Here is a 57,671-nt window from a genome sequence, read left to right as displayed (position 1 = left end):
CGCTTCCACCCGGTCGTGTCCGACCGGGTCATCACCTTCGGCCGCCGCGCCGTTCCGGTCCCACGGGGCCGGCTGTCCGCCGCGCCCGGATCATGACGCCCCCTTCCCCGCCGTCGCCCGTCCATCGTCGGTCCTTCCAAGGGGCAGTTGTCCATGCCGTTCGCCGTATACGTCCTGGGGCTCGCCGTCTTCGCCCAGGGCACCTCCGAATTCATGCTGTCCGGGCTCCTCTCGGGCATCGCCGCCGATCTCGGCGTCACCCTCCCGGCCGCCGGTCATCTGACCTCGGTCTTCGCGGTCGGGATGGTGATCGGGGCACCCGCCATGGCCCTGTTCAGCCGCGCCTGGCCGCCCCGTCGCTCACTGCTGCTCTTCCTCGGCGCGTTCGTCGCGGCGCACGTGCTGGGGGCGCTCACGCCGGACCACCCGGTCCTGCTGGCCTCCCGGTTCGTCGCCGCGCTCGCCTACGCGGGCTTCTGGGCCGTGGCGCTGTCCACCGCCGTCTCCCTCGCCCCCGCCCACTTGCGGGCGCGGGCCACGGCCGTCGTGGTGGGCGGAGTCACGGTCGCCTGTGTCGTGGGCGTCCCGGCCGGCGCGATGCTGGGGGAGCGGTGGGGGTGGCGGTCCGCGTTCTGGGCGGTCGCCCTGCTCTGCCTGCCCGCCGTCCCCGCGATCCTGCGGAGCGTCGCACCGGGAACCGGAACTGCCGGCAGCACACCGTCCGGGACAGGCGTGGAAAGCGCGGGCGTCGAGAGGGCGGGACGGGTGTCCGCGCGCGCCGAACTCCGCGCGCTGGCCCGTCCGCCGGTCCCGCTCACCCTGCTGACCATGGTCCTGCTGCAGGGCGCCACCTTCTGCACGTTCTCCTACCTCGAACCGCTGCTCACCCGGACCACCGGGCTCGGCACGGTCTGGGTCCCGGTGGCGCTCGCGCTCTTCGGGGCCGGCTCCTTCCTGGGCGTCACCGTCTCCGGCCGGTACGCCGACCGCAGGCCCGTCCCGCTCGTCGCCACGGGCCTGGCCGCCCTCACGCTCGGCTGGAGCGCGCTGGCGTTCCTGGCGGAACGCCCCTCCTGGACGCTCTGCCTGATCCTGGCCCAGGGAACGCTGGCCTTCGGCACGGGAACCGCGCTCATCGCGCGGGTTCTCTCCCTGGCCCCCGGCGCGCCCACGCTGGCGGGCTCGGCCTGCACCGTGGCCTTCAACCTGGGGGCCACGCTCGGCCCTTGGGCGGGCGGGCTCTCCCTCGGCGCCGGGGCGGGATTCGTGGCCCCGGTGTGGGTGAGCGCCGGGCTGATGGGGCTCGCCCTGGTGACGGCGGGGGCGGCGCTGCGGCGGCCGGGTCCGGCGCCGGAGCACAGTCCGGAGGCGGCGGTGCGCTGAGCGGGGCCCCCGGGGGCGCGGGCGGTCCGGGAGCCGCGGCGGTTCGCCGGGGGGCCGCCCTCGGGGGCCGGTTCAGGTCCGGCCGGGCGCGGCGGCAGGCGCTTCCGGTGCCGCCGCGCGTGCCGCCGTGTCCGTCACCCGCCGTCCCGCCCACCGGACGGCGGGTCCCATGGCGAGCCCCGCCGCCAGGAACAGGCCACCGAGCAGCAGCCAACCCGGCACGCCCCAGGTGACGATCAGCGAGGTCAGCACCAGCGGGCCGAGCATCCGGGCCACCGGCACGCCCGCGCCGAAGAACCCCTGGTACTGGCCGTACCGGCCGGGCGGGGCCAGATCGAAGCCGATCTGCCAGGCCCCCGCCGACTGCCGCATCTCGCCCCACACCTGGAGCGCGGCGGCCACCCCGAGCAACCCGAGCAACACCCCCGTCGGCGCGTCGGACGCGGTGCACGCGAACACCCCGCAGGACGCGAGCATCAGCACGCCCCCGCCGCGTACCGCGCGGACCGCGCTCTCCAGGTCCCGCACCACGGCGGCCGTACGGACCTGGAACAGCATCACCGCGCCCGTGTTGAGCACGAGGAGCGCCGACACCGCCCAGGCGGGCGCGGCGGTACGGTCCGCGATCCACAGCGGGAGCGCCAGACTGATCAGCGGCATCCGCAGCAGCAGCACCATGTTGAGGAACGTCACCAGCGCGTACGGGCGGTCCCGCAGCACCACGAGGGTGCGCGCGCCGTCGGCGGACCCGCCGCCCCCGCGGCCCGGCGCGGGGAGGACGGCCAGCAGGAGCGCGCACAGGACGAACGCCACGGCGTCCATCGCCAGCGCCGACCGGTAGGCCGCCGGCGTACCCGCGTGGAGGGCGAGACCGCCGACGGCCGCGCCCAGCGCCAGTCCCGCGTTGACCGCCGACTGCAGGTGCGCGAGGACGCCGGTACGTTCCTCCGGCGGTACCAGTCCGGCGAGGAGCGCCTGCCGGGCCGCCGCCAGTCCGGACTGCGCGGTGGCGTAGGCGCACGCCGTCAGGGTGAAGGCGGCGAAGGAGTCCACCAGGAGGAACGCCCCGACCGCCGCCGCGGTGGCCAGGGCCAGCAGGACGGCGGTCCCCTTCGGGCCCCGGCGGTCCGCGAGTTGCCCGAGCGGCACCCCGGCGACCGCGCCCACCGCCCATGCCAGGGTGAGGCCCAGTCCGATCCGGCCGGGCGACAACCCGACCACCTGGGAGAAGTAGAGCGCCGAGCAGACGTAGTAGGCGCCGTCGCCGAGCGAGTTGACCAGTTGGGAGACGGCGAGTCCGCGCGCCGGGCCGGGGGCGGGGATCGGACGGTACGACACGGGTCTCCTCGGGTGCGGGGCGGCGGGGGGCGTGCCGACGCGGCCCTGGCACGGGGGCGGCCGGCGCAGGGCGTGGGTCCCCGGGGTCCGACGACGGCCCGGCCCGTCCACCGTAAGCCGTCAACGGCCTTGTCTTCTGGGCCAGTCGGGGCTCCGTCGGATGGGCCAATCGGCTGCGGGCCGCCGGGCGGCGCGGGCGGTGCGGGGGAGCCGGGAGCTGCGGGCCGGGCGCCCGCCGTCGTGTGGGCCGCGGCCACGACGACGGCCGGGTACGGCCTTGCGCGCGGTTCCGGCGGCGCGGACCATCGCTCCATGAGAGCGGACGTGCGGTTCGAGGACGACGGCCTCGTGGTGACGGAGGATCCCTCCGAGCCCGGGGTGTACCACCTTCCGCGTCGGGGCGGCCGGCCGCCGGCGGACAGCCGGGCGCTGCCGTGGGCGGAGGCGGTGCACGCGCGGATCCGCCCGGTCGGCACGGCGGAGGAGGTCCTGCGCCGGTGGGCGGCCGGGGGCGCGGCGAACCGGACCGCCCGGTGGGTCGATCCGGCCACCGACCGTCCCGAGCGGGTCCGGGCGGGCGCGCTGGTGATCAGGGACGGGCATCTGCTCCTCATCGCGCTCGACGACGCGCACGCGCCCGGCGAGCTCTACTACGAGATCCCCGGCGGCGGCGTGGAGGCGGGGGAGACCCTGCACGAGGCGGTGCTCCGCGAACTCGGCGAGGAGACGGGCCTGATGGGCAGGGTCCACGGGGAGGTGGCCCGCGTGTGGAAGAGCCGGACCCGGCAGCACTACTTCCTGGTGGAGGCCGACGGCGCCGTCGGTGAGGGGGACGCGCTGGACATCAACGGGGGCAGCCTCGTGTGGGTGCCGGTCGAGGAACTGCCCGTCACCCCGGTGTGGCCGCGCCGCCTCTCCTGGCGGATCGCCCACTGGCACCGGACGGGCTGGCCCGCCCGCCCGGTGGAACTGGCGGACACCGTGCGCGACCTGCGGGCGGACTGCACCTGGTGAGGGCGGTGGAGCCGGCTTCCGGGAGGCCGGGGGCGGAGGCCGGGGCCCGGCCCGGAGAACGTGCCGGAGCGGGCGATCGCGGCAGTGGGAATGACGCCCGGTGCCCGGATCGTGCGGAGCCGGTGGCGAGGGCCAAGGCACGGGTACGCGCAAGGGCAAGGGCAAGGGTGTCCAGGCCGTTGGTCGGCCCTCGGCGCGGGGCACCCTCGGCCCATGCCCGCATTCGATCTCTCGGAATGCCCGGTGCGGTGACTATGCGGCACGCCCATGTCGCAGAGCCTGAATGAGCCAGGAGTACACCGGGATCAGCTGCGGTACCACCTGCCAGCCGTTGACGATCCACACCAGCCGCCAGTACCGGTCCACCCGCGGATCGTGCGCCTCTTCGAACTGCTGCGCCATCCAGTCCCGGAACTCGGTGTCCGGGGTGCGCCCGAACACCTCGGCGAAGCGGTGCACGAGGTCGTCGATGACGGGTGCGGCGCTGTCGCTGCGCGGGTCCATGCCCGCCCCGGTTGCTTCGGCCGCCTTCCGACGGGTGAATTCCATCAGTTCCTCGCCGGCATCGCGTTCGATGGCGAGCGGGAGCCGGGCGACCCGACCCGCGACCGCCCGGCGCATCCGGGCACGGAAATCCTCGTCGCCGACCAGCTCGACGATCTCCGCCCACGCGGCGACCTGCTCGCTGGTCGGATCGCCGGGGAGGTCGGGCGTGGCAGCGCGAACCATGGCCACCGCGGTCGGGTCGGCGTCCACCGTGCCGAAGGCGCCCTCCATGAAATCGTCGAGCACACGTCGGCGTTCCTGGCCGGACAACTGCGTGAGCCTGTGCATGAGCGTCGTCTCCTCGGGACTGGACCCCCGTCCGGCCACGACCCGCAGAACGCTCCGGCGCATGTGCAGCATCCGGATCTGCACGTCCAGGACGTCGGCGTGCGCGGCGGCGACTTCCGCCACCGGGAGCTCGCGGTTCAGTACCCGTTGGATCGTGGCCAGGTCCATGCCCAACTCGCGCAGTGTGCGGAGCAGTTCCAGACGACGCAGGGCGTCGAGGTCGTAGAGCCGGTAGCCGGCGGGAGTACGGGTGGTCGGTGCTACCACCCCCGAATCGGAGTAGAACCGGATGGTCCTCACGGACAAGCCGGTCCGCCGGGAGAGCTCCCCGATCGAGTAGAGGGTCGTAGCGTCCATGTCCCCCACTCTGCTGTCTCCAGTCACTGGAGGCTCAAGGCCTTGTCCCGGCCGGACCCGTCCCGGGCGTCCGCCGGGCGGGATTCCGCGCAGCGCCGCCCGTCGGCCGGGTGCCCGGCTTCCGTCCTCAGAAGTGCGTCGCGATCCCGAACGCGTCCCGGAGCGCCGCCATGTCGTGGTGGTCGCGGTCGGTCGGTTCGTAGCCCTGGTGGAAGTACGCCTGCTGTTCGGGCGAGAGGCACGGGACGGCCTCGCCGCCGATGGTTCCGGCCACGAAGCAGGCGGCCGGGTAGGCGAACGGCCGTTCCGGGTCGAAGGACGCCTGGAGGGCGGAGCCGTCCGGGGCGAAGACCAGGGGGTGGAGGTCCACTTCCCGGCCCGCGGGGCCGGTGACCACGAAGCGTACGGGCCGCTGGTCGAGGCTCTCCCGGTACCCGGCGGCCGCGAGCGCCGCCAGGGCCTCGGCCTCGTGCTCCGCGGCGAACATCAGGTCCAGGTCCCGGTGGGCGCGGGTCTGCCTGCCGAGCAGGGCGTCCACGCCCCAGCCGCCGCCGACGTGCACGGCAACCCCCGCCCGCCGCAGCGTCGCCAGTACCGCCAGTACCTCGTCGGCCGCCATCATCCGGGCACAGTAGTCGGTTCGGGTGGGCGCCGTCGCGCGAAAGGCCCGAGGGCCGTCGCTCCCGAGCGGGGGAGCGACGGCCCTCGGGCCCTGACCCGGCGGGGCCCCGGGGAGGGTCCGCGCCGAGCTTGTGAATCAGAGAACGCGGACCGCGCCGGTCGGCTGGTCGTAGCTCATGTCGCGGAGCACGGTGCCGGTGCTGGAGTTCTGCGCGCCGACGAACTGGCCGTCACCCACGTAGATCGCCACGTGGTACGCGCTGCCGGCGCTGCCCCAGTACAGGATGTCGCCGGCCTGGAGGCTGCCCAGGGAGACCTGGGTGCCCGCGACCGACTGGTCCTGGGAGACGCGCGGCAGGCTGACGCCCGCCTGGGCGTACGCGGCCTGCACGAGGCCCGAGCAGTCCCACGAGTTGGGGCCGGTGCCACCGGCGACGTACGCGTCGCCGACCTGCGCCTTGGCGAACGCCACGATGGCGGCGGCGGAGCCCGAGACGGCAGAGGAAGACGAGGAGGACGAGGCGGCCGTGGCGGTCGCCGTCGTGCCCGAGGAAGAGGAGGAACCGGAGGAAGAGGCGCTGAGCGTGGTGCGCGCGGCGCTGCGGGAGGCGCGCTCGGCGGCTTCCGCCTTCGCCTCGGCCTTGGCCTTCGCCTCGGCGGCGGCCTTCTTCTTCGCGGCGGCCTCGCGGTCGGCGTCCGCCTTGGCGGCCTTGGCGGCCTTCGCCGCGGTCGTCGCGGCGGCCTCCTCCTGGGCGTGCGTCTGGAGGTCGAGGGCGACCTGCTGGGTCGCCTGCGCCGACGCGGCGACGGAGGTGGAGAGGTCGGCCGTGATGGTCGGCATCTCGATGGTCTGGGTCACCGGCTCGGCCTGGGCCGGTCCGGCGGCGCCTGCGATCGCGAGGGTGCTGAGCACGCCGCCGGCAACTCCCGCACGCAGCGCCGTCTTCGATGCGCGCTGGCGGGGCTTCCGGTGGCTGGGTATCTGAGCGGTGTGGGACATGGCTCTACGGCTACCAGGGGTTCCGGGGTCCCTTCAAGAAACGTGTGTTGCGACACAGTTACGTCCGGAATCCTGTAATCCGCTTGCTGCGCGGCCTTATTGACGCCGTAACGGGCAAAACGGACAGGGGCGATCGGGGCCGTGATCATTGCTTTTCGGCAATACGCCCGAATTGCCCACCACTTACCATCCGTTCACACCGTTGGCCAACCTCGCCACTTCAGCCACCCCTGTGCGCGTGACGCAGCTCACTGTGTGCATCCCCTGTGAAGGAGGGACCCCGCCGCGCTCGTTCTTCCCTTCACGAGGTCGGCTTCCGGGGCGGCGGTCGGGTCGCGAGGAGATCGCGGAGAGGTCGCGGCGGGGTCACGGAACGGTCGCCCGGACGTGCCGGCGGCGACGGCCCGAACGCGCGGGGTCCGGTGGCCCGGCGACGGCCCGCCGGGCTGCCGGCTGTCCGGATCGCGCGGGGCGGCGTGGGCCCCTCCGCGCCTCTCTGTGCCTCTCCCGGAGGAGAGACGGGGGCCCGAAAAGCCTTTGTGCGCGGAGTTGTCCATGTACGTCCCCCGGCCACCCTCGTTCGGGTGGTCCCAATTCCGGCCGCTTCCTATATCACTTGGCCGAGTCCATCTCCAATTTTGCGTTGCGGGTCGGTACTTGATAGGCCACCACCCGGTTGACCAGGGGTAACCCGTCCGATTGTCACCTCTGGTGATCACTCGGGCGCTTCGCGTACGAAGATCGCCACTCATCCGACTTCATGATCGTTCGTCAGGTGGTGGAGGTCACAAAGACGGGGCTGTACCCCGTGTCGCAGATCACAGGATCGCAGGCATAGGATGCGGGGCAGTCGGGCTTGTGAACTGCCTCACATATGCACGATCTTGCTGAGGCGGCGAGCCGGTCGCCCGATGCGGTCCAACGGTCAAGGACGACTGGAAGGAGCGAGGAGCGTGAATGCCTACGCGCCCATCCTCGTGCTCGGCGCCCTCGGGGCAGGGTTTGCGATCTTTTCCGTGGTCATGGCCACGCTTATCGGCCCCAAGCGGTACAACCGGGCAAAGCTCGAAGCGTACGAGTGCGGTATCGAACCCACCCCCACTCCGGCCGGCGGCGGCCGCTTCCCGATCAAGTACTACCTGACGGCGATGCTGTTCATCGTCTTCGACATCGAGATCGTCTTCCTCTACCCCTGGGCGGTCTCCTTCGACGCCCTGGGGATCTTCGGGCTCGTGGAGATGCTGCTCTTCGTGCTCACCGTCTTCGTCGCCTACGCCTACGTGTGGCGTCGCGGCGGCCTGGAATGGGACTGAGGGGCTGAGGGGCACACCATGGGAATCGAAGAGAAGCTGCCGAGCGGCTTCGTACTGACCACTGTCGAGCAGGCCGCCGGCTGGGTGCGGAAGTCCTCCGTCTTCCCCGCCACCTTCGGACTCGCCTGCTGCGCCATCGAGATGATGACGACCGGCGCCGGACGGTACGACCTCGCGCGATTCGGCATGGAGGTCTTCCGGGGCTCGCCCCGGCAGGCCGACCTGATGATCGTCGCGGGACGGGTCAGCCAGAAGATGGCACCGGTGCTGCGGCAGGTCTACGACCAGATGCCGAACCCCAAGTGGGTCATCTCGATGGGCGTGTGCGCGTCCTCGGGCGGGATGTTCAACAACTACGCGATCGTTCAGGGCGTCGACCACATCGTGCCGGTGGACATCTACCTGCCGGGGTGTCCGCCCCGCCCCGAGATGCTGATCGACGCGATCCTCAAGCTCCACGAGAAGATCCAGGGCTCCAAGCTCGGGGTCAACGCCGAGGAGGCCGCCCGTGAGGCTGAGGAAGCGGCGCTCAACGCGCTGCCCCTGATCGAGATGAAGGGGCTGCTGCGATGAGCGGGAACGACGACGGCCGCGAGGGCGCCCTGCCCGCCCCGCGCGAGGACTCCGGCGAGGTCATCCGGGTGCGCAGGGGGATGTTCGGCGCGAACAACGGCGGCGACACCTCCGGTTACGGCGGTCTCGTCCGTACGGTGACGCTGCCCGGCGCGACCCCCCGCCCGTACGGCGGGTGGTTCGACGAGGTGGCCGACGAACTCGAAGGCGCCCTGGAGGAACAGGGACTGGTCCCGGAGGAGGCCGTCGAACGGACGGTCGTCGACCGGGGCGAGCTGACCTTCCACGTCGCCCGCGAGCACCTGCTCACCGTCGCCCGCACCCTGCGCGACGACCCGGCGCTCCGCTTCGAGCTCTGCACCGGCGTCAGCGGCGTCCACTTCCTCGGCGACGAGGGCCGCGAGCTGCACGCCGTCTACCACCTGCGGTCGCTCACCCACGGACGGCTCATCCGGCTGGAGGTGTCCGCCCCGGACAGCGACCCGCACGTCCCGTCCCTGGTCGAGGTCTATCCGACCAACGACTGGCACGAGCGCGAGACCTACGACTTCTTCGGGCTCGTCTTCGACGGGCACCCCGCCCTCACCCGGATCATGATGCCGGACGACTGGCAGGGCCACCCGCAGCGCAAGGACTACCCGCTCGGCGGCATCGCCATCGAGTACAAGGGCGCCCAGATCCCGGCTCCGGACCAGCGGAGGTCGTACTCCTGATGAGCACTCCCCACACCCACCCCGCGGCGGGCGCCGCGTACTCCGACGCCCGCGAGACGACGGAGGGGACCGTGTACACGGTCTCCGGCGGCGACTGGGACGAGATCGCCGAAGCGGCGGTCAAGTCCGACGACGAACGCATCATCGTCAACATGGGTCCGCAGCACCCGTCCACGCACGGCGTGCTGCGGCTGATCCTGGAGATCGACGGCGAGACCGTCACCGAGGCCCGCTGCGGCATCGGCTACCTGCACACCGGCATCGAGAAGAACCTCGAATTCCGGAACTGGACCCAGGGCACCACGTTCGTCACGCGCATGGACTACCTGACGCCGTTCTTCAACGAGACGGCGTACTGCCTCGGCGTCGAGAAGCTGCTCGGCATCGAGGACCAGATCCCGGACCGCGCGAGCGTGCTGCGCGTGCTGCTGATGGAGCTCAACCGCATCTCCTCGCACCTGGTGTGCATCGCCACCGGCGGCATGGAGCTGGGCTCCACCACGATCATGATCTACGGCTTCCGCGACCGGGAGCTGGTGCTCGACCTGTTCGAGCTGATCACCGGTCTCCGGATGAACCACGCGTTCGTCCGGCCGGGCGGCCTCGCCCAGGACCTGCCGCCGGGCGCGGTCGACCAGATCCGCTCCTTCGTGAAGACCATGAAGAAGAACCTGCCGGAGTACGACAAGCTCGCCACCGGCAACCCCATCTTCAAGGCACGCATGAAGGACGTCGGCTATCTCGACCTGGCCGGCTGCATGGCGCTCGGCGTGACCGGGCCGGTGCTCCGCTCGGCCGGACTGCCGCAGGACCTGCGCAGGTCCGACCCGTACTGCGGGTACGAGACCTACGACTTCGACGTGCCCACCGCCGACACCTGCGACTCCTACGGCCGCTTCCTCATCCGGCTGGAGGAGATGCGGCAGTCGCTGCGGATCGTCGAGCAGTGCCTCGACCGGCTCGCGCCGGGCCCGGTGATGGTCGCCGACAAGAAGATCGCCTGGCCCGCGCAGCTCGCGCTCGGACCGGACGGCCTCGGCAACTCGCTGGAGCACATCAAGAAGATCATGGGCACCTCCATGGAGGCGCTGATCCACCACTTCAAGCTGGTGACCGAGGGCTTCCGGGTCCCGGCCGGGCAGGCGTACACCGCCGTCGAGTCGCCCAAGGGCGAACTGGGCGTGCACACCGTCTCCGACGGCGGGACCCGCCCCTACCGGGTCCACTTCCGCGACCCGTCCTTCACCAATCTCCAGGCCATGGCGGCGATGTGCGAGGGCGGCCAGGTCGCCGACGTCATCGTCGCCGTCGCGTCCATCGACCCCGTGATGGGAGGCGTCGACCGGTGACCGCACCTCAAGAAGTCAGCCTGGGGATGCCGCAGCTCCCCGCCCCCGCGTACCCCGCAGAGGTACGCGCCCGGCTCGAAGCGGACGCGCGGGAGGTGATCGCCCGCTACCCCGGCAGCCGCTCCGCGCTGCTGCCGCTGCTGCACCTGGTGCAGTCCGAGGAGGGGTACGTCTCCCGCACCGGCATGGCGTTCTGCGCCGAGATGCTCGACCTCACCACCGCGGAGGTCACCGCGGTGGCGACCTTCTACACGATGTACCGCCGCCGGCCGAGCGGTGACTACCAGGTCGGCGTCTGCACCAACACGCTGTGCGCGGTGATGGGCGGCGACGAGATCTTCGACCGGCTCAAGGGCCACCTCGGCGTCGGGGACGACGGGTCCGACATGACCACCGCGGACGGCAAGGTCACGCTCGAACACATCGAGTGCAACGCGGCCTGCGACTTCGCGCCCGTCGTGATGGTCAACTGGGAGTTCTTCGACAACCAGACACCCGAGAGCGCGACGCGGCTTGTGGACGACCTCATCGCCGGGCGGCCCGTCGAACCCACCCGCGGCGCCCCGCTCTGCACGTACAAGGAGACGGCCCGCATCCTGGCCGGCTTCCCCGACGAGCGGCCCGGAGCAGTGGCGGCGACCGGCGGCGCGGGACACGCTTCGCTGGCCGGACTCCGGCTCGCCAAGGGCGAGAGCGGCACCCACCGGGTGGTGGGCCCGCGCGGCGGCTCCCAGCAGGACGCCCCGCACGACGCGCCCCACGACCCGTCGCCCACCGAGCACCTCAGCTCGCACGACGCACCGCAGCAGACATCGGCCTCCGACCCGGACCACCCGGCCGGACCCGCAGCCGAGGAGGGGGAGTGATGACCTTGGCCGCCGAGATCGACAAGAACGGGACCGACCCCGAGAAGCTCCTCGCCCCCGTCCTCTCCGCGCACTGGGACCAGCCCGAGTCGTGGACGCTGGACACCTACCGCCGCCACGACGGGTACGAGGGACTGCGCAAAGCCCTCGCCATGACGCCGGACGACCTGATCGCGTACGTCAAGGACTCCGGTCTGCGCGGACGCGGCGGCGCCGGCTTCCCCACCGGGATGAAGTGGCAGTTCATCCCGCAGGGCGACGGCAAGCCGCACTACCTCGTCGTCAACGCCGACGAGTCGGAGCCCGGGACCTGCAAGGACATCCCGCTGCTCTTCGCCAACCCGCACAGCCTCATCGAGGGCATCGTGATCGCCTGTTACGCGATCCGCTCCTCGCACGCCTTCATCTATCTGCGCGGCGAGGTCGTCCCCGTGCTGCGGCGACTGCACGAGGCCGTCCGCGAGGCCTACGAGGCCGGCTTCCTCGGCAAGGACGTCCTCGGCTCCGGGCTCGACCTGGAACTCACCGTGCACGCGGGCGCCGGGGCGTACATCTGCGGGGAGGAGACCGCGCTGCTGGACTCCCTCGAAGGGCGGCGCGGCCAGCCCCGGCTGCGGCCCCCCTTCCCCGCGGTCGCCGGGCTCTACGCCTGCCCCACCGTGGTGAACAACGTGGAGTCCATCGCCTCGGTTCCCGCGATCCTGAACCGCGGCAAGGACTGGTTCAAGTCGATGGGCACCGAGAAGTCGCCCGGCTTCACCCTCTACTCCCTCAGCGGCCACGTCGCCGGACCCGGGCAGTACGAGGCGCCGCTCGGCATCACGCTGCGGCAACTCCTCGACATGAGCGGCGGGATGCGGCCCGGACACCGGCTGAAGTTCTGGACGCCGGGCGGTTCCTCCACCCCGATGTTCACCGAGGAGCACCTCGACGTGCCCCTCGACTACGAGGGCGTCGGCGCCGCCGGGTCCATGCTCGGCACCAAGGCGCTGCAGTGCTTCGACGAGACCACCTGCGTCGTCCGCGCCGTCACCCGGTGGACCGAGTTCTACGCCCACGAGTCCTGCGGCAAGTGCACCCCGTGCCGCGAGGGGACGTACTGGCTCGTCCAGTTGCTCCGCGACATCGAAGCGGGCAAGGGCCGGCCGGGCGACCTCGACAAGCTGAACGACATCGCCGACAACATCAACGGCAAGTCCTTCTGCGCGCTGGGCGACGGAGCCGCGTCGCCGATCTTCTCGTCCCTGAAGTACTTCCGCGACGAGTACGAGCAGCACATCACCGGCAAGGGCTGCCCCTTCGATCCCGCCAAGTCGACCCTGTGGGCCGACGACACGAACGCTCACCGGGGGGTGAACGCATGACAGTCACCACGAGTGCGCCCTCCGGGGGCGGCGACACGGCCGTACCGCCCGAGGACCTGGTCACGCTGACCATCGACGGCATCGAGATCAGCGTCCCGAAGGGGACCCTGGTCATCCGGGCCGCCGAACTCCTCGGCATCGAGATCCCGCGCTTCTGCGACCACCCGCTCCTCGACCCGGCCGGCGCCTGCCGGCAGTGCATCGTCGAGGTCGAGGGCCAGCGCAAGCCGATGGCGTCCTGCACCATCACGTGCACCGACGGCATGGTGGTGAAGTCGCAGATCACCTCGCCCGTGGCGGAGAAGGCCCAGAAGGGTGTGATGGAGCTGCTGCTCATCAACCACCCGCTGGACTGCCCGGTCTGCGACAAGGGCGGCGAGTGCCCGTTGCAGAACCAGGCCATGTCGCACGGGGGCTCGGACTCCCGGTTCGAGGGGCGCAAGCGGACCTTCGAGAAGCCCGTCCCGATCTCCACCCAGGTGCTGCTGGACCGCGAGCGGTGCGTGCTCTGCGCGCGCTGCACCCGGTTCTCCAACCAGGTGGCGGGCGACCCGATGATCGAGCTGACCGAGCGCGGCGCGCTCCAGCAGGTCGGCATCGGCGAGGGCGACCCCTTCCAGTCGTACTTCTCCGGCAACACCATCCAGATCTGCCCGGTCGGCGCGCTCACCTCCGCCGCCTACCGGTTCCGCTCCCGCCCGTTCGACCTGGTCTCCTCGCCGTCGGTGTGCGAGCACTGCGCGGGCGGCTGCGCGACCCGCACCGACCACCGGCGCGGCAAGGTCATGCGGCGGCTCGCCGCCAACGACCCCGAGGTCAACGAGGAGTGGGTCTGCGACAAGGGCCGGTTCGGCTTCCGCTACGCCCAGCAGCGGGACCGGCTCACCACCCCGCTGGTGCGCAACGCCGACGGGGTGCTGGAGCCGGCGAGCTGGCCCGAGGCGCTGGCCGCGGCGGCGGCCGGACTCGGCGCGGCCCGCGGCCGGGCCGGAGTGCTCACCGGAGGCCGGCTCACCGTCGAGGACGCCTACGCGTACAGCAAGTTCGCCCGGGTCGCGCTCGACACCAACGACATCGACTTCCGGGCCCGCGCGCACAGCGGCGAGGAGGCGGACTTCCTGGCGTCCCGGGTGGCCGGCCACGGCCGTGACCTGGACGGCGGGGGCGTCACCTACACCTCGCTGGAGAAGGCGCCCGCGGTGCTGCTGGCCGGCATCGAGGCCGAGGAGGAGGCGCCCGGCGTCTTCCTGCGGCTGCGCAAGGCCCACCGCAAGGGCGGACAGCGGACCTTCGGGCTCGCCAGTCACGCCAGCCGGGGCCTGGTGAAGGCGGGCGGCACGCTGCTGCCGGCCGCGCCCGGCACCGAGACCGAGTGGCTGGACGCGCTCGCGGGCGGCGTCGGCCTGGAGGGCGCGGGAGCCGAGGCGGCGACCGCGCTGCGCGAGCGGGGCGCGGTGATCGTGGTGGGCGAACGCCTGGCCGCGGTGCCCGGCGCGCTGACCGCGGTCCTGCGGACCGCCACCGCCACCGGGGCGGAGCTGGTGTGGATTCCGCGCAGGGCCGGCGAACGCGGGGCGATCGAGGCGGGGGCGCTGCCCTCGCTGCTGCCCGGCGGACGCCCGGCCACCGACCCGCGGGCCCGCGACGAGGTGGCGGCCGTCTGGGGCGTCGCCGAACTCCCCACCGGCTACGGCCGCGACACCGGCCAGATCGTCGAGGCCGCCGCGTCCGGCGAGATCGGCGCCCTGCTGGTCGCCGGCGTCGAGCCCCGCGACCTGCCGGACCCGGCCGGGGCGCTGGACGCCCTCGACCGGGTCGGGTTCCTGGTCTCCCTGGAGCTGCGGCCCAGCGAGGTCACCGAACGCGCCGACGTCGTCTTCCCGGTCGCCGCGGTCGCCGAGAAGTCCGGCACCTTCCTCAACTGGGAGGGCCGGGCCCGGATGTTCGAGGCCGCGCTCAAGCCCGAGCACATGACCCGCACCCTCCCGCCGACCGACGGCCGGGTGCTGCACATGCTGGCCGACGCGCTCGACGTGCCCTTCGCGCTGCCCGACCTCGCCGCGGCCCGCCGCGAGCTGGACCGGCTCGGCGGCCCGGAGGACGGCCACGCCGCGCCCCCGCGCGAGACCGCGGAGCCGCTGCCCCGCCCCGGCGACGGCGAGGCGGTCCTCGCGGGCCACCGGATGCTGCTCGACCTGGGCCTCCTCCAGGAGGGCGACGAGGCGCTGGCCGGCACCCGGCACCCCGCCGTGGCCCGGCTCTCCGCCGTCACCGCCGCCGAGACCGGGGTGAAGGACGGCGACCTGCTCGCCGTCTCCGGCCCGGCCGGCTCCGTCGAACTCCCGTTGCTGATCACCGAGATGCCGGACCGGGTGGTCTGGGTCCCGCTGAACTCCGTGGGCCGGGGCGTCGCGGGCGACACCGGGGCCCGCCCCGGCGGCCTGGTCCGCATCGGCCCGGCCGCAGTTCCCGCCCAGAACCCGGAGGTGCGCCCGTGACCGGCCTCGCTCCACTCGCCGCCGAGGACCTGTCGATGTTCGGCACCGACCCCTGGTGGCTGGTCGTCGTCAAGGCGGTCTTCTGCTTCGCGTTCCTGATGGTGACGGTGCTCTTCGCCATCGTCTGGGAGCGCAAGGTCGTCGCCTGGATGCAGTTGCGCATCGGCCCCAACCGGCACGGTCCCTGGGGGCTGCTGCAGTCCCTCGCCGACGGCGTCAAGCTGATGCTGAAGGAGGACCTGGTCGTCAAGCGTGCCGACAAGGTCGTCTACGTCCTCGCCCCGGTCGTCGCCGCCATCCCCGCGTTCATGGCGATCGCGGTGATCCCGTTCGGCCCGGCCGGCAACGAGGTGTCGATCTTCGGCCACCGCACCACGATGCAGCTCACCGACCTGCCGATCGCGATGCTCTACATCCTCGCGGTCGCCTCCGTCGGCATCTACGGCATCGTGCTGGCCGGCTGGTCGTCCGGCTCGACGTACCCGCTGCTCGGCGGGCTCCGCTCGTGCGCGCAGATGATCAGCTACGAGATCGCCATGGGCGCCGCGTTCGCCTCGGTCTTCCTCTACTCCGGGTCGATGTCGACCTCGGCGATCGTGGAGGCGCAGGCGGACCGCTGGTTCGTCATCCTGCTGCCGGTCTCCTTCATCATCTACATCGTCACCATGGTCGGGGAGACCAACCGCGCCCCGTTCGACATGCCCGAGTCCGAGGGCGACCTGGTCGGCGGCTTCAACACCGAGTACTCCTCGATCAAGTTCGCGATGTTCATGCTCGCCGAGTACGTCAACATGGTGACCGTCTCCGCGGTCTCCGCGACGCTGTTCCTCGGCGGCTGGCGCGCCCCGTACCCGATCAGCACCTTCTGGGAGGGCGCGAACCACGGCTGGTGGCCGATGCTCTGGTTCGTCGTCAAGGTCCAGCTGCTGCTGTTCTTCTTCATCTGGCTGCGCGGCTCGCTGCCCCGCGTCCGCTACGACCAGCTCATGAAGCTCGGCTGGAAGGTCCTGATCCCGGTCTCCGTGGTCTGGCTGATGATGGTCGCCACCGTCCGCGCGCTGCGCAACGAGGGCTACGACTTCACCAACATCGTGCTCTACGTGGCCGGGGCGGTGATCGCGGTCCTGCTGGTCTCCTTCGTCGCCGACATGTTCCGCGACCGGGCGGCCCGTGCCGAGGACGAACGGGCCGGGCCGGAGCCCGCGTTCGACCCGATGGCGGGCGGATATCCGGTGCCCCCGCTGCCCGGACAGACCCTGCCGCCGGTGCCCCGGCGCACCCCCAGGCGCGAGCGGCAGCTCGTTGTCAGTGGCGGCACGGATACCCGGAGTGACGAAACCGCGAGTGACGGAAAGGAGGCCGGCAGTGTCTGAATCCAGGAACGCGAAGGACGCCCGCAAGGCCCTCGGGTCCGGCGGCCCGGCCGAACCCGGTCCCGCCGGGTCGGGGGACGGCTTCCAGAACCCCGTGGCCGGCTTCGGCGTGACCTTCAAGGCCATGTTCAAGAAGCGGCTCACGGAGCAGTATCCGGAGACGCCCAAGGTCACCGCGCCGCGCTTCCACGGCCGGCACCAGCTCAACCGCCACCCGGACGGGCTGGAGAAGTGCGTCGGCTGCGAGCTGTGCGCCTGGGCCTGTCCGGCCGACGCGATCTACGTCGAGGGCGCGGACAACACCGACGAGGAGCGGTACTCCCCGGGCGAGCGGTACGGCCGCGTCTACCAGATCAACTACGCCCGGTGCATCCTCTGCGGGCTCTGCATCGAGGCGTGCCCCACCCGCGCGCTGACCATGACCAACGAGTTCGAGCTCGCCAACACCACCCGCGCCAGCCTCATCTACACCAAGGACGAGCTGCTGGCGGGGCTGGAGGAGGGCATGGTCGACAGCCCGCACGCGATCTTCCCCGGCATGGACGAACAGGACTACTACCGCGGGCTGGTCACCGAGGCCGCCCCCGGGACGGTGCCGCAGCAGGCCGTCTCCCAGGGGGAGCGGGAGAAGCCCGGGGACGTGCCCGCCGAGCGGCCGGGCAGCGCCCCGGCCGACCGGGTGCCGCCCGCCGGCCTGTCCCCGGACACCCCGGACGCGCCGTCGCGCGCGACGGCGCCCGGCACCGACCCGAGCGGAACGGCCCCGTCGGGCGCGGTCCCGCACGGTTCCGCCCCGCACGACCGCGAGAAGGGGGCGGGCGCATGACCGGCCTGGCCGCAGCGGCCTCCACCACCTCCACCGGTGAGGCCTTCCAGTTCTGGGTGCTCGGCACCGTCGCCGTCGTCGGAGCGCTGTCGACGGTCCTGATGAAGCGGGCGGTGCACAGCGCGCTCTCGCTCGCCGGGACCATGATCGTGCTGGCGGTGTTCTACCTCGCCAACGGCGCGTACTTCCTCGGCATCGTGCAGATCGTCGTCTACACCGGCGCGATCATGATGCTCTTCCTGTTCGTCGTCATGCTGGTCGGCGTCACCGCGGCGGACTCCCTGAAGGAGACGCTCAAGGGCCAGCGGTGGCTCGCGGTCGGCTGCGGGCTCGGCTTCGGGATCCTGCTGATCGCGGGCATCGGGAACGCCTCGCTCAGCAGCTTCAACGGCCTCGGCGCGGCCAACGCCGCCCACGGGGGCAACGTCGAGGGACTGGCCAACCTCATCTTCACCAAGTACGTCTTCGCCTTCGAGATCACCGGCGCGCTGCTGATCACCGCGACGGTCGGCGCGATGGTGCTGACGCACCGCGAGCGCACCGAACGGGCCGCGACCCAGCGCGAGCTGGCCGAGGTACGGGTCCGCTCGGGCCAGCTCCCGCCGCTGCCCGCCCCCGGCGTCTACGCCCGGCACAACGCGGTGGACATCGCCGGCCTGCTGCCGGACGGCACCCCGTCCGAGCTGACCGTGATGCGGACGCTGCGCGAGCGCGGCCAGATCCGTGACGTGTCCGACGAGGCGCTCGCCGACCTGAAGGCACTGGAACAGCGCTCGGGCGAACGCCTCGGCCGCGGCGCCGGGCCCGCCCGCGGCGCGGTCGGCCCCACCCCGGCCGACACGACGGAGGCCGTCAAGTGAACCCGGTCAACTACCTCTACCTCGCCGCCCTGTTGTTCACCATCGGTGCGGCCGGGGTGCTGATCAGGCGGAACGCGATCGTGGTGTTCATGTGCGTCGAGCTGATGCTCAACGCCTGCAACCTCGCCTTCGTGACCTTCTCCCGCATGCACGGCAACCTCGACGGGCAGATCGTCGCGTTCTTCACGATGGTCGTCGCCGCCGCGGAGGTCGTCGTCGGGCTGGCGATCATCGTGTCGCTGTTCCGCTCACGCCACTCGGCCTCGGTCGACGACGCCAGCCTGATGAAGCTGTAAGGGGCTGAATCGTGGAGAATCTGATTGCGCTGCTCGTCGCGGCGCCCCTGCTCGGTGCGGTGGTCCTGCTGTGCGGCGGCCGCCGGCTCGACCGGGCCGGACACTGGGTCGGCACGCTCTTCGCCGCGGCCTCGTTCGCCGTCGGCCTGGTGCTCTTCGCCGACCTGCTGGGCAGGGGCGCCGAGGAGCGCCTGCTGCACCAGAAGCTGTTCAGCTGGATCCCGGTGGAGGGCTTCCAGGCCGACATCGCCTTCCAGCTCGACCAGTTGTCGATGACGTTCGTCCTGCTGATCACCGGCGTGGGCACGCTCATCCACATCTACTCGATCGGCTACATGGAGCACGACGAACGCCGTCGCCGCTTCTTCGGCTATCTGAACCTCTTCCTCGCGGCGATGCTGCTGCTGGTCCTCGCCGACAACTACCTGCTGCTGTACATGGGCTGGGAGGGCGTCGGCCTCGCCTCGTACCTGCTGATCGGCTTCTGGCAGCACAAGCCGAGCGCGGCGACCGCGGCCAAGAAGGCGTTCCTGGTCAACCGGGTCGGTGACATCGGGCTGTCGATCGCGATCATGCTGATGTTCACCACCTTCGGCACCTTCGCCTTCGGCCCGGTCCTCGGAGCGACGGGTGACACGGGCGAGGGCAAGCTCACCGCCATCGGCCTGATGCTGCTGCTGGCGGCCTGCGGCAAGTCCGCCCAGGTGCCGCTCCAGTCCTGGCTCGGCGACGCGATGGAGGGCCCGACCCCGGTCTCGGCCCTCATCCACGCCGCCACCATGGTGACCGCCGGCGTCTACCTCGTCGTCCGGTCCGGCGCGATCTTCAACGCCGCCCCCGACGCCCAGCTCGTCGTCGCCATCGTCGGAGCGGTCACCCTGCTCTTCGGTGCGATCGTCGGTTGCGCCAAGGACGACATCAAGAAGGCGCTGGCCGGCTCGACGATGTCGCAGATCGGCTACATGATCCTGGCGGCCGGGCTCGGCCCCGTCGGATACGTCTTCGCGATCATGCACCTGGTGACGCACGGCTTCTTCAAGGCCGGGCTCTTCCTCGGCGCCGGCTCCGTCATGCACGGCATGAACGACGAGGTCGACATGCGGAAGTTCGGCGGCCTGCGCAGGTACATGCCGGTCACCTTCGTCACCTTCGGCCTCGGCTACCTCGCGATCATCGGCTTCCCCGGCCTCTCCGGCTTCTTCTCCAAGGACAAGATCATCGAGGCGGCCTTCGCCAAGGGCGGCACCGAGGGCTGGATCCTCGGCTCGGTCGCCCTGCTGGGCGCCGCGATCACCGCGTTCTACATGACCCGCGTGATGCTGATGACCTTCTTCGGCGAGAAGCGCTGGCAGCCGGACGCGGAGGGCCACGAGCCGCACCCGCACGAGTCGCCGAAGTCGATGACGATCCCCATGATCGTGCTGGCCTTCGGTTCGGTCTTCGCCGGCGGCTTCTTCTCGATCGGCGACCGCTTCCTGCACTGGCTGGAGCCGGTCACCGGGCACGACCACGGGCACGCCCCGGTCAGCGCCACCACCGTCACCGCCGCCACCATGGTGGTCCTGGTGATCGGAGTGGCCGTCGCCTGGCTGATGTACGGCCGCAGGCCCGTCCCGGTGGCCGCCCCGCGCGGCTCGCTGCTCACCCGGGCCGCCCGGCGCGACCTGCTCCAGGACGACTTCAACCACGTGGTGCTGGTCCGCGGCGGGGAGCACCTCACCCGCTCGCTGGTCTACGTCGACCACTCGCTGGTCGACGGCGTCGTCAACGGCACGGCCGCGTCGGTCGGCGGACTCTCGGGCCGGATGCGCCGGCTCCAGAACGGCTACGCCCGGTCCTACGCGGTCTCGATGTTCGGCGGTACGGCGGTCGTCATCGCCGCGACCCTGCTGATGAGGGCGGTCTGATCCCATGTCCTTTCCCCTCCTGACGGCGACGGCGGCCCTCCCGGCGATCGGTGCGATCGCCACCGCCGCCGTGCCCGCCGCCCGCCGCACCGCGGCGAAATGGCTCGCGCTGTTCTTCTCGCTCGCCACCCTGGTCCTCGCCGCGGTCGTCCTCGTCCGCTTCGAGCCCGGCGGCGACCGCTACCAGCTCACCGAGTCGCACGCCTGGATCGCCGACTTCGGCGTCCGGTACGAACTGGGCGTGGACGGCATCGGGGTGGCGCTCCTCGCGCTGACCGCGCTGCTGATCCCGTTCGTCATCCTGGCCGGCTGGCACGACGCCGACCCCCTGGAGACGAAGTCCTCGCGCTGGCGCCCGACCCAGGGCTTCTTCGCGCTGATCCTCATGGTCGAGGCGATGGTGATCCTCTCCTTCGAGGCCACCGACGTCTTCCTCTTCTACATCCTCTTCGAAGCCATGCTCATCCCGATGTACTTCCTCATCGGCGGCTTCGGCGACCGCGCCCACGCGGGCACCGACGAGAACGCGGCGGCCCAGCGCTCCTACGCCGCCGTGAAGTTCCTCCTCTACAACCTCGTCGGCGGCCTGATCATGCTGGCCGCCGTCATCGGGCTGTACGTCGTCGCGGGCAGCTTCTCGCTGTCGGAGATCGCCGAGGCCCGCGCCAACGGCTCGCTGGAGATGGCGGGTTCCACCGAGCGGTGGCTCTTCCTCGGGTTCTTCTTCGCCTTCGCGGTGAAGGCCCCGCTCTGGCCGCTGCACACCTGGCTGCCGAACGCGATGGGGGAGGCGACCGCCCCGGTCGCCGTGCTCATCACCGCGATCGTCGACAAGGTCGGCACCTTCGCGATGCTCCGCTTCTGCCTCCAGCTCTTCCCGGAGGCCAGCAAGTGGGCGACCCCGGTGATCCTGGTGCTGGCCCTGATCTCCATCGTCTACGGCGCCCTGCTCGCCGTCGGCCAGCGCGACATCAAGCGGCTCATCGCCTACGCCTCGATCTCGCACTTCGGCTTCATCATCCTGGGCATCTTCGCGATGACCAGCCAGGGCCAGTCCGGCGCCACGCTCTACATGGTCAACCACGGGATCTCCACGGCGGCGCTGATGCTGGTCGCCGGCTTCCTCATCACCCGGCGCGGCTCGCGGCTCATCGCGGACTACGGCGGGGTGCAGAAGGTGGCCCCGGTGCTGGCCGGCACCTTCCTGATCGGCGGTCTGGCGACGCTCTCGCTGCCCGGACTCGCCCCCTTCGTCAGCGAGTTCCTGGTCCTGGTGGGCGTCTTCAGCGCCTACCCGGTCGCCGGGATCATCGCCACCACCGGCATCGTGCTCGCCGCGCTCTACGTCCTCGTGCTCTACCAGCGCACGATGACCGGCCCGGTGAAGGCGAGCGTGTCGGGCATGCCCGACCTGCGGGTGCGCGAGCTGGCGGTGGTCGTCCCGCTGATCGCCGTCCTCATTTTCCTCGGCGTCTTCCCGAAGCCGCTGACCGAGATCATCGACCCGGCGGTGGGCCACACCATGTCCGACGTACAGAAGAAGGACCCCCAGCCCGAGGTGGAGGCCGCCAAGTGAGCGCAACAGCTGTCCACAGCCTGTGGACCGGGTCGGGCGGGGTGACCACGGCCGCCACCGACGCCGGCTTCACGGCTCCGACCATCGAGTACACCCAGCTGGCACCGGTGCTCATCGTGGTCGGCGCGGCCGTCCTCGGCGTCCTGATCGAGGCGTTCGTGCCGCGCCGGGCCCGGTACCACTCCCAGCTCTTCCTGACCGTGGTGGCGCTCGCCGCCGCGTTCGCCGCCGTCGTCGGCCTCGCCGCCGGCGGATACGGCACCACCGAGGCGCACGTCGCCGCGATGGGCGCCGTCGCCGTGGACGGACCGGCGCTGTTCCTCCAGGGCACCATCCTGCTGGTGTCCGTGGTCGCCGCCTTCACCTTCGCCGAGCGCAGGCTCGACCCGGCCGCGCACGGCAACCGGGTCGACTCCTTCGCCGCGCAGGCCGGGGCCGTACCGGGCAGCGACGCGGAGAAGAAGGCGGTCAAGGCCGGTTTCACCACCACCGAGGTCTTCCCGCTGCTGCTCTTCAGCGTCACCGGCATGCTGGTCTTCCCGGCCGCCAACGACCTGCTGACGCTCTTCGTGGCCCTGGAGGTCTTCTCCCTCCCGCTCTACCTCCTGTGCGCCGTCGCCCGCCGCAAGCGGCTGATGTCGCAGGAGGCCGCGGTGAAGTACTTCCTGCTCGGCGCGTTCTCCTCGGCGTTCCTGCTCTTCGGCATCGCCCTGCTCTACGGCTACGCGGGCTCGCTCTCGTACGCCGCCATCGCCAACGTCGTCGAGGGCTCGGTCACCGACATCGACCCCGCGCTCGCCGACACCATGGGCAACGACGCGCTGCTGCTGATCGGCGGCGCGATGATCCTCACCGGTCTGCTCTTCAAGGTCGGCGCGGTCCCGTTCCACATGTGGACCCCGGACGTCTACCAGGGCGCCCCCACCCCGGTCACCGGCTTCATGGCCGCCGCTACCAAGATCGCCGCGTTCGGCGCGCTGCTGCGCCTGCTGTACGTGGTGCTCCCCGGGCTCACCTGGGACTGGCGGCCGGTCATGTGGGGCGTGGCCATCGTCACGATGCTGGGCGGGGCGGTCGTCGCGATCACCCAGACCGACATCAAGCGCCTGCTGGCCTACTCCTCGATCGCGCACGCGGGCTTCATCCTCGCGGGCGTCATCGCCACCTCCGAGGAGGGCGTCTCCTCCGTCCTCTTCTACCTGGTCGCGTACTCCTTCGTGACCGTCGGCGCCTTCGCCGTGGTCACCCTGGTGCGGGACGCGGGCGGCGAGGCGACCCACCTGTCGAAGTGGGCGGGGCTCGGCCGCCGCTCCCCGCTGACCGCCGCGGTCTTCGCGGTGTTCCTGCTGGCCTTCGCCGGCATCCCGCTGACCTCGGGCTTCTCCGGGAAGTTCGCCGTCTTCAAGGCGGCGGCCGAGGGCGGCGCCGGCGCCCTTGTCGTCGTCGGCGTGCTCTCCTCGGCGATCGCCGCGTTCTTCTACATCCGGGTCATCGTCCTGATGTTCTTCAGCGAGCCGAAGGCGGACGGCCCGACCGTCGCCGTCCCGTCCCCGCTGACCATGACCGCCATCGCGGTGGGCGTCGCCGTCACCCTGGTGCTGGGCCTCGCCCCGCAGTACTTCCTGGACCTCGCGGGCCACGCGGGAGTCTTCGTGCGGTAGGGCGGAGGGGCCCCTCGGGGGCCGAGGTGAGCGGGGGAGCCGGACGGGCAGGAGTCAAGCCCGTCCGGCTCTGTCGTACCGGCGGCCTATCGTGGCAGGGGACGCGGAACGGCAGGAGCCGCGCGGCGGGGCACGAGCAGCGGGACCGACGGTCCCCCGGGGGTCAGAGCGATGAGCGGGGCCGGAGCGATGAGCGGGACGGACGGGACCATGGAAGTGACCGGGACGAACACGGCCGATGCACGGGCGGCGGAGGCGACGGCGCCCGGCAGCGAGGCGCAGCGGACCCTGCAGCGGGTGTTCGGGTACGAGTCCTTCCGCGGCGAGCAGGGCTCGGTCATCGAGCACGTGGTGGACGGCGGCGACGCCGTGGTCCTGATGCCGACCGGCGCGGGCAAGTCCCTCTGCTACCAGATCCCCGCCCTCGTCCGGCCGGGCACCGGCGTCGTGATCTCGCCGCTCATCGCCCTCATGCAGGACCAGGTCGACGCGCTGCGGGCGCTCGGCGTCCGGGCCGGGTTCATCAACTCCACCCAGGACTTCGACGAGCGCCGCTCGATGGAGGCGCAGTTCGCCGCCGGTGAGCTGGACCTGCTCTACCTCGCCCCGGAGCGCCTGCGGCTGGACGCCACCCTGGCGCTGCTGGCCCGCGGCGAGATCTCCGTCTTCGCGATCGACGAGGCGCACTGCGTCGCCCAGTGGGGCCACGACTTCCGCCCCGACTACCTGGCCCTGTCGGTCCTCGGCGAGCGCTGGCCGGACGTGCCCCGCATCGCGCTCACGGCGACCGCGACCCACGCCACGCACGAGGAAATCACCCGGCGCCTGGGCATGCCCGACGCCAAGCACTTCGTCGCCAGCTTCGACCGGCCCAACATCCAGTACCGGATCGTCGCGAAGACCGACCCGAAGAAGCAGTTGCTCACCTTCCTCAAGGAGGAGCACCAGGGCGACGCGGGCATCGTCTACTGCCTGTCGCGCGCCTCCACGGAGAAGACCGCGGACTACCTCAGCCGCAACGGCATCGCGGCCGTGCCGTACCACGCGGGGCTCGACGCCCGGGTGCGCGCCGACCACCAGGCCCGCTTCCTGCGCGAGGAGGGACTGGTCGTGGTGGCGACCATCGCCTTCGGCATGGGCATCGACAAGCCCGACGTCCGCTTCGTCGCCCACCTCGACCTCCCGAAGTCCGTCGAGGGCTACTACCAGGAGACCGGCCGGGCCGGCCGCGACGGCGCTCCTTCGACGGCGTGGATGGCCTACGGCCTCCAGGACGTCGTCCAGCAGCGGAAGATGATCCAGAGCGGCGAGGGCGATGAGGCGCACCGCCGCCGGGCCGCCGCCCACCTGGACGCGATGCTGGCGCTCTGCGAGACGGTCCAGTGCCGCCGGGCCCAGTTGCTGCGCTACTTCGGCCAGGAACCGGCCGCCGCGTCCTGCGGCAACTGCGACACCTGCCTCACCGCGCCGGAGACCTGGGACGGCACGGTCGCCGCGCAGAAGCTGCTCTCCACGGTGGTGCGGCTCAAGCGGGAGCGCGGCCAGAAGTTCGGCGCCGGGCAGATCGTCGACATCCTGCTGGGCCGCCGGACGGCGAAGGTCATCCAGTTCGACCACGACCAGCTCTCCGTCTTCGGCATCGGCGAGGAGCTGTCCGAAGCCGAGTGGCGCGGGGTGGCCCGCCAGTTGCTGGCCCAGGGGCTGCTGGCCGTGGAGGGGGAGTACGGCACGCTGGTGCTGACCGACGCGAGCGCCACGGTGCTCGGTCGGGAGCGCGAGGTGCTGCTCCGCAAGGAGCCCAAGCAGACGGCCGCCAAGGCCGCCGCCAAGGGCGAACGGCGGGCGAAGTCCGCGGCGGCCGTCGCGGAGCTGCCGGAGTCGGCCGTCCCGGTCTTCGAGGCGCTGCGCGCCTGGCGCGGGGCGACGGCGAAGGAACAGGGCGTCCCGGCCTACGTCATCTTCCACGACGCGACCCTGCGCGAGATCGCCGCGCTGCGGCCCTCCTCCACGGCGGAGCTGGGCGGCATCAGCGGCCTCGGCGAGAAGAAGCTGGTGACGTACGGCGAGGGTGTGCTGGAGGTGCTGGCCGAGTTCGGCCCGGCCCCGGAGGGCAGCGCTCCGGCACCGCAGCAGCAGCCGCCGACGCCCGCGCCGCGCCCCGCGACCCCGCAGCCCCGCCCGGCCGCCGCACCGGAGGCCACTGCGCCGAGGGCCGCCGCACCCCGGACACCGCAGGCGCCGGCGCACGACGACGCGGGCTTCGGCTGGGACGAGGAGCCGCCGGAGTACGAGTGACGCGGCCGGGCGGTGGTGGATGGCGGGTCGGCAGGCGCGGCGGTGCGGCGGCGGACGTCCCGCGACCGGGCCCGCCCGCCGTCGCCGGCGGTACGCCCCCCGCCGCCCGTTTACGCGGGCCCGGAGCCCCGGCGGCGTGGCCCGACGGTCGTCAGGTCGAGGTCGACCGGGAAGGGCACGGACACCTTCAGCCGGTCGTGGAAGATCCCGGTCGAGGTGAAGACACCGGTGGCCGGCTCCCGCTCGAAGACCGCGTGCTCCCCGCACTCCGAGGAGGCGGACCCGTAGCCCGGGTCGCCGCCCTCCGCGTCGTCACCATCCGTCGAGAGGTGTCCGCGCGGCGCCCCGGAGCCGAAGCGGTATCCCTCCTCGTAGGTACGGAAGCCGTCCGACCCGTGCGCGCAGCCGGCCGCGCACACGGCGCCCAGGACCAGCGCAACGACGAGCGGGGCACCGCCCCGTCTCCCGCGTACACCGCCACCGTCCACGGTCAGTCCCGGCGTTCCGGCCGCTCACCCGCCGCCGGAACGATCCGCCCCGTCACCTCGCCCAGCCCGATCCGGGTGCCGTGCGGCCCCGGCGCCCACGCGGTGAGCGTGACCACGTCGCCGTCCTCCAGGAACGTGCGCTTCCCGCCGTCCAGTTCGAGCGGGTCGCGGCCGTTCCAGGTCAGTTCGAGGAGCGAGCCCCGCTGGTGCGGCTCGGGCCCGCTGACCGTGCCGGAGGCGTACAGGTCGCCGGTCCGCAGCGAGGCGCCGTTCACCGTCATCTGCGCGAGCTGCTGCGCCGCCGTCCAGTACATCGAGGCGAACGGCGGCTCCGCGACGACCCGGCCGTTGATCGCGACGGAGATCCGCAGGTCGTAGCCGCCCGGCTCCTCGTCGTCGGCGTCCTCCAGGTACGGCAGCAGCGGAGTGTCCCGGGCGGGCGGCTCGATGCGCGCCTCGTCCAGGGCCTCCAGCGGCGTCACCCACGCGGAGACGGAGGTGGCGAAGGACTTGCCGAGGAAGGGGCCGAGCGGGACGTACTCCCACGCCTGGATGTCGCGCGCCGACCAGTCGTTGAGCAGCGAGAGGCCGAAGACGTGGTCGCGGAAGCCGGCGAGCGGCACCGGGGCGCCCTGGGCGGACGGTACGCCCACCACGAAGGCCACCTCCGCCTCGATGTCCAGCTTCACCGACGGGCCGAAGACGGGCGCCGCGTCGGAGGGCGCCCTGCGCTGGCCCGACGGGCGCACCACGTCGGTGCCGGAGACCACGACGGTGCCGGCCCGTCCGTGGTAACCGATCGGCAGATGCTTCCAGTTGGGCGTCAGTGCCACCCCGTCCGGGCGGAAGATCCGGCCGACGTTGGTCGCGTGGTGCTCGCTGGCGTAGAAGTCGACGTAGTCAGCGACCTCGTACGGCAGGTGCATCGTCACCGCGTCGGACGGGTGCAGCAGTGCCTCGATCTCGGCCCGGTGGGCGGGCACGGTCAGCCAGCCGGTGAGGGCACGGCGCACGTCGCGCCAGGCGGTGCGGCCGGCCGCGAGCAGCGGGGTGAGGCTGGGCCGGTCCAGCAGCCCTGCGTACGGCGACCCGAGCGTCCGCGCGGCGGCGCCGGCGTCGAGCACGTGGTCGCCGATACGGACGCCGACCCGCCGCCCGCCGGGGAGGCCGACGGAGGAGAACACGCCGTACGGAAGGTGGTGCGGACCGAAGGGATGACCCTCGGGCACGTCGAGCGGGCTGCTCTGCTCGGGCATCGGATGCTGCCTCGCTTTCCAGGTCGCGTGGGGGACACGTTACGTCGGTGTCGCCTCCGACGACGGTGTCCGTCGACCCCTGCGTCATGCCCGGAAAGATCCGCCCTACTCCCGCAGAACGGGAGCAGGGCGGACAAATCTGACGTACCGTCAGCCGGCGGTGCGCGGGATGCGCTTCTCCCAGGTCCGGTGGAAGACGATCTCGCCGCCGTCCTTGCAGACGACCTCGTTAAACGTGAGGAAGTCGTGCTCGTCCGCGGTGATCTCGGAGCGCGTCTCGACCTCGGCGTCCCAGCCGGTGTCCGGGCGGTGCAGCCGGATCCGCCAGTCGGAGCGGGTCCGCGCCGACAGCGGGTCGCGCTCCTGGATCGTGTACGTCTCCAGGGCGTCCTCGGTGAATTCGAGCCCGTCCGGGTAGAGACGGGTGCCGCCGTAGCGGGGGTCGACCTCCTGGCGCCACTCGCCCTTGGCGACGTCCCGCACCACCAGCCGTTCCGGGCGCTGTTCGTCCAGGGTGGCGGGAAAGACCACGCCGAGCGGTTCGGCCTGCTCGGGCTCGCCGAAGGTGATCGCCGGGTCCTCGGTGTGCCGGCGCACCGGAAGTTCGACGAGGCTGCCGTCGGCGTCCAGGACGAACCCCGCCGAGCCCGCCTGCGGCCAGATCCACGGCCAGTACGACGAGGAGACCGCGAGCCGGATGCGGTGGCCGGGCGGGAAGGTGTGCCCGATGGCGTTCAGCTCGAAGGCGACGTCCTCGGTGGCGCCCGGCGTCCAGTCCTCGGCCCGGTCCCGCCCGTGGCGGGTCGCCAGGTTGAGCACGCCGCGGGTGACGAGCGTGGAGGAGCCGTCGGGGGCGACGTCGCAGAGCCGGGCGACGGCCTGGCCGCGCGGCACGTCCATCCGCAGCCGCAGCTTCACCCGCGGGCGGCCCAGGATCTCGATCGGGGCGCCCTCGACCGGGAATTCGAACGAGACCGACTTGGCGTCCTCGTCGCGCTGGTCCGGGGGCAGGTCGGCTTCGTTGCCGAACGGGAAGAAGCGGCCCGCGTCGACCCCGGTCTGCTGCGGGGAGTCCACGATCCGCTCGCCGCCGGCCAGCGCGTAGGCAATGGGCGAGACGTTCTCCGAGGGCCAGCGCGCGTCGCCTACCCAGCGGCCGGGCAGGGTGTCGTAGACGGTGGCGGGCGGGTGCGAACCGCTGATCCAGGACCGCAGCAGCGGCTCGTTCATCACCCCGGTCTCCTTGCCCTTGAGGTGCTGGTCCCACCAGCGCAGCGTCTCCTGGAGGAAGCCGATCGCGGGGCCCGGCGGCAGACCGCGGTCCGGGTACTGGTGCGACCAGGGGCCGATCAGCCCGCGCACCCGGGACGGGTCGAGGTGCTCGACCAGCCGCAGCACGGTGTCGCGGTACGGGTCGTGCCAGCCGCCCACCGCGAGGACGTTCGCCCTGATGGAGCCGTAGTCCTCGCAGACGCTGCCGTGCTTCCAGTAGTCGTCGCGGGTCTGGTGGGCGAGCCAGGTGTGGATGAACGGGTCGACGGCCTCCAGCCGCTCCAGCCACATGTCCTTCCACGCGTCGCCGACCTGCGCCGGGTCCGGGGGCCGGGAGACGAAGGCCAGCATGGTGGCGGCCCAGGCGTGCATGTCCACGGCGAGGACGGAGCCGCCCATGTAGTGGACGTCGTTGTCGTAGCGGTCGTCGGTGGAGCAGACCGTGACGACGGCCTTCAGCGGCTCGGGTGCGAGCGCGGCGAGCTGGAGCGAGTTGAAGCCGCCCCAGGAGATGCCGAACATGCCGACGCGGCCGGAGCACCACTCCTGCTGCGCGAGCCAGTGGATGACGGCGACGCCGTCGTCGAGCTCGGTGGCGTCGTACTCGTCGCCGGGCAGGCCCTCGCTGTTGCCGTGGCCGCGCACGTCGACGCGTACGGAGGCGTAGCCGTGGCCGGCGTACCAGGGGTGGCGCTGGGCGTCGCGGGGGGCGGTCCAGTCACCGAGGCGGTAGGGGAGGTACTCCAGCAGCGCGGGGACGGGTTCCTCGGTGACCGGCCGCCAGACGCGGGCGTAGAGCCGGGTGCCGTCGGGCAGCGGGATGCGGACGTCCTCGCGGGTCGTCTCGTAGGGGGAGTCGGTGGTGATGTGCATGGGGGGACCTCAGTGGACGGGGTGCATGGTGCGCTTGAGCCAGGGGGCGGCGGCGATCATCGCCACACCCGCCGCCACCGCGATCGCACCGTTGACACCGAAGTAGGCGGGGTTGGAGACCTCGCCGTACAGCTTCACGATCTGGGCCTGGATGCCGTTGGCCAGCGCCAGCGACAGGAACCACAGCGCCATCGTCTGGCTGGCGAACGCCTTGGGGGCGAGCTTGGTGGTGGCGGACATGCCGGAGGTCTCCAGCAGGATGTCGCCGAGCCCGAGCAGCAGGTACGAGCCGACGATCCACCACGCGGCCATCCGGTAGGTGTCGCCGGAGTGCCCGGAGGTGGGGATGACCATCAGCAGGAACGAGAGCCCGCCGAGGATCACGCCGAACGCGATCTTGTTGGAGGCGTGCGGCTGCCGGGTGCCCATCCGCGCCCAGACGGCGGCGACCACGGGGGCCAGCGCCACCTCGAAGGCGCCGAGCGCGGAGGCGTACCAGCTCGCCGGGAAGTGGAAGCCGAGGATCTCGGTCCGGGCGTTGGTCGACGCGAGCAGCATCATCGTCGAGTACGCCTGGAAGAGGATGAAGTTGAAGACGACGGAGCCGAGGAACAGCACGACGTAGGGGCGCAGCCGGCCACGCTCCTCGGCGGAGACCCGGGGGCTGCGGAACATCACGACGAAGTACACGACCGGCGCGATCACCGAGACGACGGTGAGGACGTCGACGAACCGGTCCATCGTCAGCCAGCCGGCCAGGACGAGCGCGGTGGCGACGACGGCGACGGCCACGGCGCCGCCGACGATGAGGCCGATCGCGCGCCGCATCGCGGCGGGGGCGAGCGCGAACTCGGCGGCGTGCTTGCGCCCGGCCAGGTGACGGCGGCCCGCCACGTACTGGATGAGGCCGAAGGTCATGCCGATGGCGGCGGCCGAGAAGCCCCAGTGCCAGCTCGCGTGCTCACCGAGCCAGCCGGTGATGAGCGGACCGGCGAAGGCGCCGATGTTGATGCCCATGTAGTAGAGGGCGAAGCCGGCGTCCCGGCGCTCGTCCTCGGTGCGGTAGAGCTTGCCGACCATGGAGGCGACGTTGGGCTTGAGCAGGCCGGTGCCGGCGCTGATCAGACCGAGGCCGACCCAGGTCATGGCGTCGGTCGGGACCGCCATCGAGTAGTGGCCGCAGGCGATCAGGATGCCGCCGTAGAGCACCGCCCGGTAGGAGCCGAGGATGCGGTCGGCGAGCCAGCCGCCGGCGACCGAGACCAGGTAGACGAGGGTGCCGTACGCGGCGGACACCGACGCGGCGGTGCCCGGGTCCATGCCCATCCCGCCGTTGGACACCTTGTCCGCGAAGAACAGGACGAGGATCGCCTGCATGCCGAGGAAGGAGAATCTCTCCCAGACCTCCAGGCCGGACAGGGTCATCAGGCCCCGCGGCTGGCCGAAGAAGGCGTGGTCGTCCCCCGGCGGGGGCTGGGTGGGCTCGGTGTCGTGGGCGGTGTGCGACAAAACGTGAACTCCTGATCGTATGAGCTGAACCCGAACATACCGGCGGTCGCGGGAAGCCGCCCATGGTGATCCACAGGCGACCGGATACGCTGGGCCGGAGTGAAGACAGCCGACAGATCGACAATCGTGTGATCGTCAGCAGACAGGAGATCCCCTCGTGACCGTCGTCGGGCCGTTCGGACTGCGCGTGCGGGACCAGGCTCTTGAGGCCCACATCCAGACCGGCTTGGCCGCCGTCGAGGCGGGGCTCCTCGACGCCACCAAGAGCGAGGTTCCGTTCATCACGGAGGCCGCCCAGCACCTGGTGCGCGCGGGGGGCAAGCGGTTCCGTCCGCTGCTGGTGATGCTGGCGTCCCAGTTCGGCGACCCGGACGCGCCGGGCGTGGTCCCCTCCGCGGTGGTCGTGGAGCTGACGCACCTGGCGACGCTGTACCACGACGACGTGATGGACGAGGCGGAGGTCCGCCGCGGAGTCGACAGCGCCAACACCCGCTGGGGCAACTCGGTGGCGGTGCTGACCGGTGACTTCCTCTTCGCCCGCGCCTCGCACATCCTGGCCGACCTCGGCCCCGAGGCGGTCCGCATCCAGGCGGAGGCGTTCGAACGCCTGGTGACCGGTCAGATCCTGGAGACCGCCGGCGCCCGCGACGGCCGCGACCCGGTCGACCACTACATGGACGTGCTCGCCGGCAAGACCGGCTCCCTGATGGCGGTGTCCGGCCGGTTCGGCGCGCTGATGTCGGGGGCCGACGAGAAGACCGTCGACACCCTCACCCAGTACGGCGAGCGGCTCGGCGTCGCCTTCCAGCTCGCCGACGACGTCCTCGACATCGCCTCCGACTCCCACGAGTCCGGCAAGACCCCCGGCACCGACCTGCGCGAGGGGATCGCCACGCTGCCGGTGCTGCTGCTGCGCGCCCGTGCCGCCGCGCACGGCGGCCCCGAGGACCTGGCCCTGGTGGAACTCCTCGACGGCGACCTCACCGATGATGCCCGGCTGGGCGAGGCGCTGGCCCTGCTGCGCGTCCACCCCGCGCTGGAGCAGGCCCGCCGGGAGACCGTCCGGTACGCGGAGGAGGCGCGGGCCGCGCTGACCCCGCTGCCCGAGGGGTTCGCCAAGACCGCACTGGCCGAGCTCTGCGACCTCGTGGTGCACCGCGCCGGCTGACGGCCCCCGCACCCGTGTCCCGTACAACGGCCTGAGCCCTCTCGGGGTGGTCCGGGGCCGGTTCGTGGGGGACGCGCGTCCGCGCCGCGGCCGGGAGACCCCGAGTGCGCCCCGGATACGGCGCGCGGGTGTCATACCGCAGCAGTACGTCCAGTTGCTCCCGCGGTCTGACGCGTACGCGCCCCGGATTTGGTCAGATGGTGTGAGTAACCACTCCTGACCACAACGGGTGAGCGGCGGCGCGGAGTGGACGAGCGCGACCGGACGGACGCCGCCGACCACGGAGGTAGGGCACACATGGCAATCGACGACAGCGCGGAGAGGGACGGCGGAGCCACCGGCACCGTCGTACGCCCCCGCAGGAAGCCCTCGCGCTACATCGTTCCCGTCGCGGTCGCGGGGGTGGCCGCCGCGACGATCGGCCTGGTTCCCGCGCTCGCCGACACCGGCGACCCGGAACTGCCGAAGATCAGCGCGCAGGAACTCATCGAGAAGATCGCCGCCTCCGACGAGGAGCAGCTCAGCGGCACGGTGAAGATCAGCACCGACCTGGGCATCCCCTCGCTCGGCGGCATCCTCGGCTCCCTCGGCGGAGGCGACGCGCCGTCGGGCGCCGCCCCGGAGGACCGGCTGATGGAGCTGGCCTCCGGCACACACACCCTGCGGGTGGCGGCGGACGGCCCCGACAAGCAGAAGGTCTCGGTCCTCGGAGAGGCCTCCGAGTACACCGTCATCCACCACGCGGACGACGTCTGGGCCTACGACAGCGCCTCCGACGAGGTGTACCACGCACAGGGCGCCGCGCCGGAGGGGTCTTCGGACGAGGACTCCGGCAAGGCGGAGGCCGGCACTCCTGCGGAACTGGCCGAGCAGGCGCTGGCGGCGGTCGGCGACACCACGTCGGTCACCGTGGACGGCACCGGGCGGGTGGCGGGCCGGGACACCTATCAGCTGGTCATCAAGCCGAAGCAGGCCGGTTCGACGATCGGCTCGGTCCGGATCGCGGTGGACGCCCGCAACGGCGTGCCGCTGAAGTTCACCCTCTCCCCGAGCGGCGGCGGCAAGGCCGCGGTCGACGCGGGCTTCACCAAGGTCGACTTCTCCGCGCCCGCCGCCTCCACCTTCCGCTTCACCCCGCCCAAGGGCGCCAAGGTGACGGAGGCCGACGAGGCGGACGTCCGCCCCGGCACCGGCAGGTCCGGCGCGCCGGCCCTGCCCGAGGAGTTCAAGGAGCTCGGCGGGGAGGACGGCGCGCGTGTCATCGGCGAGGGCTGGACCGCGATCGCCGAGATCCGCAACACCGGAGGCACCGGCGGCGCGGGCGGCGCGGGCGGCGCGGGCGGCTCCGGCGAGGCGCAGCAGTTCCTGGACGCCCTGGGCGACAAGGTCGAGGGGAAGTTCGGCTCGGGGACGGTCTTCAAGACCCGCCTGGTGAACGCCCTCATCACGGACCGGGGCACCGTCTACGTCGGCGCGGTCACGCAGGACGCGCTGGTGAAGGCGGCGGACGCCGCGAAGTAGCGCGGCCGTCCGGCCAGGTCGTCGGACGCGGGCCTTCGAGGGTGCGGGGCGCACGCCCCGCACCCGGGCCGGGCCGGGCGATTTTTCGAGCCGGTCCGCACCCACGCCGCCAGGTCGGCGGCGACTGCTCGCGCAGGGCACGGTCGCCGCGTCGGCGGCAGGGGCGCGCGACGGTGCACGGCTCCGCCGGGTGAGCGCGCTTCACGGCGCGGGACTTCGCGGGCCGGAACCGCCTCATCGGAGCGGGAGGTGGCTCTGCGACCGTCCGCGCCGTCGGCCGGTCGAGCCGTCCCCCGATCGGCTCGTCGCGGCACGAACGGCACGAACGGTGCGAACAGCGGGAACCCACGACACGGTACGTTCCGTTTCCGCCTCGGTATTGTTCGACTTTTGGCGACGACCTGTCAACAAGCTGTGGTGGTCGGACGCCTATGCTCACCGAATGGTCACATCGCCTCTTTCCCTGCGACGCAGCGAGCGGTCACGGCGCGCGACCCTGGAGGCCGCGCTCGACCTGTGCACGGAGAAGGGGTACGGGCACGTCACCGTGGAGGGAATCGCGGCCCGTGCGGGGGTCAGCAAGAAGACCATCTACCGGTGGTGGCCGTCAAAGAGCGCGGTGGTGCTGGAGGCGTTCTCCGAAGCGCTGGTGGACGGCACCCCGTTCGTCGACACCGGTGACCTCGGCGCCGACCTGCGGACCCACATCAACGCGGTGGTGCGGATGTTCGGCACCGCCCCCTACGGCCCGGCCTACTCCGGCATCCTCTCGGAGATGCACCACGACGACGCCTTGGCCCGCGAGCTCCTCGAACAGGTGGTGACGCCCCGCTTCGACGCGGCGGTGGACCGGCTGCGCCGCGCCCAGGACCTCGGAACGATCCCGCCCGGCGCCGACCTGCCCCTCGCCGTCGAGATGCTCTACGGACCCGTCTACTACCGCCACGTCCTGCGCAAGCCCGCCCAGGACGAGGCCGCCGTCGCCGCCTTGGTGGCCGGGGTGCTGCGGTCGCTGGGCGTGCGCGACGGGGGCGCCGACCCGGTGCCGGGCGCCGGGGACGAGGAGCGGGTACCGGGACCACGGGGCTCTCTGCCGCGCTGAGCGGGCGACGCCGCGGGCGGGCGCGGGGGACGGGTGCGCAGCCCCTGTCACGGCCGGACACGGGCGAAGGCGCGGCACGGCCGGCGCAGAGGGATGCACGGTGGTGGAGCTGACCCCGGAACCCGGCCTCACGGACCTGAGGGGGCCCGGCCCGGCGGGGCCCCTCAGCCGAACAGCCGCTCCAGCACCACCGCGATGCCCTCCTCGGTGTGCGGCAGCGTGATCTCGTCGGCAGCGGCCTTGAGTTCGGGGTGGGCGTTACCCATGGCCACCCCGTGCCCGACGAGCCGGAACATCGGCAGGTCGTTGGGCATGTCCCCGAACGCGACGGCGTCCGCCGGGTCCAGACCGAGGAGTCCGGCGGCCATCGCCAGCCCGGTCCCCTTGTCGACGCCCCGCGGGGCGAGTTCGACGGTGCCGGGCCCCGCCATGGTGACCGTCGCCAGATCGCCGACCGCCTGCCGGCCCACTGCCGCCAGTTCGTCGTCCCCCAGCCGCGGGTGACGCACCATCACCTTGATGATCGGCTCGGCCCACAGCGCGTCGCGGCGTGCGACACGGGCGGCGGGGAGGGTGGGGTGAGGCATCCGGTAGGCCGCCTCGATCAGCGTGCGGCCCTCGGGTCCGTCCTGATCGACGGCGGCGAACACCTCGCCGACCTCCGCCTCGATCTTGCCGAGGGCCATGTCGGCCAGCTCCCGGTCGAGCGGTGCCGAGCGCACCATCCGGTGGGCCCCCGCGTCGTACACCTGGGCGCCCTGGCCGCAGACCACCAGGCCCTCGTAGCCCAGCTCCGCGACGAGCGCGCGTATGCCCGGCACCGCCCGGCCGGTCACGATCATGTGCCGGGCCCCGGCGGATCCGGCCCGTGCGAGGGCGGCGCGCGAGCGCGGACTCACGGTGTCGTCGGGAAGCAGCAGGGTGCCGTCCAGGTCCGTGGCGACGAGGGTGCGGGCAAGTGACGTCGGCATGGGCTCAGCCTAGGGAGATCGCCTTCCGGCCGTACGCCGCTGACCTGCGGCGACGGTCCGGCCCCCGGTGGTGGCGGGCTTTCCCGCGCCGGAACGGGTGGTACGCCCCGGTTCGTGCCGGGTCTTCCGGGACGGCTCCAGGCTCCCCGACCGGCCTCGGGCCGCCCGAGGCGTCCGGCCCGAGGCGATCGACCCGTCGCGACCGGCCCGTCGCGACCGGCCCGTCGCGACCGGCCCGAGGCGACCGGCCGAGGCGTCCTGCCCTTCGTGTACCGCGGGCCGTTCGTCCGGCCCGCTTCAGGCCGCCGCGTTCCCGTGCAGGCGGGCCAGGTGGGTCAAGATCTCCTCGGGGCGGTCGGCCGGGGCGACCAGGCCGATGTGGTGGTCCGGACGGACCACGACGACGCGCCCGCCGTCCGCGCCCGGCGCGGTGTACGCGTCGGCCACGTGCCCCGCGTGGTCGACCAGTGTGCCGGTCCCACCGCCCCCGTCGGCCGGGGCGATCCGGTGGACCGCCACCGCGTCGCCGTACGCCGCCTCCGCCGCGCTCAGGGCCGCCCCGGCTCCGGGGCCGAAACCGAGCAGCGTGGTGTGCGGCCCGGCGAAGGCGCGGAACAGCGTCGTCGGCGTGCCGGTGGCGCCGTCCAGGCACGGCGCGTCGGGGGCCCGGTCGCCGGCCTGCGGGGACGCCCCGGTGAGCGGGCCGGACGCGGCCGGGGCGAGCGTGCTCCACCGGTAGGACGTGGCGAGGCCGTCGGCTCCCGGTGCGAGGGCCGTCTCCAGTCCGGCGCCCGGCCGGGTGATCGCGGCGAGGACGGCGGTGAGCCGCTCGCTGGTGAGGTCGAGGGTGCGGGCGGCGACCGGGAGGCGCTCCTCCTCGTAGCTGTCGAGCAGTTCGGCGGGGGCCCCGCGCAGCGCGTGGGCGAGCTTCCAGCCGAGGTTGAAGGCGTCCTGGACGCCGGTGTTCATACCGAGTCCGCCGGCGATCGGATGGACGTGCGCGGCGTCCCCGGCGAGGAAGACGCGCCCGGACCGGAAGCGCTCGGCGAGCCGGACGCTGACGCGGTACGTGGAGAGCAGGGTCGCGCGCGAGAGACGGTCGGCGGGCAACCGGGTGTGCCGGGCGAAGAGGCGCGCGAACCCCTCCTCGGTGGGGGCGAGCGGGAGCCCCGCCCGGTCGCGCTCGGGCGAGGCCTGGAACCACCAGCCGGCCCGGGTGCCGGGCACGGGGCAGAGCATCACCCCGCCGTCGGCGTCGAACCACTGGTGCCACCGGGCCCGGTCGAGCGTCCCTCCGGCGATCTCGACGTCCCCGCAGACCATCGCCTGCTGCTCGGCGGTGGTACCGGCGAAGGGGATGCCGAGCAGTTTGCGTACGGAGCTGTGCGCGCCGTCGCAGCCGACCGCGTACCGGGCGGTGACCGTGCCGCCGCCGGAGAGCGTCGCCGTGACGGTGTCGCCGTCCTGGGTGAGGGCGACCACCTCGGCGGCGCGTTCGACCTCCACCCCGAGCCCGGCGAGCCGGGCTCGCAGGATCTCCTCCAGCCGCCACTGGGCGATCAGCCACGGCCGGTCGTAGGGCGCGGACGGGGTGGGTGCGGCACCCGCGAAGGGGTCGGTGTCGGCGACCGCCACCCCGTCGCGGTACTTCCGCATGGGCGGCGGGGTGCTTCCGGACGCCAGCACCTCGTCCACGATCCCCAGGGCGGCGAAGACCTCCAGCGAGCGCTGGTTCGGCCCCTTGGCGCGGGAGCTGCGCGGGTGCTCGGCCGACCGGTCCACGATCCGTACGCCGATGCCCCGGCGGGCCAGGTCGCAGGCCAGGGTGAGCCCGGTGGGGCCCGCCCCCACGATGAGTACGTCGGTCATGGCTGCGGCTCCTCGGTCACCGGTGTGCGGAGGGCCAGCAAATCGCAACTTGGTTAAATAAGCAACTCAGTAACTTTTGTGATGTCGAGTCGGCTGCCCCCGTGCGCGGCGCTCGTGCGGGGCGCCCGTGCGTGGTGCGGGCGGAGGCAGCAAAGGGGGGCGAGCTGTAGGAGGGGATGCGAGGCGGGGGCGGCAGGGGAATCTTCGGGCTGCCCCCTACGTTGTCCGGCTCCCGGTTCTCACCCGCTGCCGGGGCGCCCTGATCCGCTCGCCCGCCACCTGGGAGTCCCTGTGTCCGAGGCAAAGCCCGCGCCCGCCGTCCCGTCCACCGGAGCCGTCACCTCCGGTGGAGCCGCCACGCCCTCTGCCGTGACCGGCCGTCCGTCCGCACCGCCGGAGAGCGTTCCGGTTCCCGTCCTGCCGCCCCCGGCCGTGCAGGCCGAGCGGCTGATCGGGCTCGGGGTGCACGAGATCGCCGGACTGTCCGCCGCCGAGCTGCGCGGCGCGGCGCGGGAGGCCGGGGCGACCGCCCCGGCGGGGGCCCTGCTCGCGCTGCATCCGGACCGGGCGCCCGCCTCCGTGCTCGCACCGCTGCTCCGGCACCGGGACAAGCCCGGTTTCGTCGTCTCCGACATGACCGACGTCGATCTCTTCGCCCCGCTCGCCTTGGTCGAACCGCCCGAGGGGCCTGTGTACCTTCTGACGGGCCCCGACCGCGGCGACCGTCTGGCCGACTGGAGCCCCGACGAGGTGCTCCCGCACCTCGCCGCGCACGGGCGTACCCCGTTCACCCTCACCGAGGGCATCCACTGGGTGCTGCAACGGCCCGCCGTGCTGGAGCGCAACCACTGCTTCATGACGATCGGCTCCCGGCTGCGGAAGGCGAATGGGGCGCTGGACGCCCGTACCCCGGCGATCTGGATCAGCAACGGCACCGGACGGGACGGCCGCGAGCGGCGGGACGCGCCGAAGGTCGGCTGGTGCTGGGCGGGCAACCGCCACACCTGGCTGGGCTTCGCCTCCGCCGAGGCCCGCACGGGACCCTGACAGCGCCCGGCCGGTGCGAGGACCGGGCCCCGCGGGCGGCGCCCGGCGAGGCGCGGACTCGCCCTCGGTTCGGACGCGTTCCCAGCGGCACTCGCACCCCTCGGGGCGGCCCCTGTACGGCGTCAGGGGCGACGCGGACCATGGATCCACGCGCCCCTGAGAGCGGGGGTCGCGCCCCTGAGGGGCCGCGACCGGATGCGACGGTCGTTACCCCCGGGAAGGGCGCTCCGCCGCGGCGGAGGGCGTGCCGGGCGCGGCAACCGGGGCCGGTCCCGGTGCGGGAGCGTCGGTTGCCGCGGCACCGCGCACCCGAGTACCGGAGGTCTGAGCGCCGCGCGCCTGAGCGCCGGAGGTCTGAGCGCCGGAGGTCTGGGCGCCGGAGGTCTGGGCGCCGGGGCTCTGGCCGCCGGAACGCCGGGCGTCGGCATCCGCGGTGCCGGGCTCCGGGGGTGCTGCCGTCACGCCCGCCGCCGCGGCCACCGCCGCGAGCCGGATCGCCGCGCCCCGGTTGCGCCGGGCGGTCCGCAGTGCGTCCCAGGTCAGCAGGGAGAGGGCCACCCAGACCAGGGCGAAGCCCGCCCAGCGCTCCGGCGGCATCTCCTCGTGGAAGTACGCGATGCCCAGCCCGAACTGGAAGACCGGGGCCAGGTACTGGAGCAGGCCGAGTGTGGACAGCGGCACCCGGATCGCCGCGGCGCCGAACGCCACCAGCGGGATCGCCGTCACCAGGCCGGTCGCCGCGAGCAGCACCGCGTGGTCCGCACCGCCGACGGTGAAGGTGGAGTCCCCGGTCCCGCCGAGCCAGAGGAGGTAGCCCAGGGCCGGCACGAACAGCACGGCGGTCTCGGCCGCCAGCGATTCGAGTCCGCCCATGCCGACCTTCTTCTTGGCCAGCCCGTAGGTGGCGAAGGAGAAAGCGAGCACCAGTGAGATCCACGGCGGGCGTCCGTAGCCGACGGCCAGTACCAGGACGGCGGCCGCGCCGGTGGCGACGGCGATCCACTGCGCCGTGCGCAGCCGTTCGCCCAGGAGCAGGACGCCGATGGCGATGGTGACCAGCGGGTTGATGAAGTAGCCCAACGACGCCTCGACGACCTGCCCGTTGTTGACGGCCCAGATGTAGACGCCCCAGTTGACGGTGATCACGGCGGCGGCGACGGCTATCAGGCCGAGCCTGCGCGGGTCGCGGAGCAGGACGCCGATCCAGCTCCAGCGCCGCAGCACCAGCAGCGCGACGCCGACGACGCCCAGGGACCAGACCATCCGGTGGGCGAGGATCTCCACCGCCCCGGACGGTTCCAGCAACGGCCAGAACAGGGGCACCAGACCCCACATCACGTAGGCGCTCGCCCCGGACAGCAGTCCGGCCCGCTGTTCACTCTTCCCCTGCACTTGCCCTCCCGGCACACCTGCGCCGGCGACCGCCGACCGCACGAAGGTAACGCCGGGAGGGTGGCGATGTCATTGCCGTCTCACGGTCACACTCGTGACACGTCGAGGGCGGACGGAGCGTGGGCGGGGCGCGTCAGGAGCGCAGCGCGGCCACCGCCGAGGCCACGGACTCGGCGAGCGGCGTGGTCGGGCGGCCGATCAGCTTGGCCAGGTCGCCGTCGGTCCGCGCCAGCAGTCCCCGGCCGATCGCGCGGTCGACGTCCACCAGGACCGCCGCGAAGGCTTCCGGCAGGCCGGCGCCGACCAGGATCTCCTGGTGCGCGGCGGCCGGTACCTCGGTGTAGACGATCTCGCGGCCGGTCGCGCGCCCGACCTCGGCGGCGTACTCGGCCAGCGACCAGGCGGTGTCGCCGCTCAGCTCGTACGCGGTGTTCAGGTGGCCGTCGCCGGTCAGCACGGCCGCCGCCGCGGCGGCGAAGTCGGCGCGGGTCGCGGAGGCGATCCGGCCCTCGCCCGCGTTGGCCACCACGGCGCCGTGCGCGAGCACCGGGGCGAGGTTGTCGGTGTAGTTCTCGGTGTACCAGCCGTTGCGCAGGAAGGTGTACGGGAGGCCGGAGTCGAGGATCAGTGCCTCGGTCGCCTTGTGCTCGTCCGCGAGCACGAAGTCGGCGTCCGGGCCGCCGAGGACACCGGTGTAGGCGAGCTGGGCGACGCCCGCCGCCTTCGCCGCGTCGATCACCGCGGTGTGCTGGGGCAGCCGCCGGCCCACCTCGTTGGCGGAGATCAGCAGCACCCGGTCGCCGGAACGGAACACGTCGCCGAGCGACTCGGGGCGGTCGTAGTCCGCCACCCGCAGCTCCACCCCGCGCTCGGCAAGCGGGGCCGCCTTGGCCGCGTCGCGCACGACGGCGGCGATCTCGCCCGCCGGGACGGTCCGCAGCAGTTCCTCGACGACGAGGCGGCCGAGCTGTCCGGTGGCGCCGGTGACAACGATGCTCATGGTTCTCCCAAGGGGTCGCGCAGGGGTCGTACGGGCCAGACGGCCGCAGATGCCATGGTAGGCACAGTGCTTTCAAAAAGAAAGCGCCTATCTCTGGGGTGGTGTCCTGAGCAGCCGGAAGGCCGGGGCCCGGGGCCCGATCCACGTGGGATCGGGCCCCGGGCCCCGGCCTTCGCCGTCGTACGCGGGTGGGCTCCGGGTCTCAGCCGACGACGGTCCAGGTGTCCTGGCCGGCGAGGAGCGCGCCGAGGTCGCCCTTGCCGTCGCGGGCGACGGCGGCGTCGAGCTGGTCGGACATCAGGGTGTCGTAGACCGGCCGCTCCACGCTGCGCAGGACCCCGATGGGGGTGTGGTGCAGGGTGTCGGGATCGGCGAGGCGGGAGAGCGCGAAGGCCGTGGCGGGGGAGGCGGCACGGGCGTCGTGGACGAGGACCGAGGACCGGTTCTCCTCGGTGACGGCGACGACGCTCAGCTCGCCGGTGGCCGGGTCACGGACGACGCCCTTGGAGCCGTCGGCGCCGAAGAGGACCGGCTCCCCGTGCTCCAGCCGGATCACCGCGTCCTGGGCGCGCTCCTTGTCCTTGAGCGCCTCGAAGGCGCCGTCGTTGAAGATGTTGCAGTTCTGGTAGATCTCCACCAGTGCGGTGCCCTGGTGGTCGGCCGCAGCCCGCAGCACGCCGGTGAGGTGCTTGCGGTCGGAGTCCACGGTCCGCGCCACGAACGAGGCCTCCGCGCCGAGCGCGAGCGAGACCGGGTTGAACGGGGCGTCCAGCGAGCCCATCGGCGTCGACTTGGTGATCTTGCCGACTTCGGACGTCGGGGAGTACTGACCCTTCGTCAGGCCGTAGATCCGGTTGTTGAACAGCAGGATCTTGAGGTTGACGTTGCGGCGCAGCGCGTGGATGAGGTGGTTGCCGCCGATGGACAGCGCGTCGCCGTCACCGGTCACCACCCACACCGACAGGTCGCGGCGCGAGGTGGCCAGACCGGTGGCGATGGCGGGGGCGCGGCCGTGGATGGAGTGCATCCCGTAGGTGTTCATGTAGTACGGGAAGCGGGAGGAGCAGCCGATGCCGGAGACGAAGACGATGTTCTCCTTGGCGAGCCCCAGCTCGGGCATGAAGCCCTGCACGGCGGCGAGGACGGCGTAGTCGCCGCAGCCGGGGCACCAGCGCACTTCCTGGTCGGACTTGAAGTCCTTCATGGTCTGCGGCGCCGCGGCCTTCGGCACCAGCTGCAGGAGGTGGTCGGTCTCAGCCATCGATGGCCTCCTTCAGAGCGGTGGCGAGCTGTTCCGCCTTGAACGGCATCCCGTTGACCTGGTTGTAGGACCGGGCGTCGACCAGGTACTTCGCCCGCAGCAGCAGGGCGAGCTGGCCGAGGTTCATCTCCGGCACCACGACCTTGTCGTAGCGGCCGAGGACCTCGCCGAGGTTCTTCGGGAAGGGGTTGAGGTGGCGCAGGTGGGCCTGGGCGATCGTGTCGCCGGCCGCCCTCAGCCGGCGGACCGCAGCGGTGATCGGCCCGTAGGTGGAACCCCAGCCGAGCACCAGGGTGCGGGCCCCGGCCGGGTCGTCGACGGCCAGGTCGGGGACCTCGATCCCGTCGATCTTGGCCTGCCGGGTGCGGACCATGAACTCGTGGTTGGCGGGGTCGTAGGAGATGTTCCCGGTGCCGTCCTGCTTCTCGATCCCGCCGATGCGGTGTTCCAGCCCCGGCGTGCCGGGCACCGCCCACGGGCGGGCGAGGGTCTGCGGGTCGCGGAGGTAGGGCCAGAACACCTCGGTGCCGTCGGCCAGCGTCTGGTTCGGCGCGGTGGTGAACGGCACCCGCAGGTCCGGCAGCAGGTCCGTCTCCGGGATCCGCCAGGGCTCGGAGCCGTTGGCGAGATAGCCGTCCGACAGCAGGAACACCGGCGTCCGGTAGGTCAGGGCGATCCGGGCGGCGTCCAGCGCCGCGTCGAAGCAGTCGGCCGGCGTCATCGGCGCGAGGACCGGGACCGGCGCCTCGCCGTTGCGTCCGAACATCGCCTGGAGGAGGTCCGCCTGCTCGGTCTTGGTCGGCAGTCCCGTCGACGGCCCGCCGCGCTGGATGTCCACGACCAGCAACGGCAGTTCCAGCGACACCGCCAGCCCGATCGTCTCGGACTTCAGCGCCACCCCCGGCCCCGAGGTCGTCGTCACCGCGAGCGAACCGCCGAACGCCGCTCCCAGCGCCGCCCCGATCCCCGCGATCTCGTCCTCCGCCTGGAACGTCCGCACCCCGAAGTTCTTGTGCCGGCTCAGCTCGTGCAGGATGTCCGAGGCCGGAGTGATCGGGTACGAGCCCAGGTACAGCGGCAGGTCCGCCTGCCGGGACGCCGCGATCAGCCCGTACGACAGCGCCAGGTTCCCCGAGATGTTGCGGTACGTGCCGGTCGGGAACGCCTTCGACGCCGGCGCCACCTCGTACGACACCGCGAAGTCCTCGGTCGTCTCGCCGAAGTTCCACCCCGCCCGGAACGCGGCGACGTTCGCCTCGGCGATCTGCGGCTTGCGCGCGAACTTCCGCCGCAGGAACGCCTCGGTGCCCTCCGTCGGACGGTGGTACATCCAGGACAGCAGTCCCAGCGCGAACATGTTCTTGCTGCGCTCGGCCTCCTTCCTCTGCAGCCCGAACTCCTTCAGCGCCTCGATCGTCAGCGTCGTCAGCGGCACCCGGTGGACGTTGTACGCCTCCAGCGACCCGTCCTCCAGCGGGCTGGTGGTCCAGCCGACCTTCGCCATCGGGCGCTTGGTGAACTCGTCGGTGTTGACGATGACTTCCGCGCCGCGCGGCACGTCCGCGATGTTCGCCTTCAGCGCCGCCGGGTTCATCGCGACCAGCACGTTCGGCGCGTCACCGGGGGTCAGGATGTCGTGGTCCGCGAAATGCAGCTGGAACGACGACACTCCCGGCAGCGTCCCGGCGGGCGCCCGGATCTCGGCCGGAAAGTTCGGCAGCGTCGAGAGGTCATTGCCGAACGAAGCCGTTTCGGAGGTGAAACGGTCCCCGGTGAGCTGCATCCCGTCACCGGAATCTCCCGCGAACCGGATGATCACCCGATCGAGTTTGCGGATTTCCTTCTCGGTGGCGCCGGTATTTCCTGGACGGGGAGCTCGCTGCTCCCCGACGACAGTCTCGTCGGCCTGTCCGGCCGGGCTACTGACCTGGCTGGTCACTGAACTGGACCTCCCTCGGGGCGGCGGCTCCGGAACGGCCGGCCCGCCGGCGGTCCCACGGCCCACGGTACGTCGGTGCGGCGCGCTTTCAGCGGACCGATCACATGATGGACGCCTCTACGAGACGCCTTCGTGTCCGGTTTTAGCATGGTTGACACCCTTTTCCTCGCGGGCCCTGAGGCGTCGTCCGGCTCGGCCTTTCGACGGAGGCCGCGCCCTTCCGCCGGTGGCCGCTTCCCCCTCCGGCGCCCCTCCGCCCCTCTCCCGGGGGCGAGGCGGACGCCTGGCCCGGAGGCCGGAAGTATCAGCAGTCGGGATTCGACGGGAAAAGAATGCGTTGCGTCAAGAGTGCACCGCGCAAAGAATGCGGAGCGTGAAGGGCGCGCCCTTTTTCGATCACGGGCCCGGTGGTGATTCCGCAGGTGGGAAATGGCTTCCCCCGGTAAACCCGGAAAAGGCAGCCGAACGAAAGTGCGGAGAGTGAGCGGCACCGGGCGAACGTCCGGCCGAATCGCGGGGGCGGCCCGGTCAGGTGTTCAGATAGGTGAGGACGGCCAGTACCCGGCGGTGGTCGCCGTCGCTGGGCGCCAGCCCCAGCTTCTGGAAGATGTTGCTGACGTGCTTCTCCACCGCCCCGTCGCTGACCACCAACTGCTTCGCCACCGCCGAGTTGGTGCGGCCCTCCGCCATCAGGCCGAGGACCTCACGCTCACGCGGCGTGAGCCCCGCCAGCACGTCCTGTTTGCGGCTCCGGCCCAGCAACTGGGCCACCACCTCCGGGTCGAGCGCGGTGCCGCCGGCCGCCACCCGCACCACCGCGTCCACGAACTCGCGGACGTCGGCCACGCGGTCCTTCAGCAGATAGCCCACGCCCCGGCTGCTGCCCGCCAGCAGCTCGGTGGCGTACCGCTCCTCCACGTACTGCGACAGCACCAGCACCCCGATGCCCGGATACTCCTTGCGCAGCCGGACCGAGGCGCGGACGCCCTCGTCGGTGTGGGTCGGCGGCATCCGCACGTCGGCCACCACCACGTCCGGCAGCGCCCCCTCGGCCGCGAGGTCCGCGATCGTCTTCAGCAGGGCCTCCGCGTCGCCGACCCCGGCCACCACCTCGTGCCCCAGATCGGTCAGCAACCGGGTCAGCCCCTCGCGGAGCAGCACCGAATCCTCGGCGATGACCACCCGCACCCTGTTCTCCACGTTCTCCACCGCGTCCGTCCCCCTGCTGATGTTCCGCGTGCCCGCTGCCGGGGCCTCGCGCCGGGGCTCGGCCCCGGACGCCCAGCATCCCAGGAAGCGGGGCCGCGGCGCGGGGATACGCGAGGCCCCGCGTCCGCGGCCGGACGGCCGGAGCGCGGGGCGTGGCGGGACGGCGTCGGCCCCGCCCCGCGCCCCGGCCGTCCGGCAGGTCAGTCGCGCCAGGGCAGCTCGGCGGTCACCGTCGTCGGGCCGCCGGGCGGGGAATCCACCACCAGCACGCCGTCCACCGCGTCCAGCCGCTCGGCCAGGCCCGCCAGCCCGCTGCCGGACCCGGCGTCGGCACCGCCCGCGCCGTCGTCGGTGACCCGCAGCAGCAGCCGGCGACCGGTCCGCCACACCTCGACGGAGGCGGTACGGGCCCTGCTGTGCTTGCTGACGTTCTGGAGCAGCTCGGCGACGGTGAAGTAGGCGATGCCCTCGATGGCCGCCGCCGGACGCGCGTCGAGATCGACGTCCACGGCGACCGGAACGGTGCAGCGGGAGGCGATGGAGGAGAGCGCGGCGTCCAGGCCGCGGTCGGTGAGGACGGCCGGGTGGATGCCGCGCGCCAGGTCGCGCAGCTCCTGGAGGGCGGTCTTCACCTCGCCGTGCGCCTCGTCGATCATGCGGGCCGCCGCCTCGGGGTCGGCGGTCAGCTTCTCCTTGGCGAGGCCGAGGTCCATGGCGAGGGCCACCAGCCGGGCCTGCGCCCCGTCGTGCAGATCGCGTTCGATGCGGCGCAGGTCGGCGGCGGCGGTGTCCACCACCACCCCGCGGTCCGACTCCAGCTCGTGGACCCGGTCCGCGAGCCGCGAGGGGCCGAGCAGCCCGGACACCAGCAGCCGGTCCACCGTCACCAGGCCCCGGGTGACCCAGGGCGCGGCCAGCACCACCAGCAGCCCGGCCCCGCTGGTCACCGCGAGTTCGAGGGGCGAGTCGAGGTACACGTGGTGCGTGGCGTCCCCGTAGAGCTGGAGGCCGTCGCTGCCCACGTACGCCGGGAAGATCCACTGCCAGACGGGGTACGTCAGCGCCGCCAGGCCGTACGTCCAGACCGGCACCACCACGCAGAAGGTGAACACCGCCCACGGGAAGTGCAGGAAGGCGTAGAGCAGGTGCCGCCACGAGGCGCCGCTCCTCAGCACCGCGCCCATCCACGACATCGGACCGCCGGTCCTGCCGCGCACCGGCGCGGGGGCGGCCACCGGGTGCCGCAGCAGCACCCGGGCCCTGGCCCGCTCCAGGGTGCCGAAGCCGAGGCAGAGCGCCAGCCCGAACGCCATGACGGGGACCCCGAGGAAGGTGATGAGGAGCCCGACGCTCAGCGAGGTCAGCGTCGTCGCGAAGGAGAACATCACCACGGAGACCGGCAGGCTCAGCACCACGAACAGCAACTCCCGCCACGTGCGCCCCTCCAGTGGCGTGCGGAGCACCGGCGGCAGGAGGTGCCGGGAGGGCGGTCGGTCCCAGGGGCCCGCGTCCCCCGTGCGCCGGTCACGCGTGGAGCGCGCTCCCGGTCCGTAAGCCGTGGTCATCGCTGGTGTCCTCTTCTCTGTCCGGAAACGCTGTCCGGAGACCTTGTCCGGTGATGTGCGGGTGCGGATGCGTGCCGTGCGGGCGGGTGCGGTGCGGGCGGGCGCGGTGCGGGCGCCGGTGACCGGACGGGTGCTCAGCGCCCGTCGACGGGGCGGTCCCGCCAGGGGAGTTCGGCGGTGACGGCGGTCGGACCGCCCTCCGGGGAGTCGAGCAGCAGCAGCCCGTCGACCGCGCCCAGCCGCTCCTCCAGGCCGGCCAGGCCGCCGCCCTCGGCCGCCGCCGCGCCCCCGGCGCCGTCGTCGGTGACCCTGATCAGCAGCCGGTCGTCGGTCCGCCGGACGTCCACGGAGGCGATACGGGCCCTGCTGTGCTTGCTGATGTTCTGGAGCAGCTCGGCGACGGTGAAGTAGGCGATGCCTTCGATGGCCGCCGCCGGCCGTTCCGGCAGGTCCACCGCCACCTTGACCGGAACGGTGCAGCGGGAGGCGATGGAGGAGAGCGCGGCGTCCAGGCCGCGGTCGGTGAGGACCGCCGGGTGGATGCCGCGCGCCAGGTCGCGCAGCTCCTGGAGGGCGACCTTCACCTCGCCGTGCGCCTCGTCCACCATCCGGGCCGCCGCCTCCGGATCGCTGCTGAGCGTCTCCTTGGCGAGGCCGAGGTCCATGGCGAGGGCCACCAGCCGGGCCTGCGCCCCGTCGTGCAGATCGCGTTCGATGCGGCGCAGGTCGGCGGCGGCGGTGTCCACCACCACCCCGCGGTCCGACTCCAGCTCGGCGATCCGCCGCTCCAGTTCGTCGGAGGGCGACAGCATCCCGCGCACCATCGCCCGGTCCGCGTTGGCCAGCAGCCGTGCCAGGTAGGGCAGGACCGGCCAGAGCACGAACAGGCTCACCAGCGTCACCGCGAAGACCGCCACCCCCCACGGCAGCCGCACGAACGAATACAGCAGCGCCCGCCAGCCCACCGGGTCCGCCAGCCCGCCCCACAGCCAGGCGAAGAAGCCCCGACCGCGCCGGGCGCGCGCCGGCGGACTCGGCTCGCCGATCCGCACCCCCAGCAACGCCCGCGCCCGCCCGCGTTCCAGCCGGCCGAGCAGCCGCGCGCCCTGGAGCCCGAGTGCCAGCAGCGGCAGCCCGATCACCGTGACGGAGAGCCCCGCGCCGACGGAGACGAGCACCACGGTGTAGACGAAACCGATGAGGGCCGCCGGGAAATCGGCGAGCAGGTGGGCGATCTCCTTCCACGTCGCCCGGTCGAGAGCCGGGCGTGCGGGCGGAAGCCGGTGTTCGCCCGGCGCGGAGGGATGCGTGGTCATGGGTCCAGCCTGCCGGGCCGGGTCCCGCGCACGCCATGGGGCTCATGGGTGGACGGAAGTAGGGATAACCCCACCGCGAACGCCGTCCCGGCTGCTTACCACTTCTTTACCAGGCCCTAGACTCCGGTGCGTACACCTACTGTCGAGCGGGACCGAGGGAGCGAGGGACGGACGTGGCGGACGTGCCGGAACCGACCGTTCTCGCGTCGGACTATTTCCACAGCTACTCGGTGGTCGGACTGCTCGCCCTGGTCGGCGTTCTGTTCGTCGCCGTCGCCTTCGGCGCCGGTCGGCTGCTGAGGCCCGTGGTGCCGACGCCGGAGAAACTGCTCACCTACGAGTGCGGGGTCGACCCCGTCGGGGAGGGCTGGGCCCACACGCAGGTGCGCTACTACGTCTACGCGTTCCTCTACGTGATCTTCGCCGTGGACTCGATCTTCCTCTTCCCGTGGGCCACCGTGTTCGCCGCCCCCGGCTACGGTGCGACGACCCTGGTGGAAATGTTCATCTTCCTCGGTTTCCTGACCGTGGGACTGCTCTACGCATGGAAGAAGGGCGTCCTCTCATGGGCGTGACGAGCCGGCCGACCCCCGAACAGCGCCCCGGCGAAGGGCCGCAGCAGCCGGTGGCGCTGCCGGACCCCGTCCCGTACCAGGAGCCGAAACGGCTCGGCACGCTGGCCAGACTGGCGCCGGAGCCGATGAAGGTGGTCCTCAACTGGGGCCGCCGCTACAGCCTCTGGGTCTTCAACTTCGGACTCGCCTGCTGCGCCATCGAGTTCATCGCCGCCTCCATGGCCCGCCACGACTTCATGCGGATGGGGGTGATCCCCTTCGCCCCCGGCCCCCGGCAGGCCGACCTGATGGTCGTCTCCGGCACCGTCACCGACAAGATGGCCCCGGCGGTCAAGCGTCTGTACGAGCAGATGCCCGAGCCGAAGTACGTGATCTCCTTCGGCGCCTGCTCCAACTGCGGCGGCCCCTACTGGGACTCGTACTCCGTGACGAAGGGCGTCGACCAGATCATCCCCGTGGACGTCTACGTCCCCGGCTGCCCGCCCCGCCCCGAGGCGCTGCTCCAGGGCATCCTCAAGCTCCAGGAGAAGATCGCCCGCGAGTCGCTGGCCGACCGCTACGGCCCCTCCGGCGCACCCCGCCCCTCCGTCGCGGCGCTCCGCAGCGGACTGGTGGCCGGCCCGGCGGAACCGGGACCGGCGGGGACCGGCACCGGCCGGGACGCGACGGGCCAGGACCCGGCGGCGCAGGCCGACGCGGGCCGGGAGGACGTGAAGTGACCGACCACGACGGGGTCCCCGGGCCGGACACGCCCACCGGTGGGGCCGAAGGGCTCGCCGGGGCGGCCGGTGCCGGAGCGACTCGCCCGGCTTCCGCGACTCCCGCGGCTCCTGCGACTTCCGCGGCTTCCGCGGCCGAGCTGTACGCGCTGCTGCCGGACGGCGCCGCCGAGGTCTTCGGCGAGGGCGCCTCCGCGGAGTACGCCTACGACCTGCTCACCGTGGACGTCCCCGCCGTCGACTGGATCGCGGCGCTGACCACCGCCCGCGACCGGCTCGGCTGCACCTACTTCGACTGGCTGAGCGCCGTCGACGAGCCGGGCACCGGCTTCCGGGTGTGCGCCCACGTGGTGGCGCTCGGCGACGCGACGGGCCTCCCCGGCGGCGTACGGCGGCTGATGGTGCGCACGACCGTTCCGCACGGGGCCGCCGTCCTGCCCAGTGCGGTCGGTGTGTACGCGGGCGCGGGCTGGCACGAGCGCGAGACCCACGAGATGTTCGGCATCGGCTTCGACGGCCACCCGCACCTCGTCCCGCTGCTGCTGCCGGAGAACTTCGAGGGCCACCCGCTGCGCAAGGACTTCGTGCTGGCGGCCCGTGTCGCCAAGGCGTGGCCGGGGGCCAAGGAGCCCGGCGAGTCCGACCACGGCGGACCCAGGCGGCGCACGATGCTGCCGCCGGGCGTCCCCGACCCGAACGAGTGGGGCCCCCTCAAGGGGCAGCTCCCGGACGCCCCGGCCCGCCCGGCCCGCGGCGCGGGACGCGCGGCGGGGGCCGCCGGACGCGCGGCGGGGGAGCGGCCGGTCCGCCGCGCCCGCAGCGTGACGGAGGGGTCCGCCGGTCAGCGCGGTGCGGCGACGGGCGCGGGAGCGGGGGCGGCCGTCGAGGCTGCCGCGCCTGCCGCTCCGGGTACGGAGGGTGCTCCGGGTGAGCTTGCCGCTCCGGGCGCTCCGGCCACGCCCGCCGCGCCCGGTACGGAGAGCGGTGGCGCCGGCGGGACGGGTACGGCCACCACGGACCCGAACGCGTCCGCTACCGGCGGGCCGGCCCCCGCCGCCCGGCCGCCGCGCCGGTCCCGATCCGTCGCGGCGGGTTCGGCGAGCCAGCGCGCACAGCCCGCGACCGGCGCGACGGACACCGGGGCGGATGCGGGTGGCGCGGACGCCGATGGGGCGGGCGCCGGTGGAGCGGACGGAGGCGCGACGGGCGGTGGTGCTCCGCCGTCCGGAGCGTCCGCCGCCGGAACCGGTGCCGCCGAAGCCGATACGACTCCCCCTGCCACGCGCACGCCTGCCGGGGACGCGACGCCCGGTGCTGCCCGTCCCGCGCGCCGGGCCCCCCGCAGCGCGGACGCCCCCTGGCACCACGCCCGGCCGGCCTTCGACGAAACTCCGGAGCCGGGGAGCGACACGGGTGCGGACCCGGGCGTGGAGCCTGAGCCTGGCCCCGACGTGAAGCCCGAGTCCGGTCCCGTGCCGGCCGCGAAGCCCGAGTCCGGGCCGGAGGCTGAGCCCGGAGCCGAGTCCGCGCCCGAGGGGGAAGCCGAGGCCGCGCAGGATGCGGAGCCCGGTCCCGAGCCCGGTCCCGCGCCCGAGCCCGGTCCCGCGCCCGAGCCCGGTCCCGACGCCTCGCCCGAGCCCGGTCCCGCCCCGGACTCCGTCGGCCGCCCCGACGACTCGGACGCCCCCGACGACCCCCACCACCCCGACCGTCCCGCCGGAGGCGATACCGCGTGAACGACGTACTCGACGTCGCCCTCCGGATCATCATCGTGTTCGCCGTCTTCCTGGTCGTCCCCCTCGTCGTGGGACAGACCGAGCACAAGGTGATGGCGCACATGCAGGGGCGTCTCGGCCCCATGTACGCGGGCGGGTTCCACGGCTGGGCCCAACTCGTCGCCGACGGGGTTAAGTTCGTGCAGAAGGAGGACGTGGTCCCGGCCGACGCCGACCGCCGCGTCTTCCAGCTCGCGCCAGCCGTGGCACTGCTCCCGTACCTGCTCGTCGTCCTGGCCATTCCCGTCGGCCCCGGCGACGGGGCGGTCGGCCAGGTCATCGACGCGGGGATCTTCTTCGTGCTCGCCGTGATGGGCATCGGGGTGCTCGGCTCGCTCATGGCGGGCTGGGCCTCGGCCAACAAGTTCTCGCTGCTCGGCGGCCTCCGCTCGGCCGCCCAGCTCCTCGCCTACGAGCTTCCGATGCTGCTCGCCGCCGCCTCCGTGGCCATGGCGGCCGGCACGGTCTCGCTCCCCGGCATCCTCGACGCCTTCGCGTGGTGGTGGCTGCCCTGGCAGATCGTCGGGGCGATCGTCTTCTTCGTGGCGGGTCTCGCGGAGCTGCAACGGCCGCCGTTCGACATGCCGGTGGCCGACTCGGAGATCATCTTCGGCGCGTACACCGAGTACACCGGCCTGCGGTTCGCGCTGTTCCTGCTCGCCGAGTACGCGGGCATCGTCGTGCTGTGCGGCCTGACCACCGTCCTGTTCCTCGGCGGCTGGCACGGTCCGCTCGGCGCCGACGGACTCGGCTGGGTCTGGACGCTCCTCAAGACCGCGGTGCTCGCGTTCGTCGTCATCTGGCTCCGGGTCACCTACCCGCGTATGCGGGAGGACCAGCTCCAGAAGCTCGCCTGGACCACGCTCATCCCGCTCGCCCTCGCGCAGATCGCGCTCACCGGCATCGTGAAGGTGGCGATCAACTAGTGTCCCCGATCCCTGGTTCCGGCCTGGCCAAGGGCCTCGCCGTCACGCTGCGGACCATGACCAAGCGGACGGTCACCGCGCAGTACCCCGAGAAGCAGCCCGAACTGCCCCCGCGCACCCGCGGGGTCATCGGTCTGTTCGAGGAGAACTGCACGGTCTGCATGCTGTGCGCCCGTGAGTGCCCCGACTGGTGCATCTACATCGACTCCCACAAGGAGACCGTGTCCGCCGCCGCCCCCGGCGGCCGCGAGCGCAGCCGGAACGTCCTCGACCGCTTCGCCATCGACTTCTCCCTCTGCATGTACTGCGGGATCTGCATCGAGGTGTGTCCGTTCGACGCGCTCTTCTGGTCACCGGAGTTCGAGTACGCCGAGACGGACATCCACGAGCTGACCCACGAGCGGGACAAGCTCCGCGAGTGGATGTGGACCGTGCCGGAGCCGCCCGCCCTCGATCCGGGGGCGGAGGAGCCGAAGGAGATCACCGCCGCCCGCAAGGCCGCGGACAAGATCGAAGCCCAACAGGCCCTCGAAGCCCAGCAGGCTCTTGAGGCCCAGCAGGCCGACGAGGCCCGCCGGGCCGATCAGGCCGGGCCGACCGATCAGGCCGGGCCGACCGAGCCGACCGAAGAGGCCGGGCCGACAGGCGCGACAGGGCAGGCCGAGCCGACCGAAGAGGCCGGACCCACCGTCCGGCCCGGGCAGGCCGATCAGCCCGGCCAGGCCCCTGACGCCGGCGGACCCGGTGCCGAGGCCCCGCGCTCCGACGAGGAGGGCCGGGCGTGATCGCCGCAGCCGCAGTCGCAGCAACCGCCTTCGCGGCGACCCCCCTCGCGGCCGCCCCCGCCACGGCAGGCGCGGCCGCGGTGACCACCGCCGCGCATCCCGGATTCCTCTCCCCGACCGGGGTCGAGATCGCCTTCGTCCTGGTCGGCATCGCCACCCTCGGCGCCGCGCTCATCACCGTCACGACCAAGCAGCTGGTACACGCGGCGCTCTGGCTCGTCGTCACCCTCGGCGGTCTGGCCGTCGAGTACCTGCTGCTCACCGCCGAGTTCATCGCCTGGGTCCAGGTGCTGATCTACGTGGGTTCCGTCGTCGTCCTCCTCCTCTTCGGGCTGATGCTGACGCGGGCGCCCATCGGCCGCTCCCCGGACGCCGACTCGGAGAACCGGTGGGTCGCCCTCGGGGTCGCCCTCGCCTCGGCCGCCGCCCTGGTCTGGGTCGTCGTGGACGCCTTCCGCACCACCTGGATCGACCTCGACGGACCCGCCCAGGGCTCCACCGAGGTCACCGGCGCCTTCCTGTTCCAGCACTGGGTGCTGCCCTTCGAGGCGCTCTCCGTGCTGCTGCTCGCCGCCCTCGTCGGCGCCATCGTGCTCTCCCGCAAGGACCCCGAGGAGCCCTCCGGTCCCCGGCCGGCCACGCTCGCCTCCCGGCGGGGCGGACCCCGCTCCGGGCGCGGAGGCTCCGGCGCGGACCGGTCCCTCCGGCCGCGCGCCGCCGGGCCCGGACAACCGTCCCGAGCCACCGACGTGACCGCTGACCGGACCTCCGACGGGACAACTGACGGGACCCCCGACGGGACCACCGACGGAACCGCCGAAGAGGGGAAGCGCTGATGCACCTCGCCTATCCCGCCGTGCTGGCCGCCCTCCTCTTCTGCGTCGGGCTCTACGGCGTGCTCGCCCGCCGCAACGCGATCCTGGTCCTGATGTCCGTCGAGCTGATGCTCAACGCCGTCAACCTCAACCTGGTCGCCTTCGACGTGTGGCTCCGCGACGCCCTCCACTCCGGCCAGGCCCTCACCCTGTTCGTCATCGCCGTCGCCGCCGCCGAGATCGGCATCGGTCTGGCGATCGTCCTCGCCGTGTACCGCAACCGCGGCACCTCGGACATCGACCGGCTCCGCGACACCGCCGAGACCGACGACGCCGAGCACCTGCCGGACGGCCCGGACGACCACCCCGGCCGTCCCGCCGGCACCACGAAGGCGGAGGCCACCGCGTGACCACGACGACCCTCGCGGTGCTCGTACCGCTCCTGCCGTTCCTCGGCGCGGTCGCCGGACTCCTGCTGGGCCGCACCGCTCCCGGCTTCGTACGGCCGCTCGCCGTGCTGCCGACGCTCGCCGCGGCCGTGGTCGCCGTGGTGGTCGCCGCCCGGCAGGGCGGTGGCCCGGCCGTCGACGCCGCCACCGAACTCACGCCCACCGGCTCCGTCCCGATCGAACTCGCCCTGCACCTGGACGGCTTCGCCGTCCTGGTCGCCGTGCTCGTCGGGCTGGTCGCCACCTGCGTGCAGCTCTACTCGACCGCCTACCTCCGCGACGACCCCCGCTACCCCTCCTACGCGGCCCTCGTCTCCCTCTTCACCTCCGCGATGCTGCTCGTCGTCTACTCCGGCGACCTGATGGTGCTCCTGGTCGGCTGGGAGATCATGGGCATCTGCTCGTACTTCCTCGTCGGGCACTACTGGGAGACGCCCGAGGCGCGCGCCGCCTCCCTCAAGGCGTTCCTGGTCACCAAGCTCGGCGACGTCCCCTTCCTGATCGGCCTGTTCGCGCTCGCCGCCGACACCGGCACCTTCCGCATCACCGGCATCCTCGACGCGGTCGCCGACGGCGGCCTCGACCACCCCACCGTCGTGGCGCTGCTGCTGCTCGCCGGGGTGGCGGGCAAGTCCGCCCAGTTCCCGCTGCACACCTGGCTGCCCGACGCCATGGCCGGTCCGACGCCCGTCTCCGCGCTGATCCACGCGGCGACGATGGTCGCCGCCGGCATCTACTTCGTGGCCCGGCTGCTCCCGGTCTTCGCGGAGTCCGGCGCGGCCCTCGTCGTGCTCGCCGTGATGGCCGCGGTGACGATGATCGGTTCCGGGCTCGCCGCCCTCGCCCAGGACGACATCAAGCGGGTCCTCGCCTACTCCACCATCGGCCAGCTCGGCTACATGTCCGGTGCGCTCGCCGTCGGCGACCGCGGGGCCGCCGTCTTCCACCTCCTGTCCCACGGCGCCTTCAAGGCGGTCCTGTTCCTCGCCGCCGGCGTCGTCATCCACGCCGCCGGCACCAACTCGCTGGCCGCCATGTCCCGTACGGGCGGCCTGGCCCGGCGTATCCCGGACGCCTACTGGACGATGACCGTCGCCCTGCTGGCGCTCGCCGCGATCCCGCCGTTCGCCGGGTTCTTCTCCAAGGAGGCGGTGCTCGTCGCCGCCGAGCACACCGCCCTCGGCGACCGCGACGTCGCCCCGGCCGCCGCCGGCTGGATCGTGCTCGTCACCGGCCTCCTCGCCGCCGTCCTCACCGCCGCCTACGCCACCCGGCTCTGGCTCCTCGCCTTCAGGGGACGCGGCGCCGAGGCTCCCGACCACGGCAGACAGCCCGTCGCGATGACCTCCGTCCTGTGGGTGCTCGCCGTCCCCACGCTCGCCTTCGGCCTCACCGCCGGGGCGATCACCGACTGGTTCGACGGCCACAGCCTCGCCCCGACCCTCGCCACCGGGGTGCTCTCCACCGGCGTCGGACTCGTCGGCGGCCTCGTCACCTACGGCGCCTGGCGGCACACCACCGCGCACGCCGCCCGCCGCCCGATCGGGGCCGTGGTCGCGCACCCGGACGCCGAGCCCGCGCTCGTCGAAGCACGGGCCATGACCGCCCACACCGCCGTCTACGGGGACATCGCCGACGCCGACGACCCGTCCGACCCCGGCCGGCTGCTCCTCGGCCCCCTGCACCGCCACGCCGCGAGCGGCTTCCACCTGGACGCCCTCTACGCCGCCGTGTTCGTCCGCCCCGTCCTGGCCGCGGCCCGCCTGGTGCGGTTCCTGGACCGCGAGGTCGTCGACACCTACGTACGCGGGGCGGCCGGCGGGACGCTTCTGCTCGGCGCCGCGGTCCGCCGCGCGCAGACCGGCAACGCACAGACCTACGTCAGCGCCCTGCTGGCCGGGTCGCTCGTCCTGACGATCGCCGTCGTCGTCCTCGCCAACGTCAACGGGTCGTGAGCCGTGATCGATATCAGCCCATCGGTGATGCAGTTCCTCCTGGCGTTCCTCGTCGTCGCCCCGCTTCTCGGCGCCGTCGCGGCCCTGCTCCCGGCCCCGCCCGGACTGAAGGGCAGGAACCCGGACCAGGCCGTGCTCCGCCACGGCGTGACCGTCACCGGCGTGATCCTGCTGGCCGCCCTGGTCCTGGCCGCCGGGTTCGACCACGACCACCCCGCGACGATGCAGGCCACCACCGACATCAGCTGGATCCCGGCACTGGACGTGCGGATCCACCTCGGCACCGACGGCATCTCGCTCCCCCTCCTCGTCCTGACCGCGCTGCTGACCTTCCTCTGCGCGCTGTACAGCTACTTCAAGATGCCCGCCGGGCCCTCCCCGAGGGCCTTCGTGGCGCTGATCCTCGTCCTGGAGTCCGGCACCCTCGCGTCCTTCGCCGTCCTCGACCTGCTCCTGTTCTTCCTGGCGTTCGAGATGGTGCTGATCCCCATGTACTTCCTCATCGCCCGCTGGGGCGGTGAGGGCAAGCAGGCCGCGGCCTGGAAGTTCGTGCTCTACACACTGCTCGGCTCGGTGGTCATGCTGCTGGGCCTGCTGCTCATCGGTCTGAACGCCGGCACCTTCGACATGGTGGCACTCGCCACTGACAACGGCCGGTCGCTCACCACGTCCGTGCAGGTCACGGCGGTTCTGGCGGTCGGACTCGGGCTCGCGGTGAAGACCCCGATGTGGCCGCTGCACAGCTGGCTCCCGGACGCCCACACCGCCGCTCCGACGGTCGGCTCGGTGCTGCTGGCGGGCGTGCTGCTGAAGATGGGCACCTACGGGTTCGTCCGCATCCTGCTGCCGGCCGCCCCGGAGGGGATGCACACCTTCGCCCCGTACCTCGCCGCCCTC

General features: G+C 72.6%; 46 protein-coding genes and 1 pseudogene (1 of these 47 cut by a window edge). 30 read left to right on the top strand and 17 right to left on the bottom strand.

What is annotated here, in order from left to right; genetic code table 11:
* Nucleotides 1-153 precede the first annotated feature (153 nt).
* Nucleotides 154-1,383: a Cmx/CmrA family chloramphenicol efflux MFS transporter gene (locus Q0994_RS16565; RefSeq protein ID WP_299535122.1), complete on the top strand. Its 1,230-nt coding sequence runs from the start codon at nt 154-156 to the stop codon at nt 1,381-1,383.
* Between the two features lie 72 nt (nt 1,384-1,455).
* On the opposite strand, the gene Q0994_RS16560 is transcribed toward Q0994_RS16565, so the two are convergent.
* A complete protein-coding gene (locus Q0994_RS16560; RefSeq protein WP_299535120.1) occupies nt 1,456-2,721 on the bottom strand; it encodes an MFS transporter in 1,266 nt (421 codons plus the stop codon).
* Nucleotides 2,722-3,033: 312 nt separating this feature from the next.
* Between Q0994_RS16560 and Q0994_RS16555 the strand changes: the two genes are divergently transcribed.
* Nucleotides 3,034-3,735 carry an NUDIX domain-containing protein gene (locus Q0994_RS16555; protein ID WP_299535118.1) on the top strand — a complete coding sequence of 234 codons (702 nt, stop codon included), beginning with the start codon at nt 3,034-3,036 and terminating at the stop codon, nt 3,733-3,735.
* 252 nt (nt 3,736-3,987) lie between these two features.
* On the opposite strand, the gene Q0994_RS16550 is transcribed toward Q0994_RS16555, so the two are convergent.
* The 3 genes from Q0994_RS16550 to Q0994_RS16540 all read right to left on the bottom strand — a co-directional run bounded on the left by Q0994_RS16550 (nt 3,988) and on the right by Q0994_RS16540 (nt 6,547).
* Nucleotides 3,988-4,926, bottom strand: coding sequence for a MerR family transcriptional regulator (locus tag Q0994_RS16550; RefSeq protein ID WP_299535115.1), 939 nt, complete (start codon nt 4,924-4,926; stop codon nt 3,988-3,990).
* A 127-nt stretch (nt 4,927-5,053) separates the two neighbouring features.
* The gene (locus Q0994_RS16545) at nt 5,054-5,548 is read right to left on the bottom strand and encodes a nucleotidyltransferase domain-containing protein (protein WP_299535113.1); all 495 of its coding nucleotides are present in this window, start codon (nt 5,546-5,548) and stop codon (nt 5,054-5,056) included.
* Between the two features lie 135 nt (nt 5,549-5,683).
* Nucleotides 5,684-6,547 (bottom strand): C40 family peptidase, encoded by an 864-nt coding sequence (locus tag Q0994_RS16540; protein ID WP_299535112.1) that lies wholly within the window; start codon nt 6,545-6,547, stop codon nt 5,684-5,686.
* A gap of 953 nt (nt 6,548-7,500) precedes the next feature.
* Between Q0994_RS16540 and Q0994_RS16535 the strand changes: the two genes are divergently transcribed.
* From Q0994_RS16535 to recQ, 15 genes are all read left to right on the top strand, one after another.
* A complete protein-coding gene (locus Q0994_RS16535; RefSeq protein WP_003967084.1) occupies nt 7,501-7,860 on the top strand; it encodes an NADH-quinone oxidoreductase subunit A in 360 nt (119 codons plus the stop codon).
* Nucleotides 7,861-7,878: 18 nt separating this feature from the next.
* Nucleotides 7,879-8,433 carry an NADH-quinone oxidoreductase subunit B family protein gene (locus Q0994_RS16530; protein ID WP_299535087.1) on the top strand — a complete coding sequence of 185 codons (555 nt, stop codon included), beginning with the start codon at nt 7,879-7,881 and terminating at the stop codon, nt 8,431-8,433.
* Nucleotides 8,430-9,146 carry an NADH-quinone oxidoreductase subunit C gene (locus tag Q0994_RS16525; RefSeq protein ID WP_299535085.1) on the top strand — a complete coding sequence of 239 codons (717 nt, stop codon included), beginning with the start codon at nt 8,430-8,432 and terminating at the stop codon, nt 9,144-9,146. Before Q0994_RS16530 ends, Q0994_RS16525 begins: the two co-directional genes overlap by 4 nt.
* Nucleotides 9,146-10,495 (top strand): NADH-quinone oxidoreductase subunit D, encoded by a 1,350-nt coding sequence (locus Q0994_RS16520; protein ID WP_299535083.1) that lies wholly within the window; start codon nt 9,146-9,148, stop codon nt 10,493-10,495. The genes Q0994_RS16525 and Q0994_RS16520 overlap by 1 nt, the downstream gene beginning before the upstream one ends.
* A gap of 26 nt (nt 10,496-10,521) precedes the next feature.
* Nucleotides 10,522-11,361, top strand: coding sequence for an NADH-quinone oxidoreductase subunit NuoE (gene nuoE, locus Q0994_RS16515; protein ID WP_299535729.1), 840 nt, complete (start codon nt 10,522-10,524; stop codon nt 11,359-11,361).
* Entirely contained in the window at nt 11,358-12,725 is a 1,368-nt protein-coding gene (gene nuoF / locus Q0994_RS16510) for an NADH-quinone oxidoreductase subunit NuoF (protein ID WP_299535081.1), read from the top strand. Before nuoE ends, nuoF begins: the two co-directional genes overlap by 4 nt.
* Nucleotides 12,722-15,223 (top strand): NADH-quinone oxidoreductase subunit G, encoded by a 2,502-nt coding sequence (locus Q0994_RS16505; protein WP_299535077.1) that lies wholly within the window; start codon nt 12,722-12,724, stop codon nt 15,221-15,223. Before nuoF ends, Q0994_RS16505 begins: the two co-directional genes overlap by 4 nt.
* 35 nt (nt 15,224-15,258) lie before the next feature.
* Nucleotides 15,259-16,596: an NADH-quinone oxidoreductase subunit NuoH gene (gene nuoH, locus Q0994_RS16500; protein ID WP_299535727.1), complete on the top strand. Its 1,338-nt coding sequence runs from the start codon at nt 15,259-15,261 to the stop codon at nt 16,594-16,596.
* Nucleotides 16,589-17,422: an NADH-quinone oxidoreductase subunit NuoI gene (gene nuoI, locus Q0994_RS16495; RefSeq protein WP_299535074.1), complete on the top strand. Its 834-nt coding sequence runs from the start codon at nt 16,589-16,591 to the stop codon at nt 17,420-17,422. The genes nuoH and nuoI overlap by 8 nt, the downstream gene beginning before the upstream one ends.
* Entirely contained in the window at nt 17,419-18,282 is an 864-nt protein-coding gene (locus Q0994_RS16490; protein WP_299535072.1) for an NADH-quinone oxidoreductase subunit J, read from the top strand. Before nuoI ends, Q0994_RS16490 begins: the two co-directional genes overlap by 4 nt.
* Nucleotides 18,279-18,578: an NADH-quinone oxidoreductase subunit NuoK gene (gene nuoK / locus Q0994_RS16485; protein ID WP_299535070.1), complete on the top strand. Its 300-nt coding sequence runs from the start codon at nt 18,279-18,281 to the stop codon at nt 18,576-18,578. Before Q0994_RS16490 ends, nuoK (Q0994_RS16485) begins: the two co-directional genes overlap by 4 nt.
* An 11-nt stretch (nt 18,579-18,589) precedes the next feature.
* Nucleotides 18,590-20,485 carry an NADH-quinone oxidoreductase subunit L gene (gene nuoL, locus Q0994_RS16480; protein WP_299535068.1) on the top strand — a complete coding sequence of 632 codons (1,896 nt, stop codon included), beginning with the start codon at nt 18,590-18,592 and terminating at the stop codon, nt 20,483-20,485.
* Between the two features lie 4 nt (nt 20,486-20,489).
* On the top strand, nt 20,490-22,061 hold the full coding sequence (locus tag Q0994_RS16475; RefSeq protein ID WP_299535066.1) for an NADH-quinone oxidoreductase subunit M: 1,572 nt from the start codon (nt 20,490-20,492) through the stop codon (nt 22,059-22,061).
* A complete protein-coding gene (gene nuoN, locus Q0994_RS16470) occupies nt 22,058-23,722 on the top strand; it encodes an NADH-quinone oxidoreductase subunit NuoN (RefSeq protein WP_299535064.1) in 1,665 nt (554 codons plus the stop codon). Before Q0994_RS16475 ends, nuoN begins: the two co-directional genes overlap by 4 nt.
* 210 nt (nt 23,723-23,932) lie before the next feature.
* The gene (recQ, locus tag Q0994_RS16465; RefSeq protein WP_299535062.1) at nt 23,933-26,017 is read left to right on the top strand and encodes a DNA helicase RecQ; all 2,085 of its coding nucleotides are present in this window, start codon (nt 23,933-23,935) and stop codon (nt 26,015-26,017) included.
* A 110-nt stretch (nt 26,018-26,127) separates the two neighbouring features.
* Here the strand turns inward: recQ and Q0994_RS16460 are convergent.
* The 4 genes and pseudogenes from Q0994_RS16460 to Q0994_RS16445 all read right to left on the bottom strand — a co-directional run.
* Nucleotides 26,128-26,268, bottom strand: a pseudogene (locus tag Q0994_RS16460) (Uma2 family endonuclease); the annotation flags it as partial.
* 239 nt (nt 26,269-26,507) lie between these two features.
* On the bottom strand, nt 26,508-27,761 hold the full coding sequence (gene fahA, locus Q0994_RS16455; RefSeq protein WP_299535059.1) for a fumarylacetoacetase: 1,254 nt from the start codon (nt 27,759-27,761) through the stop codon (nt 26,508-26,510).
* 150 nt (nt 27,762-27,911) lie between these two features.
* Nucleotides 27,912-29,906 carry a CocE/NonD family hydrolase gene (locus tag Q0994_RS16450; RefSeq protein ID WP_299535056.1) on the bottom strand — a complete coding sequence of 665 codons (1,995 nt, stop codon included), beginning with the start codon at nt 29,904-29,906 and terminating at the stop codon, nt 27,912-27,914.
* Nucleotides 29,907-29,915: 9 nt separating this feature from the next.
* Nucleotides 29,916-31,415, bottom strand: coding sequence for a peptide MFS transporter (locus Q0994_RS16445; protein ID WP_299535054.1), 1,500 nt, complete (start codon nt 31,413-31,415; stop codon nt 29,916-29,918).
* A gap of 157 nt (nt 31,416-31,572) precedes the next feature.
* On the opposite strand from Q0994_RS16445, the gene Q0994_RS16440 reads away from it, so the two are divergent.
* From Q0994_RS16440 to Q0994_RS16430, 3 genes are all read left to right on the top strand, one after another.
* Nucleotides 31,573-32,583, top strand: coding sequence for a polyprenyl synthetase family protein (locus Q0994_RS16440; RefSeq protein WP_299535051.1), 1,011 nt, complete (start codon nt 31,573-31,575; stop codon nt 32,581-32,583).
* A gap of 297 nt (nt 32,584-32,880) precedes the next feature.
* Nucleotides 32,881-34,104: a DUF2092 domain-containing protein gene (locus tag Q0994_RS16435; RefSeq protein ID WP_299535049.1), complete on the top strand. Its 1,224-nt coding sequence runs from the start codon at nt 32,881-32,883 to the stop codon at nt 34,102-34,104.
* Between the two features lie 442 nt (nt 34,105-34,546).
* Entirely contained in the window at nt 34,547-35,206 is a 660-nt protein-coding gene (locus Q0994_RS16430) for a TetR/AcrR family transcriptional regulator (RefSeq protein WP_299535047.1), read from the top strand.
* A gap of 164 nt (nt 35,207-35,370) precedes the next feature.
* On the opposite strand, the gene Q0994_RS16425 is transcribed toward Q0994_RS16430, so the two are convergent.
* Together Q0994_RS16425 and Q0994_RS16420 are read right to left on the bottom strand one after the other, a co-directional pair.
* On the bottom strand, nt 35,371-36,177 hold the full coding sequence (locus Q0994_RS16425) for a Cof-type HAD-IIB family hydrolase (protein ID WP_299535045.1): 807 nt from the start codon (nt 36,175-36,177) through the stop codon (nt 35,371-35,373).
* 297 nt (nt 36,178-36,474) lie between these two features.
* Nucleotides 36,475-38,046 (bottom strand): FAD-dependent monooxygenase, encoded by a 1,572-nt coding sequence (locus Q0994_RS16420; RefSeq protein ID WP_299535042.1) that lies wholly within the window; start codon nt 38,044-38,046, stop codon nt 36,475-36,477.
* A 417-nt stretch (nt 38,047-38,463) separates the two neighbouring features.
* Here Q0994_RS16420 and Q0994_RS16415 point away from each other — a divergent pair, with 417 nt between their 5' ends.
* The gene (locus Q0994_RS16415) at nt 38,464-39,093 is read left to right on the top strand and encodes a DUF5701 family protein (protein WP_299535725.1); all 630 of its coding nucleotides are present in this window, start codon (nt 38,464-38,466) and stop codon (nt 39,091-39,093) included.
* Nucleotides 39,094-39,300: 207 nt separating this feature from the next.
* Here the strand turns inward: Q0994_RS16415 and rarD are convergent, their stop codons facing one another.
* From rarD to Q0994_RS16380, 7 genes are all read right to left on the bottom strand, one after another.
* A complete protein-coding gene (rarD, locus tag Q0994_RS16410) occupies nt 39,301-40,485 on the bottom strand; it encodes an EamA family transporter RarD (RefSeq protein WP_299535039.1) in 1,185 nt (394 codons plus the stop codon).
* 133 nt (nt 40,486-40,618) lie between these two features.
* Nucleotides 40,619-41,485 carry an SDR family oxidoreductase gene (locus Q0994_RS16405; protein ID WP_299535037.1) on the bottom strand — a complete coding sequence of 289 codons (867 nt, stop codon included), beginning with the start codon at nt 41,483-41,485 and terminating at the stop codon, nt 40,619-40,621.
* A 202-nt stretch (nt 41,486-41,687) separates the two neighbouring features.
* Entirely contained in the window at nt 41,688-42,746 is a 1,059-nt protein-coding gene (locus tag Q0994_RS16400) for a 2-oxoacid:ferredoxin oxidoreductase subunit beta (RefSeq protein ID WP_299535035.1), read from the bottom strand.
* Nucleotides 42,739-44,685 carry a 2-oxoacid:acceptor oxidoreductase subunit alpha gene (locus Q0994_RS16395; RefSeq protein ID WP_299535033.1) on the bottom strand — a complete coding sequence of 649 codons (1,947 nt, stop codon included), beginning with the start codon at nt 44,683-44,685 and terminating at the stop codon, nt 42,739-42,741. The genes Q0994_RS16400 and Q0994_RS16395 overlap by 8 nt, the downstream gene beginning before the upstream one ends.
* Before the next feature lie 528 nt (nt 44,686-45,213).
* On the bottom strand, nt 45,214-45,873 hold the full coding sequence (locus tag Q0994_RS16390; RefSeq protein ID WP_299535722.1) for a response regulator transcription factor: 660 nt from the start codon (nt 45,871-45,873) through the stop codon (nt 45,214-45,216).
* 221 nt (nt 45,874-46,094) lie between these two features.
* Nucleotides 46,095-47,459 (bottom strand): sensor histidine kinase, encoded by a 1,365-nt coding sequence (locus tag Q0994_RS16385; RefSeq protein ID WP_299535031.1) that lies wholly within the window; start codon nt 47,457-47,459, stop codon nt 46,095-46,097.
* A gap of 134 nt (nt 47,460-47,593) precedes the next feature.
* Nucleotides 47,594-48,775 carry a sensor histidine kinase gene (locus Q0994_RS16380; protein WP_299535029.1) on the bottom strand — a complete coding sequence of 394 codons (1,182 nt, stop codon included), beginning with the start codon at nt 48,773-48,775 and terminating at the stop codon, nt 47,594-47,596.
* Between the two features lie 173 nt (nt 48,776-48,948).
* On the opposite strand from Q0994_RS16380, the gene Q0994_RS16375 reads away from it, so the two are divergent.
* The 9 genes from Q0994_RS16375 to Q0994_RS16335 all read left to right on the top strand — a co-directional run.
* Nucleotides 48,949-49,350: an NADH-quinone oxidoreductase subunit A gene (locus tag Q0994_RS16375; protein ID WP_299535028.1), complete on the top strand. Its 402-nt coding sequence runs from the start codon at nt 48,949-48,951 to the stop codon at nt 49,348-49,350.
* Nucleotides 49,341-50,069, top strand: coding sequence for an NADH-quinone oxidoreductase subunit B (locus Q0994_RS16370; protein ID WP_299535027.1), 729 nt, complete (start codon nt 49,341-49,343; stop codon nt 50,067-50,069). Before Q0994_RS16375 ends, Q0994_RS16370 begins: the two co-directional genes overlap by 10 nt.
* A 140-nt stretch (nt 50,070-50,209) precedes the next feature.
* The gene (locus Q0994_RS16365) at nt 50,210-51,805 is read left to right on the top strand and encodes an NADH-quinone oxidoreductase subunit C (protein WP_299535719.1); all 1,596 of its coding nucleotides are present in this window, start codon (nt 50,210-50,212) and stop codon (nt 51,803-51,805) included.
* The gene (locus Q0994_RS16360; protein ID WP_299535024.1) at nt 51,802-52,770 is read left to right on the top strand and encodes a complex I subunit 1 family protein; all 969 of its coding nucleotides are present in this window, start codon (nt 51,802-51,804) and stop codon (nt 52,768-52,770) included. Before Q0994_RS16365 ends, Q0994_RS16360 begins: the two co-directional genes overlap by 4 nt.
* A complete protein-coding gene (locus Q0994_RS16355; RefSeq protein WP_299535021.1) occupies nt 52,770-53,555 on the top strand; it encodes an NADH-quinone oxidoreductase subunit I in 786 nt (261 codons plus the stop codon). Before Q0994_RS16360 ends, Q0994_RS16355 begins: the two co-directional genes overlap by 1 nt.
* A gap of 80 nt (nt 53,556-53,635) precedes the next feature.
* Nucleotides 53,636-54,391, top strand: a complete 756-nt coding sequence (locus tag Q0994_RS16350; RefSeq protein ID WP_299535716.1) for an NADH-quinone oxidoreductase subunit J — start codon at nt 53,636-53,638, stop codon at nt 54,389-54,391.
* Nucleotides 54,391-54,780 carry an NADH-quinone oxidoreductase subunit NuoK gene (gene nuoK / locus Q0994_RS16345; RefSeq protein WP_299535018.1) on the top strand — a complete coding sequence of 130 codons (390 nt, stop codon included), beginning with the start codon at nt 54,391-54,393 and terminating at the stop codon, nt 54,778-54,780. The genes Q0994_RS16350 and nuoK (Q0994_RS16345) overlap by 1 nt, the downstream gene beginning before the upstream one ends.
* Nucleotides 54,777-56,774, top strand: a complete 1,998-nt coding sequence (locus Q0994_RS16340) for an NADH-quinone oxidoreductase subunit L (RefSeq protein WP_299535015.1) — start codon at nt 54,777-54,779, stop codon at nt 56,772-56,774. Before nuoK (Q0994_RS16345) ends, Q0994_RS16340 begins: the two co-directional genes overlap by 4 nt.
* A 27-nt stretch (nt 56,775-56,801) precedes the next feature.
* Nucleotides 56,802-57,671: the 5' portion of an NADH-quinone oxidoreductase subunit M gene (locus tag Q0994_RS16335; RefSeq protein ID WP_299535714.1), read on the top strand. Its footprint extends 750 nt past the window's final position; the window shows 870 of its 1,620 coding nt (coding positions 1-870); it begins with the start codon at nt 56,802-56,804; its stop codon lies beyond the right edge, outside the window.

The organism is uncultured Streptomyces sp., from assembly GCF_947488945.1.
GTDB lineage: Bacteria > Actinomycetota > Actinomycetes > Streptomycetales > Streptomycetaceae > Streptomyces.
The sequence above is the reverse complement of the archived record's forward strand: the minus strand, read 5'-3'. Positions and strand labels throughout refer to the sequence as shown.

Coding starts and splice junctions, on each gene's coding strand:
- Q0994_RS16540 (WP_299535112.1), bottom strand. CDS start 6,547: ATGTCCCACACCGCTCAGATACCCAGCCACCGGAAGCCCCGCCAGCGC.
- Q0994_RS16490 (WP_299535072.1), top strand. CDS start 17,419: ATGACCGGCCTGGCCGCAGCGGCCTCCACCACCTCCACCGGTGAGGCC.
- Q0994_RS16385 (WP_299535031.1), bottom strand. CDS start 47,459: ATGACCACGGCTTACGGACCGGGAGCGCGCTCCACGCGTGACCGGCGC.
- Q0994_RS16400 (WP_299535035.1), bottom strand. CDS start 42,746: ATGGCTGAGACCGACCACCTCCTGCAGCTGGTGCCGAAGGCCGCGGCG.
- Q0994_RS16380 (WP_299535029.1), bottom strand. CDS start 48,775: ATGACCACGCATCCCTCCGCGCCGGGCGAACACCGGCTTCCGCCCGCA.
- Q0994_RS16550 (WP_299535115.1), bottom strand. CDS start 4,926: ATGGACGCTACGACCCTCTACTCGATCGGGGAGCTCTCCCGGCGGACC.
- fahA (WP_299535059.1), bottom strand. CDS start 27,761: ATGCCCGAGCAGAGCAGCCCGCTCGACGTGCCCGAGGGTCATCCCTTC.
- Q0994_RS16545 (WP_299535113.1), bottom strand. CDS start 5,548: ATGATGGCGGCCGACGAGGTACTGGCGGTACTGGCGACGCTGCGGCGG.
- Q0994_RS16525 (WP_299535085.1), top strand. CDS start 8,430: ATGAGCGGGAACGACGACGGCCGCGAGGGCGCCCTGCCCGCCCCGCGC.
- Q0994_RS16475 (WP_299535066.1), top strand. CDS start 20,490: ATGTCCTTTCCCCTCCTGACGGCGACGGCGGCCCTCCCGGCGATCGGT.
- recQ (WP_299535062.1), top strand. CDS start 23,933: ATGGAAGTGACCGGGACGAACACGGCCGATGCACGGGCGGCGGAGGCG.
- Q0994_RS16405 (WP_299535037.1), bottom strand. CDS start 41,485: ATGAGCATCGTTGTCACCGGCGCCACCGGACAGCTCGGCCGCCTCGTC.
- nuoH (WP_299535727.1), top strand. CDS start 15,259: ATGTTCGGCACCGACCCCTGGTGGCTGGTCGTCGTCAAGGCGGTCTTC.
- nuoE (WP_299535729.1), top strand. CDS start 10,522: ATGCCGCAGCTCCCCGCCCCCGCGTACCCCGCAGAGGTACGCGCCCGG.
- Q0994_RS16450 (WP_299535056.1), bottom strand. CDS start 29,906: ATGCACATCACCACCGACTCCCCCTACGAGACGACCCGCGAGGACGTC.
- Q0994_RS16435 (WP_299535049.1), top strand. CDS start 32,881: ATGGCAATCGACGACAGCGCGGAGAGGGACGGCGGAGCCACCGGCACC.
- Q0994_RS16370 (WP_299535027.1), top strand. CDS start 49,341: ATGGGCGTGACGAGCCGGCCGACCCCCGAACAGCGCCCCGGCGAAGGG.
- Q0994_RS16430 (WP_299535047.1), top strand. CDS start 34,547: ATGGTCACATCGCCTCTTTCCCTGCGACGCAGCGAGCGGTCACGGCGC.
- Q0994_RS16505 (WP_299535077.1), top strand. CDS start 12,722: ATGACAGTCACCACGAGTGCGCCCTCCGGGGGCGGCGACACGGCCGTA.
- Q0994_RS16425 (WP_299535045.1), bottom strand. CDS start 36,177: ATGCCGACGTCACTTGCCCGCACCCTCGTCGCCACGGACCTGGACGGC.
- Q0994_RS16530 (WP_299535087.1), top strand. CDS start 7,879: ATGGGAATCGAAGAGAAGCTGCCGAGCGGCTTCGTACTGACCACTGTC.
- Q0994_RS16420 (WP_299535042.1), bottom strand. CDS start 38,046: ATGACCGACGTACTCATCGTGGGGGCGGGCCCCACCGGGCTCACCCTG.
- Q0994_RS16520 (WP_299535083.1), top strand. CDS start 9,146: ATGAGCACTCCCCACACCCACCCCGCGGCGGGCGCCGCGTACTCCGAC.
- Q0994_RS16555 (WP_299535118.1), top strand. CDS start 3,034: ATGAGAGCGGACGTGCGGTTCGAGGACGACGGCCTCGTGGTGACGGAG.
- nuoK (WP_299535018.1), top strand. CDS start 54,391: ATGCACCTCGCCTATCCCGCCGTGCTGGCCGCCCTCCTCTTCTGCGTC.
- Q0994_RS16565 (WP_299535122.1), top strand. CDS start 154: ATGCCGTTCGCCGTATACGTCCTGGGGCTCGCCGTCTTCGCCCAGGGC.